The 43179-nt window shown below is 53.4% G+C and carries 40 protein-coding genes, 1 pseudogene and 2 riboswitches; of the genes and pseudogenes, 27 read left to right on the top strand and 14 right to left on the bottom strand.

Going from position 1 to position 43179, the window contains the following annotated elements; all coding sequences use genetic code 11:
• Window positions 1–158 precede the first annotated feature (158 nt).
• The gene (locus PT964_RS22400) at window positions 159–824 is read right to left on the bottom strand and encodes a GntR family transcriptional regulator (protein WP_274365587.1); all 666 of its coding nucleotides are present in this window, start codon (window positions 822–824) and stop codon (window positions 159–161) included.
• Between the two features lie 135 nt (window positions 825–959).
• Between PT964_RS22400 and PT964_RS22395 the strand changes: the two genes are divergently transcribed.
• Both PT964_RS22395 and PT964_RS26620 read left to right on the top strand, forming a co-directional pair.
• Window positions 960–1127: a hypothetical protein gene (locus PT964_RS22395; protein WP_274365586.1), complete on the top strand. Its 168-nt coding sequence runs from the start codon at window positions 960–962 to the stop codon at window positions 1125–1127.
• The gene (locus tag PT964_RS26620) at window positions 1124–1393 is read left to right on the top strand and encodes a transposase (protein ID WP_425262785.1); all 270 of its coding nucleotides are present in this window, start codon (window positions 1124–1126) and stop codon (window positions 1391–1393) included. Before PT964_RS22395 ends, PT964_RS26620 begins: the two co-directional genes overlap by 4 nt.
• Before the next feature lie 152 nt (window positions 1394–1545).
• Here the strand turns inward: PT964_RS26620 and PT964_RS22385 are convergent, their stop codons facing one another.
• Together PT964_RS22385 and PT964_RS22380 are read right to left on the bottom strand one after the other, a co-directional pair.
• Window positions 1546–2313 carry a sugar phosphate isomerase/epimerase family protein gene (locus PT964_RS22385; protein WP_274365585.1) on the bottom strand — a complete coding sequence of 256 codons (768 nt, stop codon included), beginning with the start codon at window positions 2311–2313 and terminating at the stop codon, window positions 1546–1548.
• Between the two features lie 15 nt (window positions 2314–2328).
• Window positions 2329–3393, bottom strand: coding sequence for a Gfo/Idh/MocA family protein (locus PT964_RS22380; RefSeq protein ID WP_274365584.1), 1065 nt, complete (start codon window positions 3391–3393; stop codon window positions 2329–2331).
• Window positions 3394–3612: 219 nt separating this feature from the next.
• Here PT964_RS22380 and PT964_RS22375 point away from each other — a divergent pair, with 219 nt between their 5' ends.
• From PT964_RS22375 to PT964_RS22340, 8 genes are all read left to right on the top strand, one after another.
• Window positions 3613–4314 (top strand): response regulator transcription factor, encoded by a 702-nt coding sequence (locus PT964_RS22375; protein WP_274365583.1) that lies wholly within the window; start codon window positions 3613–3615, stop codon window positions 4312–4314.
• Complete coding sequence (locus tag PT964_RS22370) at window positions 4307–5590, top strand: sensor histidine kinase (protein WP_274365582.1); 1284 nt, start codon at window positions 4307–4309, stop codon at window positions 5588–5590. The genes PT964_RS22375 and PT964_RS22370 overlap by 8 nt, the downstream gene beginning before the upstream one ends.
• A gap of 96 nt (window positions 5591–5686) precedes the next feature.
• Complete coding sequence (locus PT964_RS22365; protein WP_274365581.1) at window positions 5687–6373, top strand: ABC transporter ATP-binding protein; 687 nt, start codon at window positions 5687–5689, stop codon at window positions 6371–6373.
• A complete protein-coding gene (locus tag PT964_RS22360) occupies window positions 6366–9173 on the top strand; it encodes an ABC transporter permease (RefSeq protein ID WP_274365580.1) in 2808 nt (935 codons plus the stop codon). The genes PT964_RS22365 and PT964_RS22360 overlap by 8 nt, the downstream gene beginning before the upstream one ends.
• Window positions 9174–9299: 126 nt before the next feature.
• On the top strand, window positions 9300–9932 hold the full coding sequence (locus PT964_RS22355; protein ID WP_274365579.1) for a TetR/AcrR family transcriptional regulator: 633 nt from the start codon (window positions 9300–9302) through the stop codon (window positions 9930–9932).
• Window positions 9929–10960 (top strand): alpha/beta hydrolase, encoded by a 1032-nt coding sequence (locus PT964_RS22350; protein WP_274365578.1) that lies wholly within the window; start codon window positions 9929–9931, stop codon window positions 10958–10960. Before PT964_RS22355 ends, PT964_RS22350 begins: the two co-directional genes overlap by 4 nt.
• Window positions 10961–11091: 131 nt before the next feature.
• A complete protein-coding gene (locus PT964_RS22345) occupies window positions 11092–11955 on the top strand; it encodes a TolB family protein (protein ID WP_274365577.1) in 864 nt (287 codons plus the stop codon).
• Between the two features lie 124 nt (window positions 11956–12079).
• On the top strand, window positions 12080–12979 hold the full coding sequence (locus PT964_RS22340) for an amidoligase family protein (protein WP_274365576.1): 900 nt from the start codon (window positions 12080–12082) through the stop codon (window positions 12977–12979).
• 36 nt (window positions 12980–13015) lie between these two features.
• Here the strand turns inward: PT964_RS22340 and PT964_RS22335 are convergent, their stop codons facing one another.
• Complete coding sequence (locus PT964_RS22335; RefSeq protein WP_274365575.1) at window positions 13016–13183, bottom strand: hypothetical protein; 168 nt, start codon at window positions 13181–13183, stop codon at window positions 13016–13018.
• A gap of 172 nt (window positions 13184–13355) precedes the next feature.
• Here PT964_RS22335 and PT964_RS22330 point away from each other — a divergent pair, with 172 nt between their 5' ends.
• Together PT964_RS22330 and PT964_RS22325 are read left to right on the top strand one after the other, a co-directional pair.
• A complete protein-coding gene (locus PT964_RS22330) occupies window positions 13356–13844 on the top strand; it encodes a hypothetical protein (RefSeq protein WP_274365574.1) in 489 nt (162 codons plus the stop codon).
• Window positions 13845–14113: 269 nt separating this feature from the next.
• Window positions 14114–14680, top strand: a complete 567-nt coding sequence (locus tag PT964_RS22325) for a D-lyxose/D-mannose family sugar isomerase (protein WP_274365573.1) — start codon at window positions 14114–14116, stop codon at window positions 14678–14680.
• Here the strand turns inward: PT964_RS22325 and PT964_RS22320 are convergent.
• Together PT964_RS22320 and PT964_RS22315 are read right to left on the bottom strand one after the other, a co-directional pair.
• Complete coding sequence (locus PT964_RS22320; RefSeq protein WP_274365572.1) at window positions 14652–15434, bottom strand: hypothetical protein; 783 nt, start codon at window positions 15432–15434, stop codon at window positions 14652–14654. The genes PT964_RS22325 and PT964_RS22320 overlap by 29 nt on opposite strands.
• 61 nt (window positions 15435–15495) lie before the next feature.
• Window positions 15496–17214, bottom strand: a complete 1719-nt coding sequence (locus PT964_RS22315; protein WP_274365571.1) for an RNA polymerase sigma factor — start codon at window positions 17212–17214, stop codon at window positions 15496–15498.
• A 227-nt stretch (window positions 17215–17441) separates the two neighbouring features.
• Between PT964_RS22315 and PT964_RS22310 the strand changes: the two genes are divergently transcribed.
• The 5 genes from PT964_RS22310 to PT964_RS22290 all read left to right on the top strand — a co-directional run bounded on the left by PT964_RS22310 (window position 17442) and on the right by PT964_RS22290 (window position 23858).
• On the top strand, window positions 17442–18086 hold the full coding sequence (locus PT964_RS22310) for a hypothetical protein (RefSeq protein ID WP_274365570.1): 645 nt from the start codon (window positions 17442–17444) through the stop codon (window positions 18084–18086).
• Between the two features lie 175 nt (window positions 18087–18261).
• Window positions 18262–19725, top strand: coding sequence for a sulfatase family protein (locus PT964_RS22305; RefSeq protein WP_274365569.1), 1464 nt, complete (start codon window positions 18262–18264; stop codon window positions 19723–19725).
• A 29-nt stretch (window positions 19726–19754) separates the two neighbouring features.
• Window positions 19755–20894, top strand: coding sequence for a Gfo/Idh/MocA family protein (locus tag PT964_RS22300; RefSeq protein ID WP_274365568.1), 1140 nt, complete (start codon window positions 19755–19757; stop codon window positions 20892–20894).
• Window positions 20895–20914: 20 nt separating this feature from the next.
• Window positions 20915–22090 (top strand): N-acetylglucosamine-6-phosphate deacetylase, encoded by a 1176-nt coding sequence (gene nagA, locus PT964_RS22295; RefSeq protein ID WP_274365567.1) that lies wholly within the window; start codon window positions 20915–20917, stop codon window positions 22088–22090.
• 349 nt (window positions 22091–22439) lie between these two features.
• Window positions 22440–23858, top strand: coding sequence for a sulfatase family protein (locus tag PT964_RS22290; RefSeq protein WP_274365566.1), 1419 nt, complete (start codon window positions 22440–22442; stop codon window positions 23856–23858).
• Between the two features lie 64 nt (window positions 23859–23922).
• Here PT964_RS22290 and PT964_RS22285 read toward each other — a convergent pair whose 3' ends face one another.
• The 4 genes from PT964_RS22285 to PT964_RS22270 form a co-directional block, all read right to left on the bottom strand.
• On the bottom strand, window positions 23923–24531 hold the full coding sequence (locus PT964_RS22285; protein WP_274365565.1) for an ABC-2 transporter permease: 609 nt from the start codon (window positions 24529–24531) through the stop codon (window positions 23923–23925).
• Window positions 24512–25381 (bottom strand): ABC transporter ATP-binding protein, encoded by an 870-nt coding sequence (locus tag PT964_RS22280; protein WP_274365564.1) that lies wholly within the window; start codon window positions 25379–25381, stop codon window positions 24512–24514. The genes PT964_RS22285 and PT964_RS22280 overlap by 20 nt, the downstream gene beginning before the upstream one ends.
• Window positions 25382–25387: 6 nt before the next feature.
• Window positions 25388–25762, bottom strand: coding sequence for a GntR family transcriptional regulator (locus PT964_RS22275; protein WP_274365563.1), 375 nt, complete (start codon window positions 25760–25762; stop codon window positions 25388–25390).
• 470 nt (window positions 25763–26232) lie between these two features.
• Window positions 26233–27012 (bottom strand): Cof-type HAD-IIB family hydrolase, encoded by a 780-nt coding sequence (locus PT964_RS22270; RefSeq protein WP_274365562.1) that lies wholly within the window; start codon window positions 27010–27012, stop codon window positions 26233–26235.
• Between the two features lie 224 nt (window positions 27013–27236).
• Between PT964_RS22270 and PT964_RS22265 the strand changes: the two genes are divergently transcribed.
• From PT964_RS22265 to cls, 4 genes are all read left to right on the top strand, one after another.
• Complete coding sequence (locus PT964_RS22265; protein WP_274365561.1) at window positions 27237–28520, top strand: uracil/xanthine transporter; 1284 nt, start codon at window positions 27237–27239, stop codon at window positions 28518–28520.
• Window positions 28521–28569: 49 nt separating this feature from the next.
• A riboswitch (ZMP/ZTP riboswitch) is annotated at window positions 28570–28649 on the top strand.
• Between the two features lie 76 nt (window positions 28650–28725).
• Window positions 28726–29352, top strand: coding sequence for a trimeric intracellular cation channel family protein (locus tag PT964_RS22260; RefSeq protein WP_274365588.1), 627 nt, complete (start codon window positions 28726–28728; stop codon window positions 29350–29352).
• Between the two features lie 44 nt (window positions 29353–29396).
• Window positions 29397–29921 (top strand): GNAT family N-acetyltransferase, encoded by a 525-nt coding sequence (locus PT964_RS22255; protein WP_274365560.1) that lies wholly within the window; start codon window positions 29397–29399, stop codon window positions 29919–29921.
• 81 nt (window positions 29922–30002) lie between these two features.
• Complete coding sequence (cls, locus tag PT964_RS22250) at window positions 30003–31451, top strand: cardiolipin synthase (protein WP_274365559.1); 1449 nt, start codon at window positions 30003–30005, stop codon at window positions 31449–31451.
• Here cls and PT964_RS22245 read toward each other — a convergent pair.
• The 3 genes from PT964_RS22245 to PT964_RS22235 all read right to left on the bottom strand — a co-directional run bounded on the left by PT964_RS22245 (window position 31441) and on the right by PT964_RS22235 (window position 33504).
• Window positions 31441–31833, bottom strand: coding sequence for a VOC family protein (locus PT964_RS22245; protein WP_274365558.1), 393 nt, complete (start codon window positions 31831–31833; stop codon window positions 31441–31443). The two genes, cls and PT964_RS22245, sit on opposite strands and share 11 nt — an antisense overlap.
• A 60-nt stretch (window positions 31834–31893) precedes the next feature.
• Window positions 31894–32895 (bottom strand): FUSC family protein, encoded by a 1002-nt coding sequence (locus PT964_RS22240; RefSeq protein WP_274365557.1) that lies wholly within the window; start codon window positions 32893–32895, stop codon window positions 31894–31896.
• A gap of 150 nt (window positions 32896–33045) precedes the next feature.
• Window positions 33046–33504 carry a GreA/GreB family elongation factor gene (locus tag PT964_RS22235; RefSeq protein ID WP_274365556.1) on the bottom strand — a complete coding sequence of 153 codons (459 nt, stop codon included), beginning with the start codon at window positions 33502–33504 and terminating at the stop codon, window positions 33046–33048.
• An 800-nt stretch (window positions 33505–34304) separates the two neighbouring features.
• Window positions 34305–34348, top strand: a riboswitch (PreQ1 riboswitch).
• Between the two features lie 13 nt (window positions 34349–34361).
• Here PT964_RS22235 and queF point away from each other — a divergent pair.
• Both queF and PT964_RS22225 read left to right on the top strand, forming a co-directional pair.
• On the top strand, window positions 34362–34862 hold the full coding sequence (gene queF / locus PT964_RS22230; RefSeq protein WP_274365555.1) for a preQ(1) synthase: 501 nt from the start codon (window positions 34362–34364) through the stop codon (window positions 34860–34862).
• Between the two features lie 159 nt (window positions 34863–35021).
• On the top strand, window positions 35022–35666 hold the full coding sequence (locus PT964_RS22225; RefSeq protein WP_274365554.1) for a response regulator: 645 nt from the start codon (window positions 35022–35024) through the stop codon (window positions 35664–35666).
• Here the strand turns inward: PT964_RS22225 and PT964_RS22220 are convergent.
• Window positions 35663–38781: pseudogene (locus tag PT964_RS22220) on the bottom strand (bifunctional diguanylate cyclase/phosphodiesterase). The gene PT964_RS22225 and the pseudogene PT964_RS22220 overlap by 4 nt on opposite strands.
• Before the next feature lie 243 nt (window positions 38782–39024).
• Between PT964_RS22220 and PT964_RS22215 the strand changes: the two are divergent.
• From PT964_RS22215 to PT964_RS22200, 4 genes are all read left to right on the top strand, one after another.
• Window positions 39025–39678 carry a response regulator gene (locus tag PT964_RS22215; protein ID WP_274365553.1) on the top strand — a complete coding sequence of 218 codons (654 nt, stop codon included), beginning with the start codon at window positions 39025–39027 and terminating at the stop codon, window positions 39676–39678.
• Between the two features lie 29 nt (window positions 39679–39707).
• A complete protein-coding gene (locus PT964_RS22210; RefSeq protein WP_274365552.1) occupies window positions 39708–40556 on the top strand; it encodes a sensor histidine kinase in 849 nt (282 codons plus the stop codon).
• A 107-nt stretch (window positions 40557–40663) separates the two neighbouring features.
• Entirely contained in the window at window positions 40664–41335 is a 672-nt protein-coding gene (locus PT964_RS22205) for a hypothetical protein (RefSeq protein WP_274365551.1), read from the top strand.
• A 63-nt stretch (window positions 41336–41398) separates the two neighbouring features.
• Window positions 41399–42994, top strand: coding sequence for a methyl-accepting chemotaxis protein (locus tag PT964_RS22200; protein ID WP_274365550.1), 1596 nt, complete (start codon window positions 41399–41401; stop codon window positions 42992–42994).
• Window positions 42995–43179: the final 185 nt, after the last annotated feature.

Here is a 43179-nt window from a genome sequence, read left to right as displayed (position 1 = left end):
CTTTTTTTGTCCAAGACGAAATCTTAGTCCTTACAGGAATGTTTACAATTGCAAACTCGATTTAAAACGTCGAATAACTGCACGCCTGTCCGTTAGAGCGACTCGCTAAATATAAGAACATAGCTGCATCGGGCCCGAAGGTATATCCCGCTTCTTATTCAAAGGTAAGGGCCCAGCGTCTGCAAATTATTATCGTGAATGTGCCGGCCAAGCTCCGTACAAGCAAGTTCGACGTCGCCGGTCCGCATCGTGTCGATTAGCGATTGATGCTGCCGCCAAACCATCGTTATATCCTCGAAATGTTGATCCTGCATATAGAAGTGGAGGCGGATGCGCGTGATGATGCTGGACCAAATGTTCATCAAGTTCGGAACCTGGGATTGTGTGACGATATATTCATGAAACGCCAAATCGTTCGCCACCAGCTTCGGGACATCGTTCTTTTCCCCGCTGACCCGCATATTTTCCTTGCACTGCTCCAAAAAGACGAAGTCGTCCTCGGTAAAGGTCGTAAGCGCCTTGCGCATGGCGTACGTTTCGACCGTCAGACGAATCGGGATCAGTATATTGACGACTTCCTCCGTCGTAAATTCAGCGACAACCGTACCTTTAAACGGGTGGGAATGCAAGAGGCCTTCCTGCTCTAATACCCGAAACGCTTCGCGAATCGGACCTCGGCTTACCCCCATTTGCTTGGACATTTCAAGCTCCAGCAAACGGTCGCCCGGCTTCAGTTTCCCCTCATATACCGCCCGGCGAATATCGTCGGCAATTCGGTGGCGTAAGGATACGGCCTTCTGCTCTGTAAAACGGAAAGACGACATGACGAACCCCCTTGGAAATCCGGCTTGCTGACTTGATTGTTCTATTAATCCATACATTGGTAGTTTATAGCTAGTATGGAAAATACGTCAACCTGACAATTCGAGAATGAATGATAAAGCTCTGAAGCATATTTTATGATCAAGACGGAGCGGCTCCTTGCTATTCCGATGGATGGAACAGTTGCGGAGAACATTAAAGATGAGTTGAAACGAATAGTACCTTATATCATGGAAATATACGGAACGAAAGAGATGGGACAAATTGTGCCGCCGGCATACCGGCCGACCTATGAGCGGAGGTGAACGAAGGGAATAACGAAAGTGCAGGCAAAACGAAAAGTTCCAGGACAAACAAAGGCAACAAAGGATTAAAGGCGGTGTTATGCCAAGCCGCTTGGGCTGCTTCTAAAACCAAAACCAGCCAAATTGCCCCCCCTTGGGATTACTTGCCCAAAAAAGAAAAAAGACTTGATTACCGGATAAGTAAAATCAAGTCCATGGGATACACAACTCATTTACAGGATAACCAACCAGCTTTACTTTTAAAAATTGTTAAGGACTTTTTTTGAGGAAATGGATCTTTTTGTGCCAAAAATGTGCCTAACCCACCCTTAACCCATTTTCGTAAAAAGTTGGTGCAAAGCCCGCCGGATCGGCCGGGGCAGCGGCGGTTAGCACCAAAAGTTGGTGCAGAGCAGAGCTCGCCGTACCGGTCGTACCCTTATAGTAAACCCTTCTCTTTCAGGTTCAAGTAGCTGACGAGTGCGGTTTCCAGACCGGTTAGGTTGCGCAGCTGATCCTGCTCGACCGTCATCCATTCCACGCCGATTTCTTCCGCCGCTTCAATGGATCCCGCAATGTCGACGACGCCGGTGCCGACGGCCGTCCACTTGCCGATCTCGTCCGTACCGTACACGTCTTTCAGATGAATGGCCGGCACACGGCCCGCCATCTTGCGCAGAATGTGCGCCGGCTGCGCGCCGCCGAGCGTAATCCAGGCAACGTCCAATCGGAAGTAGAGCGATTTCGGATCGGTATGCTCGGCCAAAATGTCCAGCGAATACAAGCCGTTAAACGTCTTCTGGAATTCATGCGCATGATTGTGGTAACAAAACCGCAATCCCTCCGCCGCCATACGGGCGCCGGCGGCATTGTACAGCTCCGCATCCCGCAGCAGCTGCTCCCGCGAATCGACAACGTCCCACCAGAAGGTGACGTCCTTCGTTCCGACCGAGAGAGCTTCACGAATCACTTGATCGAGCAGCTTCTCATCGCGAAGCTGCTCCTTGTTTATGCTGTGCGTCACAACCTGGAGCCCCAGATCATGGAATCTCGCGACGTTGGCTTTGACGTCCCCGGTAAGCAAATCGGCCGGCACACCCTCGATTCCTTCGTAGCCGATCTCGGCAACGCGGCGCATCGTGCCCCAGAAGTCTTGCTTTGCATCCTCATGAACGATTCCGATTAATCCTAGTTTAGGTTTTGCCATCGTTAGATCGCTCCTTTATGATTTGTCGGCTCGCGCGCCGAATTGGCCGTTCTCAAGCATCGTAATAAACGGGCTGTCCGTAAAACCGGAAATCGGCAGCTCGACGCGGGCATTCCGGCGCACCGACTCATATGCCGCAAAAATAATTTCCGAAGCCCGAAGCGCTTTTTGACACGACGCCTCCGGCTCTTCTCCGGTTCCCAAGCAGTCGACCGCATGGCGGACGTAACCGATCATTTGGTCGGTCATCGAGCACAGCTCCAGCTCCGGCTTCCATGACGGGTCCGAGTAGCTCATTCCGCCGACAATTTGGCCGTCCCACATTACTTCGATGAAGCCTTCGCTCCCGACGACGCGAACGCCTGCCCAAACCTTCGACCTATCCGAAGTAGGTTCCCACGTATCGACTTCTCCGGAGTGGAAGAACGCTTTCACTCCGTTCTCGAACACGATGCGACCGGTCGCGGCGCACTCCGAAGGAACGTTGAACCAGTTAAACGTCTCTGTCGTATCGACAGCCGCAAGCACCGATTTTGCCGGCGTTTCGTCCATGAAGCTCATGGCCTGGTCGAACGTATGGATGCCGCAATCGAGCAAATTAGGCGGCGAATACAAATCCATGCGAACGACTTGTCCGATTTTGCCTTCCTTGATGTAACGGCGCACGGACTGATTCCCTTTCGCAAATCGCCGCTGCAAGGAGAAAGTCAGTTGGCAGCCCGTTCTCTCCGCGATGCGCACCATCTCTTGGCATTCGCCCCAGGTCGCCGACATCGGCTTTTCGCACAGCACTCCCTTGACGCCCGCTTCCGCACAATCCCGGAATATCGAATAATGCAGCGGCGTCCAAAGACAGATCACTACGATGTCGGGCTTTTCCTTCTCCAGCATGTCCCGATGATCATTATATATCGTTGCGGGAAAGCCGAATGCGTTTTTCAATGTTTCCGCGGATTCCGTTGAAATGTCGGACAGCGCGACAACCCGCAATCTCGTGTCGGCCTCAACGCCGTACGCATGCTCATGCGCCCGTTTGCCGCAGCCGATAAAAGCTACGCGATAGGCAGCTGATGTGGTCAAATGGATTTCCTCCCTTAGTCTATGGGCATAGTTGTTCATCCTCCATTATTACAGTTTCGTCCCGAATTTCTCAATGCACAAAACCGGGTTTCCGATGGATTATTTTGATATGGAATTTATTAGGGACATGTGTAGCAGGTGATTGCGTAAGGTTTGTTGAAATCATTGACAATTACGAAGTAGGTTGAGCCGCATTGCAGAGAGATATGAGGTGAATATGTGCGGGTACTCTGGGTGGAAGACGAAAAGAAGCTTCTTGAGGAAGGCGCCGCTTATCTTCGAAAGGAAGGTTTCGAGGTGTTGGAAGCGGGGTCCGCGGCCGAAACGCTGAAGCTGCTTCAGACGAACGCGGCGGATATCGTATTGCTTGATTGGCTGCTGCCGGACGGGTCGGGCATTGACGTATGCAGGCAAATTCAAACCGGTTACAAGCTGCCCGTCATTATGATCACGGCCAAAACCGATGAATTCGACAAGGTGCTGGCGCTCGAAATCGGCGCTGACGACTACATCGTGAAGCCGTTCGGCATGCGCGAGGTCGTTGCGCGCATTCGGGCGGTGTCCCGACGGACAGGCAAGCCGGCGGAAGCAGCGGATGAGAGCGAAGCCCGGCCGCTCATCCGGGGCGAGCTGCGCATCGACCTGCAGCAGCATGCCGTTCATTTGGGCAACCGGGAAATTTTTCTCACCCCGACCGAATTTACGCTGCTTTGCACGCTCGCCCGCCGTCCCGGAAGAGTGTTTACCCGCTCTCAGTTAATGGATGCGGCACTAGGGGAGCATTTTGCCGGATTTGAACGAACGATCGACTCCCATATCCGAAATCTCCGCAAGAAGCTCGAGGAGCCGTCGGACAACCCCAAATACATAGTGACGGTGTTCGGGATCGGATATAAGTTTGGAGATCCGTCTCATGAGTAAAGGCTGGGTCCGGTATTTTGCCGCCGGTGCGGTGCTGCTGATGATCTATACGATTGCATCCTTTTGGCTGATTCACGATATGGAGCGGCAATCGCGGGCGGAGCGGGAACGTCAGCTGAGCGGCTATTGGGATGCCGTGTTGACGGCTTACTATGATTTCCATGGTGATTGGCGCGGCCTGGAGCCGTTTCTTTCCCATCGTGAAAATGTTCCCCCGATCCCAACCGGAAGCGGTTCTCACTTACGGGTATGGGACAAGAACGGAAATATCGTATTCGGCTCAAACGGAAAGCGGGCTGCTTTTTCCGGCAACGGTCATATTTCGCTCTTGCATAACGGCGAAGTGATCGGGTATATGTCCGTCGATCACAAGGTTACGGTCCGCATATTTTCCTCTTCCGTCATTCCGACCCTGATTTTGTTTATCGCCGGCATCACGGCGCTTGCGTTATTTCTTTACCGTGTCCGTAAGGGCTTGGCCGCCGAGCTTAGGCGAATCTTGGACAAAGTCGCAAGGATGAGCCGGCAGCCGGCAGGCACGGAAATGCATAAAGATTTGCCCGGACAAATTATGGCCGGCCTAAGCGAGATCGAGAGGCGGCTGGTGACACTCGAACGCGTGAGAAAAACGATGGTTGCGGACGTCGCGCATGAATTGCGGACGCCTCTAGCAACCATCCGAACGATGACGGAGAACGCGCTGGAAAGCGGCCAAGGGCTGGAAACCGGTCAAATCGGCATTCTGCACGACGAAGCTTTCCGCATGTCGAAGCTGATTAACGACTTAAATCAGTTGGCGCTCGCGGAATCGGGCCATCTGCGGTTGGAGAAGACCTGGTTTTCCCTTGCGGATCTGCTACGGCTTACGATGGAAGCGATGATGCCCGAGGCCGAAGAGCGGAATCTTCGTCTGGAGTGGTACAACGAAAGCGTGTCTCCTCTTCTGTTTGCCGACCGCGTCCGTCTGCAGCAAGTGTTCGTCAATTTGCTAGGAAACGCGATGAAGCACGCTCGAAGCTGCGTTAGCGTCCGCTTATTCGATTCCGACGCCGTGCTTTGCTTCTCCGTATCGGATGACGGCGCAGGCATGGAGCGGGAAGAGCTGCCCTATATTTTCGATCGGTTTTATCGGTCGAACCGCAGGAGCGGCGGGCTCGGGCTGGGCCTGGCCATCGTGAAGGAGTTCGTATCCGCGCACGGAGGAGACATTGCCGTTCGGAGCGGCTGGAATGAGGGATCGACTTTTACCGTTCGCTTGCCTTCTATTAAAGATTAGACCGATCTGCACAGCTTCTGCAAAAGTTATTCATTATTTTTGCACATCGCTTTGCTACCTTGTTGGCATGAGGACGGAATAAAGGAGAGGTTATCGATGATTCATGCCAAAGAGCTTCGAAAAACGTACGGGAAAGGGGCATCGGAAGTTAGAGCGCTTCGTGACGTTACGCTGCAAATCGGAAGAGGAGAGATGGTGGCCGTCATGGGCCCTTCCGGCTGCGGAAAAACTACGCTGCTGCAAGTGCTCGCAGGCATCGAACCTGCCGATCGCGGCGAAACGTGGATCGACGGGACGCCGCTTCACACGTTAAAGGATAAGCGGCTTTCGAAGTTTCGGTTGGAAAAGATGGGCTTCGTGTTTCAGCAGTACCACTTGATCGATGTCTTGTCCGTTCTGGAGAATACGGCGCTGCCGCTGATCGCGCGAGGCGTGCCAGCGAAGGAGGCGAAGGCGAAGGCGTCCGCGGCATTGGAGCGGGTAGGTTTGGCAGACAAAGCTTCCGCGCTTCCGTCCGAGCTGTCCGGCGGACAATGCCAAAGAGCCGCGATCGCCCGCGCCATCGTTGGCGAGCCGCAGGTGATTTGGGCGGACGAGCCGACCGGCGCGCTTGACTCCGGGAACGCGGAGCAAGTGATCGGGCTGATGTGCAAGCTGAACGAGTCGCTCGGAACGACCGTCATCGTCGTCACTCACGATCCGGCGGTCGCAGCCAAGGCGCATCGAATCCTCCGGATGGATAACGGCCGCATCGTCGGCGAAGGAGGGCCGGCGCATGTTTAAAGCAGCGCTCATATGGCGAATGGCATGGAGAAATTTAGCCGCACAGCGGCGCCAGACCGTCCTTACTTTGCTTGGCGGGTCCATCGGCGTCATGCTAACGGTGGCGGCCGTCGTGTTCTTAAGCGCGTTCGACCATAGCGGCATGCGGTGGCTGCGAGACCATTACGGCTCGATTAACTGGGAGCTGAAGCCCGCGTCAAACCAATCGTTCACTTCCGCTCAGGTCAAGGAGCTCGCAGACCGATTGAAGGGAAGCGCCGTTGAGACGTTCCCCTCCGTTACGTTCACGGCATCGGTGTTCACCGATTCCGGAAGCTCCGATACGCCGAAGGCGGCAGCGGATATTTTCGTAATCGGGATCGATCCCGAATCGCCGCTCATTCCAAACGGCTATAGGCAAGCGGCGATGGGAGACCGCGTGATCGTTTCGCGGCCCGTGGCCGACATGCTGCTTCTGCGGGAAGGCGATGTGCTGGGGATTGAGGATCATCAAGGCCTGAAGAAGCTTTACAAAGTTTCCGCGATCGCCGAGGAACAAGGGCTCACGGGCTATCGCGGAAGCGGGCGTTCCGGCGGCACGATCATTACGGATGAAGCCGCCGCCCGGTCGCTTGCAGGCGTCCCGGAGGGAGAATTCAACACGATATTTGCATCGGATGCGGACGGTCCCGATATTTCGCTCGATACGCCTCATTTTCCCGTATATTTCAGCGATCTTAAATATGTTGTGATGGAGCCGAAAAGGGATGCCATCTACAAAATTAAGGAGATGAAAACCGGATACGGCACAACATTCCTGATTGCCAGCGGGTTTGCCGTAGCGGCCGGTCTGATCCTCATGCGCGAGCTGCTGATGATGCTGGCCGACCAGCGGCGGGAGAGGTTCGGGGTGCTTCGGGCGCTCGGTTTTTCGCGGCGGCATATCCGGCAAATTTTCATGGCGGAAGCGACAGTGCTGAACGGATGCGCTGCGCTGATCGGAACGGTTCTCGGAAGCTTGCTCGGTTACGGAATGGTGTGGCTGTTCCGCCTCATATTCCTGAACACGCTGCAGAAATTCGCAACGATGGAAGTGCCGATTACACCGTATATTTCGTTCCGGGAAGTGTTCGTCTCCGCGATATGTATTTTCGCCGCCAACGGGATCGTTGCCCTAATGACGGGCCGAAGCGTATCGCGGCTGTCGATCGTAAGCGTGCTGCGCGGTCAAACCGGCGAGCTTTCCGGCCGGCATCGCAAGCTGAATTGGCAGTCCGTCATCATGCAGACAGCTGCCGGATTAATTCTCACCAGCTTCGCTTATTTGTTGTTCAGCGGGAAAGCGGTCGAGCAGCTGGGGAAGGTGTCGCTCACCGTTCCGATTGAAACCGTGCTCGTGCTGTTGAACTGGGTGCTGGCTCCGCTCGCCTTATTGTATTTATTCTCGCAAGGGATGCACTTGCTCCAAATCGGAATTCGCGCGGCGCTGAGAATGCTGCGTGTACCGGCGGTTCCGGCTCTGCTGGCTTTGCGATATCCGCTCTTGCACCGCAGGCGCGTGTTTTCCGTCTCCTCCTTATTTGCGCTCGTTTTCCTGATCATGTCGATGGTCTTATCAATCGGAAATATGGCGTTATCGAAGATGGAGAAAGAAGCGCAAGCCGCGAATGTGATCGGGTATCCCGCTTATATCCCGTATGCCGACGAGAAAGAAAAGAATAAGCTGCTTCAGCTCATCGGAGAACATGAACGGATTCGTTCGTCGGTTCGCGCATGGCATGCGGTGGAGCCGTACCGGTTGAACGTCGATGCTCCCGGCATTTTTAAGCAAAAATTTGCGATGAGCATAGTAGCGCCGGATGAAAATTACTTGCGGACGGCGAACGTGCCGCTTGTTTCCCGTATATCCTCTTTTGAGAGCGACGCAGAGGTGTGGGAGGCGCTGCGCGAAAATCCCGACGCGGTTGTGCTGCACGAAACGTTCATGTATTCGGCATCCGATTGGCCGGGCAATTGGGGGTATCATAATCTGCTGCCTGAGGAAGCGATAAAGCCCGGCGATGAGATCGAATTGAATCTTTATCCGAAGCCAAGGCTGGGGTTGACGGAGGAGGAAGAGAAGGCCGATATGGCGAAACGCAAAGTAAAGGTGCTCGGGTTCGTTCGGGCAGGCAGCGGCATTGAATTTTATAGTCTCATGATGGTTTCCCCGACATTTTATGAAGATTATAGAGAACGCGGATTTCAATGGGAAAATACGCAGCATCTCGGTTACGTGCTGCTCGACGTGGAAACCTCGGATTTGGACGGTTTGCAGCGGTTGGAGGAGCAGTTCCTGTTAAACGGAGTGAGCGAATTCCGGATGCCGGGCGTTGATACGCTTGCCAGAGCCGCGCTGCTGAGGCACACGTTCTCCATTTACACTTCGTTCATGACGGTGTCGGTCATCATCGGGATCATCGGTCTGGCCATCGTCCAGGTGAGAGCCGCGCTGGAGCGCTCGAAGCAGCTCGGAATGCTGCGCTGCATCGGAGTAAACCCGAGTCACATCGTAACGATGTTTCTCGTCGAGGGCTCGATGATCGGCTGGGCGGGACTGCTGACCGGGTGGTTGTTCGGTTCGGTCGGCGGTTTCCTGATCTATCAACTACAGCAATACGGAGCATCACCGCTGGATGTGGAGCTCGGCTTCGAGTACCCGGCAGGTATATTGTTGGGGCTCTTAGTTTCATTCATGCTGATCGCGATGATCGTCAATGTGATCCCTGCCCGCCGAAGCATTGCCGTTTCACCCGGCATTGCCGTAAGAGCGGCGGATTAAGCGGGGGGAGTGTCGCCTTCGTTCCGAACATGCTTCGGAACGGAGGTTTTTTCTTTTTGGGGGATTGACATTCTATCTAACGTTCGTTAGAATTTCAGTTATTGATGGAAAAGAGAGGTAGTTTTCATGAAAGACAATCCAACCAAAGAAAAAATATTGGAGACCGCGATCGATTTGTTTTCCCGTTCCAGCTTCAGTGCCGTGTCGATCAGACACATTACGAAAGCCGTCGGGATCAAGGAGAGCTCCTTATACTATCACTATAAAAATAAGGACGAGCTGCTGGACTCCATATTTGAAATGTACCGGGCCGAGATTCGGAAGGTAACTCCGCCGATCGAACAGCTGGACCGCATTCTGGCGGTGACGGAGCCGGAAGCTTTCCTGCTGCATGGGCTGCGAAAGTTTAAAGCTATGATATGTGACAGCCCCGGTATGTCCCGAATATCGCGGATCGTAAGCACGGAGCAGTTCGCACACCCGAAAGCGCGAAGTATTATTTTGGACGATTTGTACGAAAACAATGTGCTGTTTTTGGAGGCTGTGTTTTCTAAATATATCGAGCTGGGGCGAATTCGTCCGTTTCCCGCCCGCTTGCTGGCCGTACAGTATCAGTATCCGGTATTTTCACTCATTTCCCAGTATCAAATCATGCAATTCGACGGGCGGGACACATCGGGGGTCGAACGGCAGCTCGAGGAGCATGTTGCGTTTTTCATACAAACAATAAAAACGATAGAGAAGAAGGTAGAGCGATGAAAATGTTCAAACGTACCGATTTTACGATTTCGAAACCGGGTCTCAGTGAGGTTGTGACTATTCAGGCGGGCGGCATAAAGCAGAGTATATTGATTCAATCGGAAAATCCCGGCAATCCGGTATTGTTGTTTATCCACGGCGGACCGAGCATGCCGGTGCCCGGCGTTTCCTCGCGCGGCTCCGATTATGCGCTCGTGATGACGACGAAGCAGCTCGTGAAGCATTTTACGCTCGTGTTTTGGGACCAGCGCGGCACGGGAAAATCGTATTCCGCGGATATTCCGCAGGAAACGATGAATTTGAAGCAATTTATCCGCGACGGGCTTGATGTAACCGACTATTTGCGCGAGAGATTCGGGCAGCGGCAAATACACCTTGCGGCTCATTCGTGGGGAACGGTGATCGGCCTGTCGCTCGCCTCGCAATATCCGGACCGTTACTTGTCTTATAACGCGTTCTCGCAAATTACGAGCTGGGTGGAGAACGATAAGCTGAGCTATAAGTGGCTGCTGGAAACCGCCGAAGCGAAAGGCGACCGGAAAGCGCTGAAGGAGCTGCGCGACGTGGGCGAGCCTCCGTATTTGGAAAGCTTTAAGCAGTGGTCGATCATCCGCAAATGGCAGTTCAAAAACAATTCCATGTTTTATAACGCCGGCGACGGCAAATCCGCGACTTTCTTTTCCGGCCTTAAGATCATGCTTCGCTCTCCGGATTACTCGCTGGCGGACGTGTTCAATTCGCTGGTGCGCGGCTTTAAGCTTTCCTATTCCGAGAAAATGGTGAGCGACCTCAATTCGTTCGATTTCTTTAAAGAGGTTCCGTCGCTGCCGATGCCGGTCATGTTCATCCACGGTGGTAAGGAAAAGCATGTCATGCCGGAGCTCGTCGTCCGTTATTTCGAAGGGCTCGACGCGCCGAGAGGGAAGCAGCTGCTTTGGTCCGATTTATCCTCGCATGCGTTCCATATCGACGATGCGCGGGAGAACGAGCAGCGGCTCATCCGTCACTTGAAGACGATTACGGGGTAAAGCGCTCCGTTGACTCGATTCGATTGTAAGTGCACCCTTGAAAAATGACTTAAACGTCCGCGGAAGATATTGTATAGTTAAAGCATCAAAAGCGCATACATGTGATTATGCGGAGGAGGAGAGGGATCCGATTGACTGCAGTCATCAGCACTCTTGAAACGGTGGAGGCGGCTACCGGCAAACGGACGGAATTGGCCGTGTTCGACCGCTTGATCGAAGCGCCGAATTGGACGCGCGACGGCAAGCGGCTGATTTATAACAGCGGAGGCCGTCTTTATTCCTTCGACATCGCGACACGCGAGAGCACAGTCATCGACACGGGCTTTGCCGTAAGCTGCAACAACGACCACGTGCTTTCCCCGGACCCGGACAATTCGCAGATCGCGGTCAGCCATCATACGCGGGAGGATGGGCGTTCCCGAATTTACGTGCTGCCGATATCGGGCGGCAATCCGGTTTTAGTCACGCCGATGGGTCCGAGCTATTTGCACGGCTGGTCGCCGGACGGCTTGACGCTCGCCTACTGTGCGGAACGGAACGGCCAATACGACATTTACACGATTCCGGCGGCAGGCGGCGTTGAAACGCAGCTGACCGACACGCCCGGACTCGACGACGGCCCCGAATATTCTCCGGACGGGAAGCATATTTGGTTTAACTCGATGCGCACCGGTTTGATGCAGGTGTGGCGCATGAATGCGGACGGCAGCGAACAAACCCGGATGACCTTCGACGAGAGCAATAACTGGTTCCCTCATGTTTCCCCGGACGGGCAAACCGTAGCGTTTCTTGCCTATCGGAAGGACGAGGTGGCACCGGGCGATCATCCGGCAAACAAGAACGTCGAAATCCGGCTCATGCCGAGCGCGGGCGGCGCATCCCGGACGCTGGTCGAGCTGTTCGGAGGACAAGGTACGATCAACGTCAATTCGTGGTCGCCGGACAGCAAGCAGCTGGCTTTCGTCAGCTACCGGATGAATGAACGGCTAAATTAAAGATCAAAGGTAAGGAGAGATCGGCTATGCTCAGAAAAAAAGTTCCCCGTTAAGCCAGAGGTCCGCCCGCTCTCTGTGTGATTCCGCCTTTTCACACCTAACAATAGAGAGGGGCAAAAATCGAATGTATCCTAGCAAGGTCGATTGGAAAACACTTACGTTCGGCCTCGAAATCGAGTTTGTCGGCGGAAAGCCGCGAGAGGTGGAGCTGCTTCCCGGCTGGGTCATGGCGCTGGATGAGAAGCAGATTGACGAAACGGGCGAGGAGTCGGGCAGCGAGCTGAAGCCGCCGCCGATCCGGTGGAAAGACCGGGAGCAAATCGGCGTCATGCTGGAGAGGCTGAAAGCGACGGGGGCGGCCGCCAACTGGAGCTGCGGCCTCCACGTACATGTCGGACTGCAGCCGTGGAGGCAGCATATGCTGCTGCCGCTCATCGACGCGGCTTTGGAGCATCAAGACTCCATCCGGGCGTTGATGAATACCTCCGAAGAACGTCTGATTTATTGCCCTGGGGTTACCCCGGAGATGCGGCAACGGTTCATTGCCGATCCGAGCGAGGAAGCGCTTCTCAATCGGGGACGTCCGCAGTCCCATCGGTGCGGAATCAATGCCGCGGCGTGGTTCAATATTGGAACTGCGGAATTTCGTTTCGCGAACGGTTCGTTATGCTATACCGAAATCTTGAACGTGATTGAGTTTTATTTGCGGTTTGTCGCCGCGGTCGGAGAAGGCCGCAAGCTTTCCGGCGGCCCTTCCGCATTGGCGGCGGAGCTCGGTGCGCCGGCGGAAGGGTATCCGCGCCCCGTCCTTGCTCCTCGCTGGTATAAAGAAAGAGTGTGGTTGGAGGAAGCTTTGATTCCTGTTCTTTCGCCGCTGGCGGCCAAGTACGTTCCGAACGGGGAAATTCTCCAGGTGCTGCCGGTTCGCGAGGGCATACGGCTAACGGTGGAAAACCCGGAGGACGGCAGCTTCATCCGCTTTATTGTAAAACCTGCCTCCGAAGGATGGGAGAAGGTCGGCTAACAAGTCATTCACAAGGGCTGCCTCTTGTTCGGCGGCCTATTTCTCTTTTTTGACCTTATAGCCGGTAATCGATTTATTGTTTACCATCCCTTTTAAGGCGTCTCGCAATTGATCCGGCGAAACCGTCGGATCGATGCCGAGCTTTTCTTTTAATCGCAGCAATTCTTTTTCGTTGGCCAAGTCGTCCGTATTATTAGGTTTCATTGCGTTACTACCCCTTCTATACGCGTAATATGCTGCATTTCACCGCACTTATCGTATTATACCCAATCCGTTCCCGGGCGGAACGTGCGCATTTCGCGCGTTTGAAAATCGTTAGACTGTCTTTTTGCCCCATGGTATGATTGCTAACGATTATACATAAGGGCGGGTCAATATGAGCGCGTGGCGGAACGAAACGGATTTTATTAAAAAATGGCGCGGAGAGGGCATCGACTATCAATGGCCGGCAACCGGCTTTCCGGTGATAAGCATACGCTCCAAGGGAACGGGGGCAGGGAAGGCGAAGCTCGCCTTCGGCTTGATCGCAATCGGAGATATTGCCGTCGGATTGCTTCCGATCGGCGCGATTGCCGTCGGACCGGTCGCGTTCGGAGCGGTTGCCGTAGGCTGGCTGCTGGCGGCGGGAGCGGTCGCGATTTCGAATATGCTTTCCGCAGGAGCCGTAGCGATCGGACACTTCTCCGCCGGTGCGGTTGCGATCGGCAATTGGGCGGCAGGAGCGGTCGCCATCGGCAAGAAAGCCTCCGGCATCGTCGGCATCGGCGAATATGCCTACGGCATTGTAGCGATCGGCAACCACGGCTTCGGGCTCGTTCCGATTACGGGCGATGTCGTAAGGTGGATCACCGGGCTGTTTCACTGAAAACGGTGCGAAAAATCGATGCATGGAGAACAATAGCAACACCGCGTGAACTAAGCGGCCCGGTTGTACCGACATCGGACCGACAGCAACACGGGTGATGCTATTTTTTTTGAAACATGTTGCTGCAACCAAATCGCATATTGATAATATCGAACAACAACCATATGATGATGATAATTCTTGTAATTGCGCTGCCTGACTGGACATATAACGGCAAGTACGGAATTTGGGAGAAGGCGAATTAGCAGAATATAACGGGGGGAAAAAGGATGACGATCAAACGGAGCGAAATGCGGGAAGCGCAAAGACGGACGGCGGAGCTGTTTGCCCGCGCCGGCATCGTGCTAACCGGCGAAGAGCGCGAACGGATCGAGGTGGCGAGCTTTGGGCTGGGCAACTTGGAAGAGCAAGGATTGGAACTAATCACGTACATTAACACGGACCGTTATTGCGCTAAGGAGCTCGTACTGTTCCCGAAGCAAACGTGCCCGGAGCATCTCCACCCCCCGGTGGGCGGCGAGCCCGGCAAGATGGAGACGTTCCGATGCCGCTGGGGCAGCGTGTACTTATACGTAGAGGGAGAGCCGGCACAGCGGATCGAAGCGGTGATACCTCCGGGCAGCGAGCCCTATTACACGGTGTTCCGCGAAATCAAACTGCTGCCGGGCGAGCAATATACGATTCCCCCCGGCACAAAGCACTGGTTTCAAGGCGGTCCGGAAGGGGCGATTGTCTCCGAATTTTCCAGCACGAGCAGGGATGAGTTCGACATTTTTACCGACCCTTCGGTAGTGAGAATTCCGGTCATTATTGAAGACGATCCGAAGCAGGGCTAAGCGCAGTTGAATGCAATCCGCCGTCCGGCTCCACCGATAAGACGTGACCGTCAGTACCCGAAAATAAGATCGGACGGCCTTGTTCGGCTTCTTCCGCTGCGGTGATCATCCGGGCGCCGATCGATTTTATATGGCGGTAGGCTCCTGGCAAATCACCGGCTTGCAGGCGGACAATCGGAGCGGAGGGACGCACCCCTTCCAGCTGCGGTACAAGCTCCATATAACTCCCGTCGGGCAAGAGCAAACGCGAGCGCGGGCTCTCCGTATCATTCAGGGATGGCAGTAAACGTTCCCGTTCGAGGCTCATCCATTTCGTCATCCGCGCATGTGCCTTCCGAACGTCGGAGACCGGAACGGTCACGCAGGCTACGACGCCCTCGATCGGTCCCCCGCGGCCGGTTTCCGCCGCACCCGGATAGCCGAAAGGACGTTCGGCAACGACAAATTCATTATGATTCTCGTCCCTGCAAACGAAATAAGGATAATTGATACCGGCTTCTATACCGGAAACATAGGCGAAGTCCGCATCCGTCGCCCGGTCATGCAGCTCTCCAAGCCGCTCGGTAACGAATATCGCCGCCGGACGAGACTGCGGTTCGCGCACGTCGCATTGACGAATATCGTCAAGCAGCAGCTTCCGCCCGTTCGCCAAATGAAACACGTAAAGCTCCCCGTCATAAAGCTCATTCTCGACAGGCCGGCCTAATAGATCGCTGTAGTAACGGATGGCGGGCTTTAGCCGAGGAGCTCTCACCCGGATACAATCCAATTTTATCGCACACGCCGCTGACACTTGCTTCACTCCTTCCTTGTTCCTATAACACCCAAAGCGGGTTCGGCTTAATCAATCCCGGAGCAGGTCGCTCTCCGCATAACAATTGAAGCAATTCCTCTAATGCATGAAGCCCCTTATCTTCGGCAGTTTTCGCCTGTCGAAGCAGTTGCGCCGCCGTGACCGCCGCATCCCGTTGTATATCTCCTTCGGCCGGGTAAGGGAATAACGTTTTCAAAGAACGAAATGTGCCCGCCACCTCGTCGTATCGGGCGGATGCCTCCCTAAGCAGGGAGATCGACCTTTGATCCGACGAGGCATCCGACTCCCACTCCATCCGTTTTTTGCGCAAAAAGGAAGCCGCATACCCCCGCATATCCCCGACATTCCGCATACAGGCAGCGTTGCCTGCAGGATCAGCCTTCGCATGTTCAAATGCGCGGATCCACGAATCATAAGCGGCAAGACCGTTTACGTATCCGCTAAACGTCGGCTCTTTGCCGCGTCCGTGCATAACGGCCATTGCGAGCATGCGGCGAAAGCTTTCCCGTTCATCCATCTCCGCCTCTTCTTCGATCACGAACCCGTACAAATGCCGATTGCGAAACGTTGAGTACGGAATTTCCATCTCCGTTAACGTATCGACGGCGAAGAACGTCTGCCGCCCGTCGTCGTAGCCGTAGTACAAGGCGAATTGCGTATTTACGCCGCCTGAAAAGATGGCGGGAACGCCGCGGTCGACGGACCCTCGGATCATATCAATCGTTAGCGTGTACAGCTCCTCTTTCAACGGCCCCTCCGGCATCTTCTCGTACCCGAATTTGTCGATGAGCGAGGAGTGCAGGCCCAAATTCAGCATGCTGTTCGGAAACATCGTCGTTTCGCCGTACATAAATACACCGCTTGTGTCGACGGTTTGCTCTTCAACGTTGATTTGAAACGCATGTCCCGTCAGCGCCATCGCTTCATCGTAACCGAGATGTCCTTTGCCCACATAGGGAAGCGCATAATAGATGCAGTTCCGGATGGACTCGTTATATAGCCCGATTCGGGAATGAAGTATCGCCGGTTTCGACAATACGGCACGTTTTGCAGCGTACATGGAAAACTCCTTTCCGCCCTGGATGGCAAAATGTTCGCGTACTCGCTCATTGTGCAGCTTTTTACGAGATCTGGACAAAGACATATAGACGCTTGCGGTGCTCATGGATAAAAAACGAGCGATTTCCTGAGCGGTAAGCTCTTGAAATACATGCGCCTCGAATACCGCGCGCTCGGTTGGCGAGAGCCGCTGCACGATTTCCGCGATGGTCGACAGCACTTCTCTTCGCAATAACAGCTCGCAAGGGTCGTCTTCACGGGAAGAAGCCGCAATTGCCGAAGGCGTCATCGCCGGCCATGCTTCGCTCGAATCCCGGTCATCCGAAGCGAAAGCCGATATCGGCAGCTCCTTCCCGTACCGCCCGCTTCGGCGCAAGCTGCGGAACGCTTGATTGCGAACGATCCGGTGAAGCCACGGCAAAAACCGTCCGGCATCGGCCAGCGTTCCGATTCGGAGGAATGACCGCATGACGGCTTCCTGCGCGACGTCTTCGGCAAGATGAGGGTCGCCTACGACCGCCTTCGCCCAGCCGTAAACTTTGCCGCGATGCTTCCTCACCAATTCGCCGAACGCATAGCCGTCGCCATCCTTGGCTCGAGCGACAAGCAGCGTATCGTCTTCGTACTCGGTCTGCACGTGATTTATGTCGTTCGATCTCACGAAAGCCACCTCCCGGACGCTCAATGATGTAGATACCTGGACGGTTGTAAATCTAACAAGGTTATAAAAAATATTTTCAAAATTATTTCGACGTTCAGCCGGTGTCGCCCTCTTTTCCAGCCTGTCCCTCGTCGCAGCAAGACGATTGCTAAAGATTGGATATAAACGTAACGGCATGGGAAAAGTAAATGTTGCGTGTGACAGAACCTTTAAGGGGGGCCCTTTTTTTGAAGCGAAAAGCTCTTACTTTAACCTGTGCCGTGAGCATGGCATTGACCCTATTGGCCGGCTGCGGAGGTACGAATGACACGAATAACGACGGAGTCGAAAACTTCGGCGTAAACAGCGCCTCCGGCGCTACAAGAAAAAGAGGCGTGGAGCCGGAGAGACCGAGGGACACGCTCGATTTGAACGACGACAGAACGAGAGGCGACGGCGATCGCGGCGATCGGGACAGAATATTTGCCGGTTATTCGATCGAAAGCGGCGTAACCGGTTCGACCGATGCGACCGGTACCTTGCCGGGACAAGGAAGGAACGGCATGGGGACGCTTGGAGGACCGCTCGGAGCACTCGGCTTGGCGAGTCTCCTTGCCGATCGGGATACGCTCGTGATCGGCAATACGGTGATCGTCGGAAGGGATGAAAGAACCGACAGCGTCTCGAGATACAGTCTCGATTTCGGCCCGACCGTTACGATTCTCGAGGTGACGGAGCCGAAGGCGATCGAGGCGATCGACCGCGTAAAAACGAAACTGAACCGAAATTCGGAAGGCAACGGCATGCAAGACATCGCCTCCGATATTGATTTTATTTTGCGGCAGGCGAAGCCGATGAAAAGCCGCGCCGCTCAAGCCGGCAACAATCGATAATTTAAGTGGGAAGCACCGCCTGTTCCGAATTGGCCGATGCTTTTTTTTGCAATTGTAACGGTTGAGTTTCGGAAAATGCAGTCTTTTCCTGAGAACGCATTCATGTTAGGCTCAATATAGCGCGCAAACGAACGTCAAGGTAATTCAGAAATCGGAAAGAGCGGAGGGAGACGAGATGAAGGCGGGACAAAGCCTCAAAAAACCGAACATTGTGTTTATTTTGGCCGACGATCACGGTGCATGGGCGTTGGGCTGCGCGGGCAACAAGGAGCTGCGGACGCCCCATTTGGATGCGCTTGCAAGCGAAGGGACGCGGTTCGACAGCTTCTTTTGCGCTTCGCCGGTATGCTCCCCTGCCCGCGCATCCGTCTTGACGGGAAAAATTCCGTCCCAGCACGGCGTGCACGATTGGCTTCGTTCCGGCAACGTGGATCGGAAAGCAATCGACGAAACAATCCGGGGCGGCTTCTCCGACGAAGATCAAGTCGTCGAGTATTTGCACGATCAGCTTGCCTATACGGAGGTGCTTGCCGAGAACGGCTACAGCTGCGCATTGAGCGGGAAGTGGCACCTCGGAAACAGCGCATCGCCGCAGAAGGGGTTTACCCGTTGGTTTACGATCGCACAAGGAAGGTGCTCCTACATGAGGCCGGAAATTATAGAAGACGGCCAAGTGAAGCTCGCAGAACGATATTTGACGGATCTGATTACCGATCGAGCGCTGCAATTTATGGACGAACTGAGCCGGGAGGAGAAGCCGTTTTATTTAGGCGTGCATTACACCGCTCCTCATTCTCCGTGGGACAGAGGAGAGCATCCGGAGCAATATTTTGAGCTGTACGAGGATTGTCCGTTCTTATCCGCCCCCGAGCTGCCCCCGCATCCGAATCAAGCTCCTTCTTGCCCGGTGGGGGTAGGGGAAGCACGCAAAGAGCTGTTGAAGGGATACTATGCGTCGATTACGGCTATGGACGCGGGCATCGGGAAGCTTCTCGCCAGGCTGGAGAAGCTCGGTTTGAAGGACGATACGCTTGTCGTATTTATGGGCGACAACGGAATGAATATGGGACACCACGGGGTATGGGGCAAAGGGAACGGCACGTTCCCGCTGAACATGTACGATACGTCCGTCAAGGTGCCGGCCATATTCAGACAGCCCGGCGTCATACCGGCCGGCCGCGTGGTCGACGATATGCTCAGCCAATACGATGTATTCCCGACCCTGCTGGAGTATGCGGACGCAAAGCATACGCCGCCGGATCATATGCCCGGCCAAAGCTTTTATGCGCTGCTGACCGGCAGGGCCGGAAGCCGAAGCCGGGATGACGTCGTTATATTCGACGAATACGGGCCCGTGCGGATGATTCGGACGAAGGAGTGGAAATATGTGCACCGTTATCCGTACGGTCCGCACGAGCTGTACGATCTGCAGGGCGATCCGGATGAATGCGTCAATCGGATCGACGATCCGGCATGCCGCGAAACGGTTTCGGCAATGCGCATCCGATTGGCGGAATGGTTCCGCACCTATGTCGTTCCCGGCAGAGACGGAGTGTACGCTCCGGTCAGCGGCGCAGGCCAGCTGCGGGCGGTTTGGAACGGCAGCTTTGAAGACGGCATGTTCATGCCGCTGAAATAACAATACATACTTTGGAGGAGAAGCAAGCTATGGAACAGGTTCGAATCGGCATGATCGGAGTGGCGGGGCGCGGGGGAATCGCCCAGTATTGGCATCAGCCGAAGGGACGGTCCGTTATTTCGGCAGGCGCCGACATCAACCCGAAATTTTTATCCGATTTCCGCGATAACATTAATCCAGACGCGTTCATCACGAACGATTACCGGGAGCTCTTAAGCCGCGACGACATCGATGCGATCGCCGTGACGTCGCCGGATTTCTGCCACGAGGAGCATGCGGTTGCGGCGCTGGAGGCGGGCAAGCACGTGTTTTGCGAGAAGCCGCTTGCCATTACGGTGGACGGCTGCGACCGGATCCTGGAGGCTTGGAAGCGTTCCGGCAAACGGCTGATGGTCGGGTTCAACATGCGGTACATGAACATGTTCCGCACGATGAAGGGCATTATCGACTCGGGGGACATCGGGGAAATCAAAGCGGTATGGGTAAGGCACTTTGTCGGCTACGGCGGCGAATTTTACTATCACGACTGGCACGGCAATTCGAAGAACACAACGTCCCTGCTGCTGCAAAAAGGCTCCCACGACATCGATATGATCCACTGGCTGACCGGCCAATACACGAAGAAGACGGCGGCGTTCGGCAGCCTCGACTTTTACGGGGGAGACAAGCCGAACGATCTCACATGCCCGACATGCGACGAGAAGGATACTTGCACGGAGGCGCGGTTCGGACGGCTGAATCAGTGCGCGTTCCGGCAAGAAATCGACGTAGAGGATAACAACGTCATGATTATGGAGCTGGAGAACGGAATTAAAGCTTCTTATATGCAGTGCCATTTTACGCCGGATTATCACCGGAATTATACGATTATCGGAACGGAAGGCCGGATCGAAAACAACGAGCTGGAAGGCAAAGTATATATGAAAACGAGACGCTCCAACCGTTGGCAGGAGCTGTCCGACCGCGTTTATGATATTAAGGAAGCGGAAGGAAGCCACGGAGGCGCCGACCCGAACATTTGCCGCGACTTTGTGGAGATGATTTTGGACGGCAAGGAGCCTGTAGCCAATCCGGTCGCAGGACGAATGAGCGTTGCGGCGGGCTGCGCCGCTGCGGAATCGATGCGCTCCGGCGGCATGCCGGTCGTTGTAAAGCCGCTTACGATTTAAAATAAGTGGAGGTGGCTGCGTTGACTGCTAACGGTAATTATTTCTTTAACGCCAAGCTGTATGCCCCCGAAGGGCCGATCGAGGGCGGTTGGATGCTGATTACGGAGGAAGGAAAAATTGCCGCGACCGGACCGAAAGGGAAGGAATGCACGGAAGCGGCCGGCGCCGACAAGGTCGATTGCGAAGGAGGCTTGCTGCTGCCCGGCTTTATCGATGTGCATGTGCACGGGGGCGGCGGCTTCTCCGTCATGGAAGGGTTGCGGGAGCAGCTGGAAGGCATGAGCGCGTTCCATGCGGCGCACGGCACGACCTCCTTCCTGGCGACGACGACCACGGCAAGCCACGACAGCATCGTCAAGGTGCTCGATGCGGCTTCGTCGGCGGTCGGGAGCGTAAGCGGCGCGGATTTGTGCGGCATTCACCTCGAAGGCCCGTTCATCCATCCGAAGCGCCGCGGAACGCAAGCGCTCGAATGGATTGCGCCCCCGAGCGTCGCCAAGCTTGAGGAATACATACGCGCCGCACGCGGCACGATCCGGATCGTATCGATGGCGCCGGAGCTGGAGGGCGGCTTGGAGGCCGTCCGGTTCTTGACGGCGCAGGGCATTACGGTTTCGGCGGGGCATACGAATGCAACGTTCGAAGAAATGGCGGCGGCGGTTGCGAACGGCGTTTCGCACACGACGCACCATTTCAACGGCATGAGTCCGCTGCATCACCGCGAGCCGGGGGTTGCCGGAGCGGGACTCATGCTTCCGCAGCTGACGACCGAGCTCATCTGCGACGGCATTCACGTTCACCCGGCGGCCGTCCGTTTGTTATATCAAGTGAAGGGACCGGAATCGATCTGCATGATTACCGATGCCGTCACTTGCGCCGGCCTTCCGGACGGGGAATACGGGTCGGTCATTATGAAGCAAGGGGAAGTGAAGCTCGCCGACGGCACAACGTTGGCGGGAAGCGCGCTGACGATGATCGCCGCGTTTCGTAACGTGCTGCGGTTTACGGGCCTGCCTCCCGAGGCGGTGCTTCCGGCGTTTACCGGCGTGCCCGCACGGCAAGCCGGCTTATCGGATCGCAAAGGCTCGCTCGCACCCGGCAAGGATGCCGACTTTTTGCTGCTCGACCGGGAATACCGGCTTAAGACCACCTATGTGAGAGGGAAAGCGGTGTATCGCGTAGCTTCGACGGTGTGATCGTGTCAAACTTTGAGCTTAGTGGAAGCGATAGACTCAAAAAATGATACTATTCCGCTCTCCGCTACCCTAAAGTACGGCAACTATGGCTCCATACACTCAAAAAATGATCTTAAACCTACAGAGCTCAGTTGAAGAAAGCCAATAAGCTAAATTTTTGAAACTAACCGATCCGACAGGCTCAATTTTTGAGTATATAAGAGTGGATAAGGCGATGGAGATGTTATGCTCGGAAGTGAAGCTTACCGTAAAGGCCCGTCGCCGACAGGCTCGGAATGGAAACGAAATCGGGTTAACTCCCGAACAATATAGGAGTGCAAAAAAATTCAAATAATGAAAGGAACATGAGATGAATTTTTCGTCAGCGGAACGGCCTAATATTATTTTCATTATGAGCGACGACCATGCAGCGCACGCCATAAGCTGCTATGGCAGTAAGATTAACGAAACGCCGAACATCGACCGGATCGCGAAGGAAGGCATGCGATTGGACAACTGCTTTTGTACGAACGCCATTTGTACGCCGAGCAGGGCATCTATTTTAACGGGAACCTACAATCACGTGAACGGAGTGAAAACACTCTCGGACCGTCTGGACGGGCGGCAGCAGAACGTGGCGAAGCTTCTTCAGGGGAACGGCTATCAGACGGCCATGATCGGCAAATGGCATCTCGGGCACGGCGGAAACAGCGACCCGACCGGCTTCGATTTTTGGAGCGTCCTCCCGGGGCAGGGCGATTACTTTAATCCGGCCTTCTATGAAATGGGAGAAACGATTAAGGTGACCGGATATGCAACCGATATTATTACGGATAAATCGATGGATTGGATCGAGCGACGGGATAAGGATAAGCCGTTCTTCCTCATGTGCCATCATAAAGCGCCGCATAGGCCTTGGATTCCCGACGAGAAGCATGCGCATTTGTATGAAGATATCGACATTCCGGAGCCGGAGACGTTCAACGACAATTATGCGAACCGCTCTAGTGCGGCAGCCGCTGCCGAAATGCGAATCGATCGGGATTTGACCCGGAACGATTTGAAGATGGACCCGCCGCCGCACTTGGAGGGAGCAGCGCTTAAGAGCTGGAAATACCAGCGGTACATAAAAGATTATTTGCGGTGCATCGCATCCGTGGACGACAACGTAGGGCGTCTGCTTGACTATCTTGACGCCCAAGGGTTAGCGGAAAATACGATAGTCATTTATACGTCGGATCAAGGCTTCTTCCTCGGCGACCACGGCTGGTACGACAAGCGGTTTATGTACGAGGAATCGTTGCGCATGCCTTTCGTCGTCCGTTACCCGAAGGGGATAAAGGCCGGCAGTGTGAGCGAGCATATGGTATTGAACGTCGATTTCGCTCCCATGTTCCTGGATTACGCGGGCATCGACGTTCCCGAGTTCATGCAGGGGCATAGCTTCCGTCCGATTTTACAAGATGAGCGTCCGGCCGATTGGCGGACATCCATGTACTACCGATACTGGATGCATCTGTCCGAACACAAGGTTTATGCGCACTACGGCATTCGGACGCACCAATACAAGCTCATTTACTATTATGCGGATGCGTTGGGCTGCGCGGGGACGGAGGATATTCCGAAACCGCCGGAGTGGGAATTGTTCGATCTGAAGAAGGACCCGTACGAAATGATCAACGTGTATCATGACCCGGACTACGAGCGCGTTGTGCAGCTTTTGACCGATGAGCTTGATCGGCTCCAGGCCGAGGTCGGGGATGAACCTTGCGTCGCAACGTCCCGGTAATAATAAGGGAACACCTCCACGAGCCGGGTTGGTCCGGTCAAGGAGGCGTTTCCCTTTTTCTTTGTTATGCCAGATCCTTCCGCTCGTAGACGGGAACCGAAATGAGATACGCCAGAACGAATATAAGCAGCCCCACTCCCACACCTGCTGCGGTGAGCCATGCCATCCCTATGGTGGCGGACATTTTGCCTATGGCATATTGAAAGATGGAGAAGGTCGTCGCATACAGCATGATGATGGCAAATCCGACGTACTGCAGCAAAACACGGTCCAAGAACAGCGACAGCAAATAAGTGATCGATCCGATGGCGATAATGGAGGCGAATGCCCACGCCGCATCCGTCCATTGGAAATCCGGAAGATTTGCATCGATCAGCTGTACGACCAAGCTCGATATAAATACAAGAAGTCCGGAAAATACGGTGTACGCGATGAGCCCGAGAAATCTGGCGCGGATGACGTCTGTTCTTCGTACAGGCAAGCTGTTGATCAGCACGTGCGTATTATTTTTATCGTCGATTCCGATCGAGCCGGCTATGAGCATATACGCAATGGCGGTCATCGCCAACGTGTAACCGAGCTGGGTAAGAACCAGAAATACAAGATTGAAAATAAGTGCCAGCCAAAGATTACGCTTCTGAACTATGAGGTCTTTAGTAAGCAGCTTGAGCATTCCGTGCCCCTCCTTGCGCGGTGAAATACATAATTTCCTCGAGCGAAGCTTCATAAAGCTCGGCACCGGGGAATGCGGCCAGTGCGGTTTGGCGGTCGGCCGTCAAGCCTTCGAAGCCGGAGGACGTTTGGCGGCAGCCGACAAGCAAGCTTCGGCTTCCGTCGTCGACGCGTCCTTTCCCTTTGACCAATGCGTACCGATCGTTAATGTCTTCGACCGTTTCATGAAACACGAGCCGTCCTTTATGAAGGAAGGCAATGTAATCGGCGACGGATTCCAGATCGGTCGTAATGTGGGTCGAGAAAATGACGGTGCGCCTTTCATTCTGAATGTATTCCTGCAGCAGGTCGATCACTTCCCTTCGGACGACGGGATCCAGCCCGGAGGTCGGTTCGTCCATAATGAGCAGCTCCGTCTCATGGGAGAGTGCGATCGCCAGCGACAGCTTCATCTTCATACCCTTGGAATATTGCTTAATTTTTCGGCGAAGCGGCAGCTCGAATCGGTCCGCGTATTGGCGGAACGATTTCTCGTTCCAGCTGGAGTAGAACGGGGCGATGATTCGCTTCATTTCCTCCGCCGACAGATGCTCGTAAAAGTGGTTCTCGTCAAGCACAAATCCGATGCGTTCTTTAATTTCCACTCCATGTGTCGCGGGATCCAGTCCGAAGATGCGTATGTTTCCCGTATCCGGTCTTAGCAGCTGCAGCAAAATACGGAGCGTGGTGCTTTTTCCGGCGCCGTTCTGACCGATTAGTCCCGTAATATACCCTTGGTTGATCCGGAGCGATAACGGCTCCAGTGTAAATCCGCGAAATCGCTTCGATACTTTATGCAGTTCGATGGCCATCCTCGTTCAATCCTCCTCGTATTTCGCACGCAGCAGCTCTACCAAATCAGCCGAGCTCATGTTCAGCCGTTTTCCTTCCTTGACCGCTTCGCCGATCAGCTCGCGGACGCGCTCCTTCCGGTCCTCGAGCAGTTCCTCTGTTCGCTCCCATGAGACGAACGAGCCGCGTCCTACATGAGATGTAATGTAGCCGTCCCGTTCAAGCTCCTCGTATGCCCGTTTCGTTGTAATGACGCTGATGCGCAGGTCCTTGGCCAATTGCCGAATCGAGGGAAGCGCATATCCGTTTGGCAGCGTGCCGTCCCATATTTGTTCCTTGACTTGGCTGACGATCTGGGAGTAGATCGGCTCCCCCGAGCTCGGGGAGATCGTTATGTGCAACCGATATCACCTCAAGTGCGCCAAATGTATATATTACACATACACAATATATACGGTTGTAGTTCTGGCTGTCAACTGACGACTTAAAAAAGAGGCAGGTTTTAGGGAAAGTTGCTTTTTTCGAGGGAGGTGGCCGGTTTGATGGATCGAAAAGTACGGATGGCTGGCGGATCACTTCTAACGGACAAGGGTGCAGTTATTTGGTGTTTTGAATGGAGTTTGCAGTTTTAACGGACACTACTGCAGTTATTGCCTCGAAAAAGCAGGGATAAGCGTCAAAAATCGAGGTTTAGCGTCCGTGGCGTCCGTTAGCGGTTTGGCAGTGGGTAAATTGGCGAAATAACGTATGTGGCGTCCGTTAGCACTGCAGGGGTTAGCGAGGAGTGGCGAGAAACAGTGGAAAAATAAAACTGTAAAAGGGTTGCCCCTAAAAGTCATCTACGATAACTTTTGGGACAGCCCCATCTTCTCTATTTCAGCAGCCCGACCTGCTTCAGGCCGTTCATAATGCCGTCGTCCTTCACGTCCGTCGTCACATACTTAGCCGCCCGCTTCACCTCATCCGGCGCGTTCCCCATTGCGACGCTGTTGCCGACGAACTTCAGCATCTCCAGATCGTTGTAATGGTCGCCGAAAGCATATACGTCTTCCAAGCCGATGCCGACCCGTTCGATAAACCGGCCGATCCCGGCGGCCTTCGAGCCGTTAACCGGCATCACGTCCATCGATACCGGATGCCAGCGCACGAAACGGAGTTCGCCGGCGTATTTGGCGGTGTAAGCGGGCTCCTCGTCCGCGGTGCAGAACAGCAGCATCTGATAAATGTCCCGATGCAAATAATATTCCGCGTCATGTTCCGGAAGCGGGTACCTGAGGTTGCCGAAACCGGTTATCACTCGTTCGTGGTCAGGCATGCTTGTCTTCATTCCTTGCTCGTCCTGGTAGACGATCGGGTGCTCCCCCTTCAGCGCATCTTCCGTAAACGCCCGCAGCAGTTTCGGAGAGATCGGATTTCGGTAAATCGGCTCGCCGCGGTAGACGACATATTGTCCGTTCAAGCTAACATATGAATCAATGTTTAGCTCTTCAAGCAATGGCTTGAACATGAAAGGAGAGCGTCCGGTTGCGATGGCTACGTCGTGCCCGTCTCGCTGCAGCCGAGCGACCGCCTCCTTGGTGGACGAAGGGAGCTTCTTTTCATGGTCAAGCAGCGTTCCGTCGATATCGAAAAAAATAAGCTTTTGCGGCATCGTTTCTTCTCTCTCCTTCTCTTTATATCTTGATTTAAACGTATTCTAAAAATACCATTCCATCAAGAAAAATGACAGCCAGTAGCGGAAGAGGCGGTCCCCGGCGGGAATGGTGTTCGGGCGGATGAGCGTGTATAATAAGTCCAATCGTCGCAAAAATTGAAAAGAACCGTCCGGCGGCGATGCCGGACGGTTTTGTTTCCATAAAACTGAAAGGTGAGCGTATGCCGAAATCGTCCGCTTTGACTACCTCGTTCGCTTCGTTGCAATGGTTCTTTTTTATTTTTGCCAATACGGTCGTCGTACCGATCTCGATCGGCACGGCATTCCAGCTTCCGCCGGATGAAATCGCGGGCATTCTTCGAAGCTCGCTTATTTTTACAGGGTTGGCCGGCGTCATTCAGGGTCTGATCGGGCACCGCTTTCCGTTGATGGAAGGCCATTCGGGCGTCATGTGGGGCTTGTTGCTAAATTTGTCCGTTTCCGCATCAAGCATGGGGATGAGTCTGACCTCCATCGGCGGCGGCATTGCGACGGGGATGCTGCTGGCCGGCATTGTTGTGGCGGTGCTCGGAGCGTTGAACCTGATGACCTTTATCCAAAAGCTGTTTACTCCGATGGTCATGAGCGTGTACTTGTTTTTGCTGACGTTCCAGCTCATTCTGATCTTCTTCAAGGGCATGCTGAAAATATCGGAGGACGGCTCGCTCGACGTGCCTGTCAGCTTGTTCTCGGTCGGCATCGTGATCTTCGTTAGCTTACTTAAAATTAAGGGAAAAAGCGCGATCGGCAACTTTTCCATCCTGATCGGCATCATAGCCGGCTGGCTGTTGTATGTGCTGTTGTTCCCGTCGGAGAGTGCCGCGGCCGGAGGTGCGGCTTCGCTGCATGTGCCGCTGTTTCCGTTCGGGCTTCCGAACGGAAATGTCGGCATTATTGCGATCACCTTTCTTGCAAGCATGCTGAATATGAGCAATAACGTCGCCGCCGTCCGGGCCGTATCGGATTTGCTTCAAGAAGAGGCAACGCAAAGCCGATTACATCGGTCTTTTATACTGACCGGCGTTTATTCCGTCGCCGCCGCCGTGCTGGGTTTGGTGTCGTATGCGCCGTTCTCCTCCTCGATCGGATTTTTGGAAAGCACGCGTATTTTCGACCGAAAGCCGTTTCTGATCGGCGGCGCTCTGATGTCGATTCTAGGGCTCATTCCGGCCTTTGGCGGCTTATTGGCCGGCATGCCCGTAACGGTAGGAAACGCGGTGCTGTTCGTTGCGTATTTGCAGCTGTTCGGCACTTCGCTGAAAAGCTTGAAGGGAACCGAGTTCAATTCGGTAACCATCCACCGGTTGGCCGTGCCTGTGCTTGCGGGAGTCGGGATCATGAACGTGGACGTCAATCTGTTCGGCGGACTTCCGGTGCTAGTGCGGGCCTTCGTAACGAACGGCTTCATCATGGGAGTGCTGATTTCCATCCTTATGGAAATGACTATAAATTGGGAAAAGGCTTAAATAAAGACTGTCCATCGGACCGAAATCGTGCTACACTATTGCATATATTTCGGCTGTGTGTGACTGGCGCAGCGTGGGGAACCACGAGGGAGCACACAGAATATAAAGCCGTACGCCTGGGCGAAAGTGTTTGACGGGAGAACATCCGTCGAATGCTTTTTTTTGTGTCTCAAATCTTATCGACAAGGGAGACGTATCGCCGATGATGGCCTGGGAGCTGCTTACCTTTATCGGAACCGTTGCGTTTGCAATCAGCGGTTCGATTTCCGCAATGGAAGAGGAGTACGACATTTTGGGCGTTTACATGCTTGGGCTTGTAACCGCATTCGGCGGAGGAATGATCCGCAACGTGCTGATTGAAGTTTCCCCGCTGCAGCTTTGGTCCGAGAGTACGCTGATCATAGCGGCGTTGTCCGCGATTTCGATCGTTTATTTGATTCCGGATTTATGGTTTAAGCATGTGCGGAAGTGGATCTTTTTCGATGCGGTCGGACTTGCGGCTTTCGCGATTCAAGGCGCGCTGTACGCGGCTCACAAAAATCTCCCGATCCCGGCGATTGTTATGGCGGCACTGCTGACGGGCAGCGGCGGGGGCATCGTACGGGATGTGCTCGCCAAAAGAAAACCGCTTATTTTTCGGGAAGAGATTTACGGCGTATGGGCGTTGCTCGGAGGCTTGGCCGTCGGTCTCGGCTTCGGCCGGGACGGGTGGCAGATGTATGTTTTGTTTTTGCTCATCCTGTCTCTTCGCATGATTTCGGTATATAAAAACTGGCGTCTGCCGAAACGAAGCTTAAAAGCAGGAAAAAGATTGTCAAGCGCGAATGTATGACGATAGGCCTAGATATGATCGAATAAAGGAGCCGTACACCTATCATGGAAAAAGCAATACGCTTGGACGAGCTTTATCTTGCAAGAGCGGCGGAAGACGACCTCGAGCGCGTCCACTCGCTGTGGGCGGACGCTTTCGCCTTTATGCAGCGGAACGGCATCAATCAATGGATCGCCGAGCAGGTGACCTACGATGCGGTAAAATATGTATTTGATCTCAGCGAAATGTTCTTGGTGCTGGACGGCGAAGAAGCGGTCGGTACGTTCTTCTTGGTGGATTCGGACGAAGCGCTGTGGGGCGGCGAGACGAAGCCGGGAGAAGCGGGCTATTTGCACCGGCTTGTCGTGGACCGTCGTCATGCGGGAAGAGGAATCGGAGCGCGGATGCTTCAGCTGGCGGAGCAGTACTTGGCGGAGCGGGGCAAAGGCGTTTTCCGTCTGGATTGTATGGCCGATAACCCGAAGCTTAACGAATTTTACCGGTCGGCGGGCTTTACATTCATTCGTCGGGTGGACGGAGACGGCTGGAGCGCTAATTTGTACGAAAAAAAGGTTGATGATAAGCGGTAACATTTGGGATAATATAAGGCAGCGCATGGATTCCGTCGGGTTACACCGGCGGATTATTTTTGCGTTGAGGAGGCGCAGTCTATGACCCTTGAATCGATACTGATCGGACTCGTGTATTTGCTCAATATTGTGCTGGCGGCCGTCGTCATTTTTAAAGAAAGGAAAGACGTCGGCTCCACATGGGCTTGGCTGCTCGTCTTGTTTTTTATTCCTGTCCTCGGATTTATTATGTATTTGCTGACGGCGCAAAATTTCAGGCGAAAGCATCTGTTTTATTGGGAGGACTGGGGAAAGGTCGGAGTCGAGCAGCTGCTCGCGGAGCAGTTGACCCGGATCGAATCCGGCCGGTTTCATTACGGCAACGAGACGTCCCGTGCGAATAAAGACTTAATTTATATGCAGCTTTGCAATAATAACGCCTTTTATACGGAGGATAACGAGCTGGATATATTTACGGACGGGGAAGCGAAATTCAGCCGATTGTTTCAAGATATCGAGGCGGCCCGGGATTATATCCACGTTCAATATTATATTATCCAGAACGACAAGCTCGGCCGCCGGCTGATCGACGCCTTGACCGAGAAAGCGAAGCAGGGCGTTAAGGTCCGCGTGCTGTATGACGAGCTCGGCTCGAGAGGCTTGAAAAGAGGCTTCTTCCGAAAATACCGGGAGGCGGGAGGGCTCGCGGAGGCATTCTTTCCGTCCAAGCTGCGCCTGCTTAACTTCAGGATCAACTTTCGTAACCATCGCAAGCTGGTCATTATTGACGGAAAAATCGGATATGTGGGCGGCTTCAACGTCGGGGACGAGTATCTCGGATTAAACGAAAGATTCGGCTATTGGCGGGATACGCATTTGCGGATTCAAGGCACTGCCGTATATGCGCTTCATATGCGTTTTATTTTGGATTGGAATCAAGCCTCGAGCCGCAACGTAATTCATTATGCGCCGTCGCTGTTTCCCCCTATGGAGTCTAAAGGAGATGTCGGGCTGCAAATCGTCACGAGCGGTCCGGACTCGGACTTTGAGCATATCAAGAACGGTTATATGAAAATGATCGCATCCGCCAAGGAGTCCATTTACATACAAACTCCTTACTTTATTCCCGATTCGAGCCTGATGGATGCGATTCGCATCGCGGCTTTATCCGGCGTTGCGGTTCACCTGATGATTCCGGACAAGCCAGATCATATTTTCGTCTATTGGGCAACGCTTTCTTATGTCGGCGAGCTGCTGAAGGCGGGCGTGAAGGTTTATCAATACAATAACGGCTTCATCCATGCCAAGACTATTGTCGTTGACGAGCGCTTAGCGTCCGTAGGAACGGCCAACATCGATAACCGAAGCTTGAAGCTGAACTTCGAGGTGAACGCGTTTATTTACGACGAGTCGGTTTCGAAAAGACTTGCCGACATCTTCGCGCAGGATTTGGCGGTTTCCCGGCCGCTTTACCTTGAACAATACGAGCGGCGGCCGGGCTGGGTCCGGTTTAAAGAGTCGATTTCAAGGCTGCTGTCGCCTATTCTATAACGTTCGTATAATTGGAAACCTCAATCAGATTGAAATCGGGATCCCGGAAATAAACCGACTGGATCGGTCCCAAAGCGCCGGTGCGCGGCACCGGTCCTTCTTCCACCGCAACTCCAAGCAGCTTGAGCCGCTTCATTACCTCATCGATCGGCGTACTTGTAATAAAACACAAATCCGCAGAGCCGGGCGTAGGTACCGCCGCCTTCGGCTCGAATTCCTTGCCCAGCTGATGAAGGTTCATTTTTTGGCTGCCGAACTGCAGCGCCAACCGGCCTGCGCCGAAGCGGACGATTTCCATCCCCATAACTTCGGAGTAAAAAGCCGACGTCGCTTCCGGATCGCGCACCGTCAGCACTAGATGATCCAACCGTTCGATATGCATGACGCTCTCCCCTGTCCTTCTACATGTACCGGAAAATAATAGGGGATAATAGCGCATCCGTCAATCCGAAATTCGGTGCGCGATCGGCACGTATTTGTCCGAGCCGATCTCCTGCACATATTCGATTAACGCGTTGTACGCTTGATAGTACGGGAATAATCCGCCGATCTCCGCGGCGGAAGCCGGAGCGCTCGGGCGGGGGCTGCGGCTTAACGCTTGAATGAGCATGCGGGCGTGAGGGGACTTCGTTCCGGAAGAGGCGCGCTCTTGTACTCTCAGAACGAGACGAATCGCCCGATCGAGCCTTGAGGCTTCCGACAGCCGCAGATCCGCTTTCTGCAGCGCTTTAACAAGATCGCGTATGCGCTCCACCATCGTTTCGTACGTTCGAAACAGCTCCCCGGCGCCGGCGTCGGCGCTTTTATGAATCCACCGGTCCTCCCGAATGAGCTGGGATATACTCTTTCCCTTTTCGATATAAGACCTCACTTCTTCGATTTGTTTTCTCATCTCGGTTTTGTAAGGCGTCATTCGTCCGGACTGCACATCAAGCTGCACATAGTGAAGCAGTACGCGCAGCATTTGCTCGGACTTCGCCAGCAGCACCTCTTCGCGCTCCCGGTGCATCGGCCGGTGAATGGCGTTGACGGCAGTTCCGGCCAGCATTCCGATCAATACGAGAAAAAATTGGTGATACGCGGCGGTGCCCCCGGAGAAATGATCGGCCATTCCCAGCGTATTGACGGCTACGATGACGGAGAGCGTTAACGAGGTCGTCTGCTTGAAGCTCACATGCAGCGCCATCACCAGCAAAGAAACGGCCGAAATGACGAGCGCCCCGTTGCCGAGCAGGAGCGCGGCCGTTATGGCCGCAAGCGAGGAGAACAACGCGCTTGCCAGATGCAGCAGCGTGTGCCTGAGCGATTGGTACACCGAGGGCTGAACGGCCAGCATGGAGATGATCCCGGCAAAATGTGCCGGCTCCAACCTAAGCGCGCGGGCAATCGCGATGCTGATTGCAATGGAAATGACTGTTTTTACGACTCGAAGTCCGATTACCACCTGAGCTTCACTCCCATTCACTTTCATGTGATGTATAATAACATCAATGATTGTGAAATGGAGGTTTTGTGTTATATTTGCTTACGTATACGTAACCGAAAAAATAAAAACGGAGTTCTCAGGGTAGCCTGATGCTCCGTTTTCGTCTATTTAATCCATAATAAATCCGCCTAAATAGGTCAGCTTCACTGCTTCGATCCGAATGCTCTGGTTGACTGCCGGGGTTACGAGGGTCATATCGGCCCCCAAAGAAGCGAGCAGCAGCTGTCGGCCGATCGGGGACAGGAATGATATACGATTTTTGTCGGGGTCGCTTTCGGTAGGGTAGACGATCGTATACTCCTCCGATTCGCGATCCTCGTAGTAGTAAACTTTCACGGTGCTGCCTACCAAGACAGTCGTGTTCAGCGTATTGGACAGCGTCGAATCGTCCTGGGTCAAGATGAGCTCCAGCGCTTCCCAATACCGATGGATCAGCTTTTCCATTGCGGTCCGTTCCTTGTTCGGTTCCAGAAAATACATATCGAAAAAGGCCGTGTAATGTTCGTCGAAAAATATGAGCTGATTCACTAAGTGATTTCGGGCGCCGGTCATTATGCTAGGGTTCATTGTATGTGTCACCTCCGATTTTGTTGTTCCAGCCCTGTGTGACGATATTCATCCAAAACCCCTCCTTAGAAAAATAAGTCCCGCCGAAACGGGACCTATCGATATTATAATAGATTGCCTTCGCAAACTCCATGCGTGGTATGTATATTATAGGAAAAGAATCGAATTGTGATCTGCATCACACCTGACGATTGTTGCAGGCATTATACTTAACGGATAAGAAAAGCTGCGCGGAGGAGCGAGCGCCGCGGCGCGCGAAGGCGTGGCTTCGCTGCATGAAGGAAGCGATGGATGAGATCGGGCTCGGAGGTCTCGACCGGGAACTGTTTTACTCGCGCCTTACTATGGTGGCGGAGCATATGGTGAACTCGGCCGAGCGGGATTAAGACGAAAAGCGGTATAATCGGGAGCAATGCGCCATTCGGTTTCGAATGGCGCATTTTTTGGCGTCCTCGATAACCCTGCGGTGTTAACGGACACCGCAGACGCTATTTCGCCGATTTTGCTCACAGCTGTTCCTCTAGCGGACACCAGAGACGTTAAAACTTGATTTCTGGCGGTGTTCCCTGCTTTTTCGGTGCAATAACTGCAGTGGTGTCCGTTACAACTGAAAACTCCATTCAAAACGCCGAATAACTGCGTCCTTGTCCGTTAGAACGATCCGCCAGCCGCTTGGAGCCCAAAGGTACATCCCGCACCCTGTTGTGACATTTCCTGCCCGCCGCCGCGGCGTGCATCCTTTTGCACTCTGTGGTATAGTACATACTGTTTAATGTAAATCTGAAGCGGCTTCCGCCGCTTTAGGAGAGGTTCGGGAACTCCCTCTATAAAAAACTAATGACTAGGAGAATGAATATATGTCCGCAGGAAGAACGAAGGAAGACATGCCGCACGTTACGCTGCTCGGCAATCAGGGGACAACGTATGAGTTCGGTTACAATCCGAAGCTGCTCGAGACGTTCGAGAACAAGCACCCCGGCCGCGATTATTTCGTCAAATTCAATTGTCCCGAGTTTACGAGCCTTTGTCCGGTAACCGGTCAGCCGGATTTTGCGACTCTTTACATTTCTTATATTCCGGAACGAAAAATGGTGGAAAGCAAGTCTTTGAAGCTTTATTTGTTCAGCTTTCGCAACCACGGCGATTTTCACGAGGATTGCGTCAATATTATTATGAACGATCTGATCGAATTGATGGAACCCCGATATATTGAAGTATGGGGCAAGTTTACCCCTCGCGGGGGAATTTCCATTGATCCGTATTGCAATTGGGGACGCCCGGGGACGAAGTATGAAGCGATGGCGGAGCACCGTATGCTCAATCACGATTTATACCCTGAGAAGGTGGATAACCGGTAGAGCCGAGTAAGGGAATAATAACAGCCGTCGATCATTGCCGATGGCTGTTTTCATTTTACGATCGCTTTTATTTGACATTCGTCACAACGATTTTGCCGCCGCGGCATTATTGTAAAAAAATAACAACAAATTACAAACATTCTAAGGGGGACGCGGAGGGTGATAAAGGTACTTATTGCGGACGATCACAATTTGGTTCGCAAAGGACTGACGCTGCTGCTGCAATCAAGTCCCACAATCAAAGTCGTCGGAGAGGCGGCCGATCCCGAGGAGACGGTTCGCGAGCTTTGCAGGCTTGAACCGGACGTCGTTCTGATGGATTTGTCGTTCCCGGGCGGCAGAAGCGGATTAAGCGCCATAAGGGAAGGGCTGCTTCTCCGCCCGGTTACCAAATTTATTGTGCTGACGATGTACGACGATGAGCAATATGTCAGGCAAGCCGCAATCAGCGGTGCAAAGGGTTATTTATTGAAAACTTCCAGCAAGGAACAGCTCGAGAAGGCGATCGTTTCCGTATACGGAGGAAAATACTTCTTTGAGCCCGCCGCATCCGCGGAGACGGTGAAAGCTTGGTTAAGAGAGGCCGATCGGCCGAAACGGCCCCTGCTTACGAACAGGGAACGGGACATCGTAAGGCTGACGGCTCTCGGTTATTCGAACCGGGACATTGCTCAGCTGCTGCATATTAGCGTAAAGACGGCGGAAAATCATAAATACAAGGTTATGTCGAAGCTGAACCTTCGCACGAAGCAGCAGTTGATCCAATATGCGCTGAAAAACAATCTTATGGATTTGTCACACTAAACGGCGTTAGCCAAGGGAAGCAGCTTGACGAAATCCTCCGGCGGAAGCGGCTTGCCGAATACATAGCCTTGGACGATGTCGCAGCGCTCCTCCCGAAGCAGCGCAAGCTGATCCTCCGTCTCTACCCCTTCCGCCACGACGGACAGCTTTAAATTATGAGCCATTTGAATTAAGGCGCGCACGATGGTTCGGTCGTCGGCGCTGTCCGTTACGTTGCTAATGAAGGATCGGTCGATTTTCAAGGTGTTTAACGGGAATTTGCGCAAATAGTCGAAGGACGAGTACCCGGTGCCGAAATCGTCGAGGGAAATACATACTCCGATTCCCTTCAGCTTGCTTAACAGTTGAACCGTCAGTTCAGGATGTTCATCATGGTGCTCTCCGTCAATTCTATGTCAAGCAGCGAGGGCGGGAGCCCCGTTTCATGCAAAATTTGCTCGATCGTCTCGAAGAAGCCATCCTGTTGGAATTGAAGCATGGACAGATTGACGGAAATCTTCAACGAGCGCAATCCCAGATCGCGCCACTGCTTCGTTTGCAAGCATGCCCGATGCAGCACCCAACGATCAAGGGAAACGATAAGTCCCGTATCCTCCGCCACCGGAATAAATTCGTTCGGAGGGACGAGGCCGTAGTCTTTGGATTGCCACCGGATTAACGCTTCCATGCCGACGATTTCGTTCGTTTGAATATTGACTTTCGGTTGATAATGCAGAACGAATTCTTCGTTATCGAACGCTTTGCGCAATTGACTTTCGATCCTAAGCGGGCGCTTCCCTGTGTAGCAGGACAAATCGTGAAAGCGGTATTTGTTTCTGCCGGACATCTTGGCGCGATACATGGCCGAGTCCGCTTTCTGTATTAACGTGTCGGGGTCGCTGCCGTCTGCCGGACACATGCTGATGCCGATGCTGCAGGTAACATAAAGCTCGTTGCCTTCGATAAGAATCGGTTTGCCCATAACATGGATGATTTTCTCGGCAACCCGCTTGCAATCGTCCTCGGACAATACATTCGGGAGCAGCACAATGAGCTCGTCCCCTCCGATTCTGGCAACGGTGTCGCTGGCGCGGATGCATTGCTTAAGCCTTTCTCCGATCGCCTGCAGCAGCTTATCTCCAACGGAATGGCCCAAGCTGTCGTTGATGCGCTTGAACCGGTCCAAATCAATGAATAATACTCCCGCTTTTCTGTTGCTGTTTTGCACATGTTGAATGGCCTGGACGATTCGATCCTGCAGAAGGAGCCGGTTGGGCAAGCCGGTTAATATGTCGTGCTGCGCCTGATAATGAATTTTCGCCTCCAAATCTTTGCGAACCGTAATGTCATTGAAGATGGCGACATAATGGGTGATTTCGCCGGAAGCGTCTTTGACGGCGCTAATCGACAGCTCTTCCGCGTACAAGGTTCCGTTCTTTTTCTTATTCCATATTTCCCCGTGCCATTTGCCGGTATGGTTAATTTCCGACCACATCCGGTCATAAAACTCTTTATTATGCCAGCCGGAGCTTAACATACTCGGACGGGCGCCGAGGACCTCTTCCGCGCCGTAACCCGTAAGCTCGGTGAACGATGGATTGACATACAGAATGGATTGATTGCGGTCCGTCAGCATAACGCCTTCCGACACGTTCTCAAATACTTCCGTCGCCAGCGCATTCTTCTCCTGCGCCCGCTTCCAGTCCGTTATGTCTCTGGCGACCGTCGAGTAGTGATCCAACGTACCGTCAGGCCGTTTATGCGCGACGATGACCTGCGATACGGGAATCAGTTTCCCCGTTCTCGCGAGCAGTACGGATTCGCCGTGCCACACGCCCTTTGCTTCGGCCTCGGCCAAGGCGGCATCAAGCTTCCCCCGTAAGCTTGGAGAGTGCGCATCGCGAAGAAGCATGCTTGAAATATCCTCCCCCTCGCCGATATCCAGCATCCGGAGCGCCGCTTTGTTGAAATATTCGATCGTTCCCGATACATTCACAACGGCCATTAAGTCGGTCGTTTCCTCCATGATCGCCAGCAGCCTGTCGCGCGCTTTTTGGATAAGCAAGCGGTCGCCGATATCGCGGAAGACGATGACGTGTCCGGTTATGTCGCCGGATGCCGAGACAATGGGCGAAGCGGTCAGTTCGACTTCCAGCATCCGATGCAGCTTGGTCAGCAGATGTCCCGATTGGATATCTTTGTTGATGTCTATCGACTGTTGTTTGCTTCCGTCGACTATGTTTATGATTTCCTTGATCGGCCGACCGGCCGCCTCCTTCATGCTCCACCCCGTCAAATACTGCGCATTCCGGTTCATAAAATCGACCCTGTGCTCGCTGTCCGCGATGACGACAGCGTCATAGATGCTTTGAAAGGCGGTATGCACTTGTTCAAATTGCCGCTGAAGCTCCAGCTTCAATTGCTCCAGCTTCCGCATCGGCTGATCGATATTTTCCCGGTAAATCGCTTTGAACACGAAGATGAGCGCTAGTATTTTATAGATATGCCCAAGCAAATTGACGCTGTCGTGAGCGGAGTGATAAAGCGTGAAGCAAAGCTGGCTGGCCGTCATGGCGATGATGGCGGCAACCATATGGCGGGAATTGAATATGACGCGGCGATTGCCGGTTTTCGCCGCTAGAAGCAAGATGTTGAATATATGTATCAATGCGAGGGCATAATCGACGGACGCTTTAAAAGGTGTAAAACCTTGGCCCTCCATGATGGTCTGCGGATAAAGGTCCGAATGGAACAGTCCGAACCAGGCGATCGCGATTGCGGCGGCTGCCGCTGCTGCATAGAGAAGGTACCGTGAGGGTTTCTTGCGAATCGGATGGACGGGAACCGCCGTAAAGACGGTCAGCGCGGACGCGGCAATCAACCGTGACATTTGCCAAAAGAAAATGGCTTTGTGCGTGCCGCCGGGAGAAAGCAGATGAAGCAAATCGAGCGTCCCGACGGCCATAAAGCCGCAGGAGAGAATCAGAAAGTTTCCCGGCCGGTAAGAGTCATATGCTCTTAAGCCGATATAAAAGATTACGAACGAGATCGACGCCGACACCGTCTCCAGAAGCACGTGAACGGACAAGTGTCTGTTTATTACGAATTCCGCGGGGAACAGGAGCGATACGGCCATTACGGCGGTTAAAGCTGCAGCCCAGATCAGTTGGCTTTTCCATTTGAAGTTTTGAGAAGAAAAAAATGTGGATGCATCCTTCACAGCCGGAACTCCTTTTTTCACATCTATTGTTAACAATCTGACAATATCTATTGTAAATTGTCGGATTTTGAAAGGTAATAGGGGAATTTCCTTATTTTTTGTCGAAGGCTGTTCAAATACAATGAAGATAAGCTGTTTCATTCAACAGGAGGAATATCGTTGAGTATCCAAGTCATGTTGGTCGATGACCACGCCATTGTCCGTTCCGGTTTAACGATGTTAATTAACTCTCAGGACGATATGAAGGTCGTCGCCGGCGTCGGAAGCGGGGAGGAGGCGTTCGAGAAAGCGATGGAGCTGCGTCCGGACGTCATTGTTATGGATTTGAATATGCCCGGCGAGAACGGTCTGGTTACGACCGGCCGAATCAAGAAGGAGTTCCCGCAATCCGAAATATTGGTGCTTACGATGCATGACGATAAGGAGTATTTGTTTCGGGTTTTTAACGCCGGCGCGTCCGGATATATATTGAAGAGTGCCGACGATATGGACGTCATGACGGCCATTCGAACCGTGTACCGCGGCGAAGCGTATCTTTATCCGCAAGCGACCAAATCGTTGATCGAAGAGTATATTTTACACGTTAACAAAGGCGAGAAATCGGACAGCTATGATGAACTGACGCCTCGGGAGAAGGAGATTTTATCCTTTATTGTGAAAGGGTACTCAAATAAGGAAATTGCGGAGATGCTCTTCTTATCGGTGAAAACGGTCGAGGTCCATAAGTCGAATATTGTCGGAAAACTGCAGCTCAAAACCCGTTCCGAATTAGTGCAATATGCGATTCGGAGAGGAATTTTGGAAATCGGCTAATTTACATACGCAACGGGGGGCTAGCCATCATGGACGATCTTTTCAAAAAAACTTCGATGCACAGCCTCATAGCGGCCGCATTCAATTTGCTTCTTATCGCTTTGTTCGCTTGGCTGCTCCATGACAATACGGTTGCCTGCTTGATCGTACTGCCGGTATTGGCCGCTTTGTTTTGCTACGTTTCCATGCGCATTTGTTTTTATTTAAGCTTGAAAAAGGGTAAAGCCAGCGAGCAGAACTTCCGGCATATGATAACGAAAAGCGTTATCCAGGCGCAGGAAGAGGAAAGAAGGAGGGTTTCCAGAGATTTGCACGACAGTGTCGGACAAGCGTTGTACAGCGTACTGATCGGCTTGAAAATCGTGAATCAATTGAAGATGGAGGAGTCCGTCAAGGATCATCTGTTGGAGGTCGAGCGGTTAACTTCGAAAGCGATGGATGAGGTCAAATCGCTGGCGGTTGAGCTCCGCCCTCCGACTTTGGACGATTTAGGGCTGATTCCGGCATTGAAGACTTATTTTGAGCGTTACGAGTACTTGTTCGGCATTCGCGTAAAACTGACCGTGCAGGGCCGCCCGCGCCGATACGGTCCGCATCTGGAAACCGCGATTTATCGAATTTGCCAAGAGGCTTTGACGAATGCGGCGAAATATGCGGACACGGCCGAGGTTGAGGTCGTCGTCGAGGATGAGGGGGACGTCTTAACGATCGTCATCAAAGATTACGGGAGAGGCTTTGAGCCGGCGGAATCGGAGAGAAACAACGGGCTCGGACTGTACAGCATGCAAGAGCGGGCGGCGCTAATGAACGGAAAAGCGGAAATTCACTCCGTTCCGGGTGCGGGAACAACCGTTACGGTCGTCGTTCCGGTTAAATAAGCAACAAGATACGAGATTTCCCCTAATAAAAATAAGGGCTTCCCCAGATGCGGCGGAGGCGCTATTTTTACCATAATAATGTATCGACTTATTGACGGGGGTAATCAATGGCACACTCGCTTGAAGTACCGCATTTTTCGACGGACGATGACCTGAAGGAAGAATACATGCTCATTTCAAAGCTGCTGTTCGAGGATATAAGCCAAATACTGTACAGCGTGCTACTCGGACTGAATGTGATCGAACAGCAGGTACAGGAAGGGCCCGTTTCTCAACATTTTCAGAGCGTAAAACAGTTAGCGGCTCAATCGTTGGAAAGGGTCAGAAGTTATGCGGCCGGCACCTGCTATTATGTATTGGCGACTTTGGGCTTAATTCCGGCTTTATTCCGGTGGACCCGGCAGTTCGAAGCGAACGGCGGCTGTAAAGTCCGGTTGGAGACGGCAGGATTTGCGGAAGGAGAAAGGATCGCCTCCGAACACGAAATGAAAGCGTATTCAATCGTCAAACATCTCATCTTAAGCCTTCGTCAAGTTGACGATGATCATCAGGAGCTGTATGTAAAGCTTGAAAAATCGAACGGGAGTATGGCGATTCAATGCGGGGGGCGGATCGGACGAGAGGCGGACGATTCAGCCGTATTTCTTACGCCGCAGCTATGGGGTAAGCTGTCCGAGCTTAACGGCCTTATGGAAGTAAAAGTGCATGCGGGAGAAGACGCATTGGACTATGAGGTCAAAATAAGGTTAGCGCTGCCCCTGCCGGAACTATACGAATGAAACATGGTCTGAAGCGCTGTAATTAACGATCGCAAATTTACGAATGGACGAGGAGCGGTTTCCATGGACGGTATGAAACTACGAGGCAAGATGCTGGTCATATTGCTCTTTCCGGTGTTGGCATTAATAATTACGTGTATCCTTTCCATCTACTATATGAATCAATTGACGAACGATTTATCGCAGGCTTTGTACGATGTAAACTACCGTTCTTCCAATCTATTGTTGAATGCGGACCGGGATTTGTATCAGGCGCGCATCGCTTTGCGGGAAGCGGCAAGCGAGGGCGGCTCCGAAAGCGGCATTGAGGATTTCCGGGGCAATATTGGACAAGTAAGAGAAAGAACCGGCCAAGCGGAACAAATCTTGAACGGGGAGAAGGAATTTCGCAGCATCATTCATCCGGAATCCGGCAAAGATTCGTTCTATCATCTCACCGCATTTAAATCCGATTTGGACCGGTGGATCGAGCAAAGCGAGCGGTTGATCGAAAGTAGAAGCTTTGAAACGGAAGACAAGCAGCAGAATGAAGCGCTGTTTGAAACGGCCAGAACGAATTTGGATAGGGTTCAGGAGATGCTGGACACGAACGCAAAGCAAAATATGGCCGCCGCAAACCGTACGAAGCTTCAGTCTTTGCTGCTTCTTGCGGGGATTTCGGGGGTGCTGCTGCTGATTGCGGTTATCATCGGCTGGAAAATATCGCAAGGCATCGTCCGCACCGTGTCGGAGGTGTCCGTGAGGACCCGCAGCATTTCCGAAGGGGGGTTGCACGAAGAGGCGCTCCTTGTCCGATCGAACGATGAAATCGGCGAACTGGCAGCCTCGTTGAACCAGATGGCAGCCAATTTGCGGCACATGATCGGCGAAGTAAAAGGTTCGGCCGAAGCGGTCGAAACCGCGACCAGGGACATAAACGTCAGCATGGAGGAAATCGCCGGAGGAAGCGCAAGTCAAGCGGAATCGGCTCAGACGATCAATGAGCTGTTCGCCGAGTTCAATGAAGCGATCAACGCGGTTGCCAGCAGCGCCGGACAAGCCTCCGAGCTGGCGAACCAGGCGCTTTCGGCGGCGAATGAGGGCGGCGATTCGGTTCGTCATTTCATTGAAGGAATCCGACAAGTGAGCAGCCAGATGAATCAGCTGGAGAAGGATTCCAACCAGATCGGCGAAATTATCGATGTCATTGAAGATATTGCGGATCAGACCAATCTGCTGGCGTTAAATGCGGCGATCGAAGCGGCCAGAGCCGGCGACCAGGGAAGAGGGTTCGCCGTCGTGGCCGACGAAGTGCGGAAGCTGGCGGAGCGAAGCGCCCAAGCGACGAAACAAATCGGGGCTATTATACATGCGATGCAGCAAAGCACGAACGCAAGCGTGAAATCGGCCGCCGATAATGCGGAGTACGCCCGGCGGTCGGCGGCATCCTTCGACCGTATCGTATCCGTATTGAATGCGACGTCGCAGAGGGTGCATGAGATCGCGGCGGCAGGCGAACAACAAGCCGCTCAATCGGCCGAGGTCATGCATTCCATTAACACCATTGCGGCGGTAAGCGAGGAAGCCGCGGCAGGCGCTCACGAAACGGCGGCTACCGTCCAATCGTTGTCGGGAATGGCAGGAGCGCTGCGCAAGTCCGTCGATTATTTCAGATTGTAGCGGTCTTCTTATACGACGCGCTGATCAGCGACCGATCTTACAAAAAAAGCATGTCATCCGCGAAAGCGGTCCGATACATAGAGTCGCAGAAAGGAATTCATTTCGACCCGAAAATTACGGAAGTATTTTTGGAGCTTCACGAATCGAGTAGATAGGGGCGGCTAGCCCCTGACCTCTCACACCAC

Origin of the sequence: Paenibacillus thermotolerans, from assembly GCF_028745515.1 — a bacterium.
GTDB lineage: Bacteria > Bacillota > Bacilli > Paenibacillales > YIM-B00363 > Paenibacillus_AE > Paenibacillus_AE thermotolerans.
This window is presented reverse-complemented; position numbering and strand designations above follow the sequence as displayed.

Coding starts and splice junctions, on each gene's coding strand:
- PT964_RS22400 (WP_274365587.1), bottom strand. CDS start 824: ATGTCGTCTTTCCGTTTTACAGAGCAGAAGGCCGTATCCTTACGCCAC.
- PT964_RS22395 (WP_274365586.1), top strand. CDS start 960: ATGATCAAGACGGAGCGGCTCCTTGCTATTCCGATGGATGGAACAGTT.
- PT964_RS22385 (WP_274365585.1), bottom strand. CDS start 2,313: ATGGCAAAACCTAAACTAGGATTAATCGGAATCGTTCATGAGGATGCA.
- PT964_RS22370 (WP_274365582.1), top strand. CDS start 4,307: ATGAGTAAAGGCTGGGTCCGGTATTTTGCCGCCGGTGCGGTGCTGCTG.
- PT964_RS22365 (WP_274365581.1), top strand. CDS start 5,687: ATGATTCATGCCAAAGAGCTTCGAAAAACGTACGGGAAAGGGGCATCG.
- PT964_RS22360 (WP_274365580.1), top strand. CDS start 6,366: ATGTTTAAAGCAGCGCTCATATGGCGAATGGCATGGAGAAATTTAGCC.
- PT964_RS22355 (WP_274365579.1), top strand. CDS start 9,300: ATGAAAGACAATCCAACCAAAGAAAAAATATTGGAGACCGCGATCGAT.
- PT964_RS22350 (WP_274365578.1), top strand. CDS start 9,929: ATGAAAATGTTCAAACGTACCGATTTTACGATTTCGAAACCGGGTCTC.
- PT964_RS22340 (WP_274365576.1), top strand. CDS start 12,080: ATGTATCCTAGCAAGGTCGATTGGAAAACACTTACGTTCGGCCTCGAA.
- PT964_RS22335 (WP_274365575.1), bottom strand. CDS start 13,183: ATGAAACCTAATAATACGGACGACTTGGCCAACGAAAAAGAATTGCTG.
- PT964_RS22330 (WP_274365574.1), top strand. CDS start 13,356: ATGAGCGCGTGGCGGAACGAAACGGATTTTATTAAAAAATGGCGCGGA.
- PT964_RS22325 (WP_274365573.1), top strand. CDS start 14,114: ATGACGATCAAACGGAGCGAAATGCGGGAAGCGCAAAGACGGACGGCG.
- PT964_RS22305 (WP_274365569.1), top strand. CDS start 18,262: ATGAAGGCGGGACAAAGCCTCAAAAAACCGAACATTGTGTTTATTTTG.
- PT964_RS22300 (WP_274365568.1), top strand. CDS start 19,755: ATGGAACAGGTTCGAATCGGCATGATCGGAGTGGCGGGGCGCGGGGGA.
- PT964_RS22290 (WP_274365566.1), top strand. CDS start 22,440: ATGAATTTTTCGTCAGCGGAACGGCCTAATATTATTTTCATTATGAGC.
- PT964_RS22285 (WP_274365565.1), bottom strand. CDS start 24,531: ATGCTCAAGCTGCTTACTAAAGACCTCATAGTTCAGAAGCGTAATCTT.
- PT964_RS22280 (WP_274365564.1), bottom strand. CDS start 25,381: ATGGCCATCGAACTGCATAAAGTATCGAAGCGATTTCGCGGATTTACA.
- PT964_RS22270 (WP_274365562.1), bottom strand. CDS start 27,012: ATGCCGCAAAAGCTTATTTTTTTCGATATCGACGGAACGCTGCTTGAC.
- PT964_RS22265 (WP_274365561.1), top strand. CDS start 27,237: ATGCCGAAATCGTCCGCTTTGACTACCTCGTTCGCTTCGTTGCAATGG.
- PT964_RS22260 (WP_274365588.1), top strand. CDS start 28,726: ATGGCCTGGGAGCTGCTTACCTTTATCGGAACCGTTGCGTTTGCAATC.
- PT964_RS22255 (WP_274365560.1), top strand. CDS start 29,397: ATGGAAAAAGCAATACGCTTGGACGAGCTTTATCTTGCAAGAGCGGCG.
- cls (WP_274365559.1), top strand. CDS start 30,003: ATGACCCTTGAATCGATACTGATCGGACTCGTGTATTTGCTCAATATT.
- PT964_RS22245 (WP_274365558.1), bottom strand. CDS start 31,833: ATGCATATCGAACGGTTGGATCATCTAGTGCTGACGGTGCGCGATCCG.
- PT964_RS22235 (WP_274365556.1), bottom strand. CDS start 33,504: ATGAACCCTAGCATAATGACCGGCGCCCGAAATCACTTAGTGAATCAG.
- queF (WP_274365555.1), top strand. CDS start 34,362: ATGTCCGCAGGAAGAACGAAGGAAGACATGCCGCACGTTACGCTGCTC.
- PT964_RS22210 (WP_274365552.1), top strand. CDS start 39,708: ATGGACGATCTTTTCAAAAAAACTTCGATGCACAGCCTCATAGCGGCC.
- PT964_RS22205 (WP_274365551.1), top strand. CDS start 40,664: ATGGCACACTCGCTTGAAGTACCGCATTTTTCGACGGACGATGACCTG.
- PT964_RS22200 (WP_274365550.1), top strand. CDS start 41,399: ATGGACGGTATGAAACTACGAGGCAAGATGCTGGTCATATTGCTCTTT.